48 protein-coding genes and 1 riboswitch (2 of these 49 cut by a window edge) are annotated in these 57,671 nt (G+C 48.5%); of the genes, 38 read left to right on the top strand and 10 right to left on the bottom strand.

What is annotated here, in order from left to right; translation table 11 throughout:
* The 13 genes from DXD92_RS11865 to DXD92_RS11810 form a co-directional block, all read left to right on the top strand.
* Window positions 1–209: the 3' portion of a 2-hydroxyacid dehydrogenase gene (locus DXD92_RS11865; protein ID WP_118640587.1), read on the top strand. The gene continues 826 nt to the left of window position 1, outside the view; 209 of the gene's 1,035 nt are visible here — the last part of the coding sequence; its start codon lies off the left edge, out of view; the stop codon is at window positions 207–209.
* Window positions 210–435: 226 nt separating this feature from the next.
* Window positions 436–774: a P-II family nitrogen regulator gene (locus DXD92_RS11860; RefSeq protein WP_055221847.1), complete on the top strand. Its 339-nt coding sequence runs from the start codon at window positions 436–438 to the stop codon at window positions 772–774.
* Between the two features lie 87 nt (window positions 775–861).
* Window positions 862–2,076, top strand: a complete 1,215-nt coding sequence (locus DXD92_RS11855; RefSeq protein WP_055227847.1) for an ammonium transporter — start codon at window positions 862–864, stop codon at window positions 2,074–2,076.
* 30 nt (window positions 2,077–2,106) lie between these two features.
* Window positions 2,107–2,445, top strand: coding sequence for a P-II family nitrogen regulator (locus DXD92_RS11850; protein ID WP_118640586.1), 339 nt, complete (start codon window positions 2,107–2,109; stop codon window positions 2,443–2,445).
* 96 nt (window positions 2,446–2,541) lie between these two features.
* On the top strand, window positions 2,542–3,456 hold the full coding sequence (locus DXD92_RS18745; protein WP_199695853.1) for an ABC transporter permease: 915 nt from the start codon (window positions 2,542–2,544) through the stop codon (window positions 3,454–3,456).
* Window positions 3,457–3,468: 12 nt separating this feature from the next.
* Window positions 3,469–4,374 carry an ABC transporter permease gene (locus DXD92_RS18740; protein ID WP_118601125.1) on the top strand — a complete coding sequence of 302 codons (906 nt, stop codon included), beginning with the start codon at window positions 3,469–3,471 and terminating at the stop codon, window positions 4,372–4,374.
* Between the two features lie 5 nt (window positions 4,375–4,379).
* On the top strand, window positions 4,380–5,423 hold the full coding sequence (locus DXD92_RS11840; protein ID WP_118640585.1) for an ABC transporter ATP-binding protein: 1,044 nt from the start codon (window positions 4,380–4,382) through the stop codon (window positions 5,421–5,423).
* Window positions 5,416–6,441 carry an ABC transporter ATP-binding protein gene (locus DXD92_RS11835; protein ID WP_118640584.1) on the top strand — a complete coding sequence of 342 codons (1,026 nt, stop codon included), beginning with the start codon at window positions 5,416–5,418 and terminating at the stop codon, window positions 6,439–6,441. Before DXD92_RS11840 ends, DXD92_RS11835 begins: the two co-directional genes overlap by 8 nt.
* A gap of 92 nt (window positions 6,442–6,533) precedes the next feature.
* Entirely contained in the window at window positions 6,534–8,198 is a 1,665-nt protein-coding gene (locus tag DXD92_RS11830) for a peptide ABC transporter substrate-binding protein (RefSeq protein ID WP_118640583.1), read from the top strand.
* 122 nt (window positions 8,199–8,320) lie between these two features.
* Window positions 8,321–9,400: a histidinol-phosphate transaminase gene (hisC, locus tag DXD92_RS11825; protein WP_158579800.1), complete on the top strand. Its 1,080-nt coding sequence runs from the start codon at window positions 8,321–8,323 to the stop codon at window positions 9,398–9,400.
* Between the two features lie 316 nt (window positions 9,401–9,716).
* The gene (locus DXD92_RS11820) at window positions 9,717–10,322 is read left to right on the top strand and encodes a type IV toxin-antitoxin system AbiEi family antitoxin domain-containing protein (protein WP_022462444.1); all 606 of its coding nucleotides are present in this window, start codon (window positions 9,717–9,719) and stop codon (window positions 10,320–10,322) included.
* Window positions 10,323–10,521: 199 nt separating this feature from the next.
* A complete protein-coding gene (locus DXD92_RS11815) occupies window positions 10,522–12,699 on the top strand; it encodes a glycoside hydrolase family 3 C-terminal domain-containing protein (protein WP_305764453.1) in 2,178 nt (725 codons plus the stop codon).
* A gap of 91 nt (window positions 12,700–12,790) precedes the next feature.
* Complete coding sequence (locus DXD92_RS11810) at window positions 12,791–13,348, top strand: glycoside hydrolase family 95-like protein (RefSeq protein WP_330425658.1); 558 nt, start codon at window positions 12,791–12,793, stop codon at window positions 13,346–13,348.
* A 63-nt stretch (window positions 13,349–13,411) separates the two neighbouring features.
* Here DXD92_RS11810 and DXD92_RS11805 read toward each other — a convergent pair whose 3' ends face one another.
* The 3 genes from DXD92_RS11805 to DXD92_RS11795 all read right to left on the bottom strand — a co-directional run bounded on the left by DXD92_RS11805 (window position 13,412) and on the right by DXD92_RS11795 (window position 15,396).
* Entirely contained in the window at window positions 13,412–14,533 is a 1,122-nt protein-coding gene (locus DXD92_RS11805; protein ID WP_118640581.1) for a radical SAM protein, read from the bottom strand.
* Window positions 14,534–14,653: 120 nt separating this feature from the next.
* Window positions 14,654–15,061 (bottom strand): hypothetical protein, encoded by a 408-nt coding sequence (locus DXD92_RS11800; protein ID WP_118640580.1) that lies wholly within the window; start codon window positions 15,059–15,061, stop codon window positions 14,654–14,656.
* Window positions 15,058–15,396, bottom strand: coding sequence for a PqqD family protein (locus DXD92_RS11795; RefSeq protein WP_022462364.1), 339 nt, complete (start codon window positions 15,394–15,396; stop codon window positions 15,058–15,060). Before DXD92_RS11795 ends, DXD92_RS11800 begins: the two co-directional genes overlap by 4 nt.
* Window positions 15,397–15,601: 205 nt before the next feature.
* Between DXD92_RS11795 and DXD92_RS11790 the strand changes: the two genes are divergently transcribed.
* The 15 genes from DXD92_RS11790 to DXD92_RS11715 all read left to right on the top strand — a co-directional run bounded on the left by DXD92_RS11790 (window position 15,602) and on the right by DXD92_RS11715 (window position 36,249).
* Window positions 15,602–16,096 carry an AAA family ATPase gene (locus DXD92_RS11790; protein WP_256372477.1) on the top strand — a complete coding sequence of 165 codons (495 nt, stop codon included), beginning with the start codon at window positions 15,602–15,604 and terminating at the stop codon, window positions 16,094–16,096.
* Window positions 16,097–16,373: 277 nt separating this feature from the next.
* A complete protein-coding gene (locus DXD92_RS11780) occupies window positions 16,374–17,297 on the top strand; it encodes a hypothetical protein (protein ID WP_118640578.1) in 924 nt (307 codons plus the stop codon).
* Window positions 17,294–17,785 carry a S24/S26 family peptidase gene (locus DXD92_RS11775; protein WP_118640577.1) on the top strand — a complete coding sequence of 164 codons (492 nt, stop codon included), beginning with the start codon at window positions 17,294–17,296 and terminating at the stop codon, window positions 17,783–17,785. The genes DXD92_RS11780 and DXD92_RS11775 overlap by 4 nt, the downstream gene beginning before the upstream one ends.
* On the top strand, window positions 17,782–19,098 hold the full coding sequence (locus DXD92_RS11770) for a nucleotidyltransferase domain-containing protein (protein WP_118640576.1): 1,317 nt from the start codon (window positions 17,782–17,784) through the stop codon (window positions 19,096–19,098). The genes DXD92_RS11775 and DXD92_RS11770 overlap by 4 nt, the downstream gene beginning before the upstream one ends.
* Window positions 19,070–20,860, top strand: coding sequence for an ABC transporter ATP-binding protein (locus tag DXD92_RS11765; protein WP_118640575.1), 1,791 nt, complete (start codon window positions 19,070–19,072; stop codon window positions 20,858–20,860). The genes DXD92_RS11770 and DXD92_RS11765 overlap by 29 nt, the downstream gene beginning before the upstream one ends.
* 142 nt (window positions 20,861–21,002) lie before the next feature.
* The gene (locus tag DXD92_RS11760) at window positions 21,003–22,526 is read left to right on the top strand and encodes an ABC transporter substrate-binding protein (RefSeq protein ID WP_117804656.1); all 1,524 of its coding nucleotides are present in this window, start codon (window positions 21,003–21,005) and stop codon (window positions 22,524–22,526) included.
* A 151-nt stretch (window positions 22,527–22,677) separates the two neighbouring features.
* Window positions 22,678–23,616, top strand: coding sequence for an ABC transporter permease (locus DXD92_RS11755; protein ID WP_117804655.1), 939 nt, complete (start codon window positions 22,678–22,680; stop codon window positions 23,614–23,616).
* Between the two features lie 12 nt (window positions 23,617–23,628).
* The gene (locus DXD92_RS11750) at window positions 23,629–24,531 is read left to right on the top strand and encodes a carbohydrate ABC transporter permease (protein WP_117804654.1); all 903 of its coding nucleotides are present in this window, start codon (window positions 23,629–23,631) and stop codon (window positions 24,529–24,531) included.
* 191 nt (window positions 24,532–24,722) lie between these two features.
* The gene (locus DXD92_RS11745; RefSeq protein ID WP_118601124.1) at window positions 24,723–26,465 is read left to right on the top strand and encodes a cache domain-containing sensor histidine kinase; all 1,743 of its coding nucleotides are present in this window, start codon (window positions 24,723–24,725) and stop codon (window positions 26,463–26,465) included.
* On the top strand, window positions 26,443–28,038 hold the full coding sequence (locus DXD92_RS11740; protein WP_118601111.1) for a response regulator transcription factor: 1,596 nt from the start codon (window positions 26,443–26,445) through the stop codon (window positions 28,036–28,038). Before DXD92_RS11745 ends, DXD92_RS11740 begins: the two co-directional genes overlap by 23 nt.
* A 247-nt stretch (window positions 28,039–28,285) precedes the next feature.
* Window positions 28,286–30,505, top strand: coding sequence for a beta-glucosidase BglX (bglX, locus tag DXD92_RS11735; RefSeq protein WP_118640574.1), 2,220 nt, complete (start codon window positions 28,286–28,288; stop codon window positions 30,503–30,505).
* A gap of 200 nt (window positions 30,506–30,705) precedes the next feature.
* Entirely contained in the window at window positions 30,706–32,076 is a 1,371-nt protein-coding gene (locus tag DXD92_RS11730) for an MATE family efflux transporter (RefSeq protein WP_117761458.1), read from the top strand.
* Between the two features lie 45 nt (window positions 32,077–32,121).
* Entirely contained in the window at window positions 32,122–33,429 is a 1,308-nt protein-coding gene (locus DXD92_RS11725) for an alpha-L-fucosidase (protein WP_117510370.1), read from the top strand.
* 380 nt (window positions 33,430–33,809) lie between these two features.
* Window positions 33,810–34,535, top strand: a complete 726-nt coding sequence (locus tag DXD92_RS11720; RefSeq protein ID WP_055221955.1) for an ABC transporter ATP-binding protein — start codon at window positions 33,810–33,812, stop codon at window positions 34,533–34,535.
* Window positions 34,528–36,249: a putative ABC transporter permease subunit gene (locus DXD92_RS11715; protein ID WP_117761457.1), complete on the top strand. Its 1,722-nt coding sequence runs from the start codon at window positions 34,528–34,530 to the stop codon at window positions 36,247–36,249. Before DXD92_RS11720 ends, DXD92_RS11715 begins: the two co-directional genes overlap by 8 nt.
* A 288-nt stretch (window positions 36,250–36,537) precedes the next feature.
* On the opposite strand, the gene DXD92_RS11705 is transcribed toward DXD92_RS11715, so the two are convergent.
* The 5 genes from DXD92_RS11705 to DXD92_RS11685 all read right to left on the bottom strand — a co-directional run bounded on the left by DXD92_RS11705 (window position 36,538) and on the right by DXD92_RS11685 (window position 44,398).
* Window positions 36,538–37,179 (bottom strand): ECF transporter S component, encoded by a 642-nt coding sequence (locus DXD92_RS11705; RefSeq protein ID WP_022461231.1) that lies wholly within the window; start codon window positions 37,177–37,179, stop codon window positions 36,538–36,540.
* A 212-nt stretch (window positions 37,180–37,391) separates the two neighbouring features.
* Window positions 37,392–37,520, bottom strand: a riboswitch (FMN riboswitch).
* Window positions 37,521–37,598: 78 nt separating this feature from the next.
* A complete protein-coding gene (locus DXD92_RS11700; RefSeq protein ID WP_118595915.1) occupies window positions 37,599–40,562 on the bottom strand; it encodes a beta-glucosidase in 2,964 nt (987 codons plus the stop codon).
* Window positions 40,563–40,765: 203 nt separating this feature from the next.
* Complete coding sequence (locus DXD92_RS11695; RefSeq protein ID WP_117804646.1) at window positions 40,766–42,484, bottom strand: extracellular solute-binding protein; 1,719 nt, start codon at window positions 42,482–42,484, stop codon at window positions 40,766–40,768.
* Window positions 42,485–42,586: 102 nt separating this feature from the next.
* On the bottom strand, window positions 42,587–43,450 hold the full coding sequence (locus tag DXD92_RS11690; RefSeq protein ID WP_117812981.1) for a carbohydrate ABC transporter permease: 864 nt from the start codon (window positions 43,448–43,450) through the stop codon (window positions 42,587–42,589).
* 12 nt (window positions 43,451–43,462) lie between these two features.
* Window positions 43,463–44,398 carry an ABC transporter permease gene (locus tag DXD92_RS11685; protein ID WP_226906422.1) on the bottom strand — a complete coding sequence of 312 codons (936 nt, stop codon included), beginning with the start codon at window positions 44,396–44,398 and terminating at the stop codon, window positions 43,463–43,465.
* A 363-nt stretch (window positions 44,399–44,761) separates the two neighbouring features.
* On the opposite strand from DXD92_RS11685, the gene DXD92_RS11680 reads away from it, so the two are divergent.
* From DXD92_RS11680 to DXD92_RS11665, 4 genes are all read left to right on the top strand, one after another.
* Entirely contained in the window at window positions 44,762–45,475 is a 714-nt protein-coding gene (locus DXD92_RS11680; RefSeq protein ID WP_118640573.1) for a response regulator transcription factor, read from the top strand.
* A complete protein-coding gene (locus DXD92_RS11675; RefSeq protein ID WP_118640572.1) occupies window positions 45,441–47,201 on the top strand; it encodes a sensor histidine kinase in 1,761 nt (586 codons plus the stop codon). Before DXD92_RS11680 ends, DXD92_RS11675 begins: the two co-directional genes overlap by 35 nt.
* Before the next feature lie 90 nt (window positions 47,202–47,291).
* Window positions 47,292–48,383 (top strand): glycosyltransferase family 2 protein, encoded by a 1,092-nt coding sequence (locus DXD92_RS11670; protein ID WP_118640571.1) that lies wholly within the window; start codon window positions 47,292–47,294, stop codon window positions 48,381–48,383.
* Window positions 48,380–51,400, top strand: a complete 3,021-nt coding sequence (locus DXD92_RS11665) for a YfhO family protein (RefSeq protein WP_118640570.1) — start codon at window positions 48,380–48,382, stop codon at window positions 51,398–51,400. Before DXD92_RS11670 ends, DXD92_RS11665 begins: the two co-directional genes overlap by 4 nt.
* 39 nt (window positions 51,401–51,439) lie before the next feature.
* Here the strand turns inward: DXD92_RS11665 and DXD92_RS19520 are convergent, their stop codons facing one another.
* A complete protein-coding gene (locus DXD92_RS19520; RefSeq protein ID WP_334294805.1) occupies window positions 51,440–51,652 on the bottom strand; it encodes a DUF6783 domain-containing protein in 213 nt (70 codons plus the stop codon).
* Here DXD92_RS19520 and DXD92_RS19515 point away from each other — a divergent pair.
* From DXD92_RS19515 to DXD92_RS11645, 4 genes are all read left to right on the top strand, one after another.
* Window positions 51,572–51,745, top strand: coding sequence for a DUF6783 domain-containing protein (locus tag DXD92_RS19515; protein ID WP_308054139.1), 174 nt, complete (start codon window positions 51,572–51,574; stop codon window positions 51,743–51,745). The two genes, DXD92_RS19520 and DXD92_RS19515, sit on opposite strands and share 81 nt — an antisense overlap.
* Window positions 51,736–52,128 carry a VOC family protein gene (locus DXD92_RS11655; protein ID WP_055227805.1) on the top strand — a complete coding sequence of 131 codons (393 nt, stop codon included), beginning with the start codon at window positions 51,736–51,738 and terminating at the stop codon, window positions 52,126–52,128. The genes DXD92_RS19515 and DXD92_RS11655 overlap by 10 nt, the downstream gene beginning before the upstream one ends.
* Before the next feature lie 358 nt (window positions 52,129–52,486).
* Entirely contained in the window at window positions 52,487–52,765 is a 279-nt protein-coding gene (locus DXD92_RS11650; protein WP_055227803.1) for a helix-turn-helix domain-containing protein, read from the top strand.
* Window positions 52,752–53,891 carry a type II toxin-antitoxin system HipA family toxin gene (locus DXD92_RS11645; protein WP_117812988.1) on the top strand — a complete coding sequence of 380 codons (1,140 nt, stop codon included), beginning with the start codon at window positions 52,752–52,754 and terminating at the stop codon, window positions 53,889–53,891. The genes DXD92_RS11650 and DXD92_RS11645 overlap by 14 nt, the downstream gene beginning before the upstream one ends.
* A gap of 209 nt (window positions 53,892–54,100) precedes the next feature.
* On the opposite strand, the gene DXD92_RS11640 is transcribed toward DXD92_RS11645, so the two are convergent.
* Window positions 54,101–55,924, bottom strand: coding sequence for a S8 family peptidase (locus tag DXD92_RS11640; protein ID WP_118640569.1), 1,824 nt, complete (start codon window positions 55,922–55,924; stop codon window positions 54,101–54,103).
* 114 nt (window positions 55,925–56,038) lie between these two features.
* On the opposite strand from DXD92_RS11640, the gene trkA reads away from it, so the two are divergent.
* Both trkA and DXD92_RS11630 read left to right on the top strand, forming a co-directional pair.
* Window positions 56,039–57,469, top strand: coding sequence for a Trk system potassium transporter TrkA (gene trkA / locus DXD92_RS11635; RefSeq protein WP_279220658.1), 1,431 nt, complete (start codon window positions 56,039–56,041; stop codon window positions 57,467–57,469).
* Between the two features lie 15 nt (window positions 57,470–57,484).
* A protein-coding gene (locus DXD92_RS11630; RefSeq protein ID WP_118640568.1) for a TrkH family potassium uptake protein crosses the window boundary here: on the top strand, window positions 57,485–57,671 show its start. Its footprint extends 1,256 nt past the window's final position; only the first 187 of its 1,443 coding nucleotides appear in the window; its start codon is at window positions 57,485–57,487; its stop codon lies beyond the right edge, outside the window.

The raw sequence follows: 57,671 nt of genomic DNA, 5'->3' as shown, positions 1-57,671 counted from the left end.
TGGAATCGAGAAAGGTTTATATGGCAGGACTCGATGTTGTCGCAAATGAGCCGCCGCAGTATCAGATTCCGCTGATGCAGTCGCCGTACACCTTTATTACTTCCCATATCGCCTGGCAGCCGAAGGCAGCAAGACTCCGCGCAGTCGATCTGGCGGTGAAAAACTTCCGGTCTTACCTGGAGGGAATGCCGACGAGTGTGATTAATTAAAAACAGTGGATTGTGAAAACAGCTGCAAAAAAACAGCTGCAAAAAAACGACTGTAAAAACAACTATAAAAACAATTGTAAAAACAGCAGAGCTGCGGAACAGTCCAGGCATGAAAGAAGAGGTTAGAAAATCTGTCAGAAAACAGATTTCTATATAGAAGCAGCAGAGCCGGTAAATGGAGGTAGGAAGCTTGTACAGGAGCCGGTTCGGAAAGGGAGGGAAAATCATGAAAAAGCTGGAAATTGTAATTCGTCCGGAGAGTCTCGAAAATCTGGAGCTACTCCTCGAGGAACAGAAGGCAAACGGTATGATGATCACGAATATCCTTGGATATGGAAACCAGAAGGGATATCGTCAGATGTACCGCGGAGCGGAAATCGTGGCCAAAATGCTTCCGAAGGTTAAAGTGGAAACCGTTGTGGAGGATGACAAGGTTCCGAAAATCGTTGATTTTGTTGTAAAAAACCTGTCAACCGGAAACTACGGCGATGGAAAAATTTTCGTTTACGATGTCGAAGATGCAGTGCGGATCCGGACAGGTGAGCACGGCGAACAGGCACTTTAAAAAATCTGAAAGCTACCGTTTCAAGATGACCGTTTCAGAAGATCTGCAGACGGGAACAGGTAAGATGGGAATGAGGAGGAACTTATTATGGAAAACACACAGGTATTACTCAATATCGTATGGACCATGGTCGGAGCCTTTCTGGTGTACTTTATGCAGGCCGGATTTGCCATGGTGGAGACAGGATTTACAAGAGCGAAAAACTCCGGAAACATTCTGATGAAGAATATGATGGATTTCGTGCTCGGCTCTATTTTCTTCTTTATCATCGGATTTGCGCTGATGTTCGGAGGAAGCAATGCCTTTATCGGAACAGCAGGTTTCTTTCATCCGAAATCGCTGGCAGATGCAGATGGTATGTTCAACGGCCTGCCGATCGGCGTATTTATGATTTTCCAGACCGTGTTCTGTGCAACATCGGCCACGATTGTATCAGGTGCTATGGCAGAGAGAACCAAATTCATCTCTTATTTGATTTACTCCGCAGCCATCAGCGTTTTCATTTATCCGATCACCGGACACTGGATCTGGGGCGGCGGCTGGTTAAGCCAGATCGGGTTCCATGATTTTGCAGGATCTACTGCAGTTCATATGGTCGGCGGTCTGTGTGCCCTTGCCGGTGCAAAAATGGTCGGACCTCGTATCGGAAAATATACAAAAGAGGGAAAACCGGTTGCTATTCCTGGTCATAACCTTCCGCTTGGAGCACTTGGTGTCTTTATCCTCTGGTTCTGCTGGTTCGGATTTAACTGTGGATCGACCACAGCAGCAACCTATAACCTTGGCGACATTGCCATGACCACAAACCTCGCAGCAGCAGCAGCAACGCTTGTTACCCTGATTGTTACCTGGGTACGTTATGGAAAACCGGATATCAGTATGACAATGAACGGCGCACTGGCCGGACTGGTAGCTATTACAGCAAGTTGTGATGTAGTCAATGATTACGAGGCACTGTTCATTGGAGCAGTTGCAGGTGTTGTCGTTGTATTTGCAGTTGAATTCTTTGATAAAGTCGTAAAAATCGATGACCCGGTTGGTGCAATCAGTGTACATGGTGTCTGTGGAGCACTCGGAACCTTATTCACCGGCATTTTTGGTGAGGGATGCAGCTTTATCACCCAGCTGATCGGTTTTGTAGCAGTTGCGGCATATACCCTGATCCTGGCGTTCATTCTGTTCTTTGTCCTGAAAAAGACCATCGGACTTCGCGTAACCGAGAAAGAAGAGATCGACGGACTGGATATGCACGAGCACGGATGCAGCGCTTATGCAAACTTCCACTTCCATAATGATAAATAAAAAAAGGATCAATAAAAAGGTGGTGCGGATATGAAAAAGCTGACAGTTATTGTCAAACCCGCGAACCGGGAGGATGTCATCGACATCATGGAATCGTGTGCCGTGTACGGCGTGATGGAAACGGATATCACCGGATATGGAAACCAGAAGGGTTACCGGGTGATGTACCGCGGAACCATGAGCGGACCGAATGTACTGATGAAATGCAAATTCGAGACCGTCGGTGACGATAAGACAATTGCAGTATTAAAAGGCTTCCTGGAAAAGAAGCTGTGTACCGGAAATATCGGAGACGGAAAGATTTTTGTCGAGAAAGTGGCAGATGTCATCCGGGTTCGTACCGGTCAGCGCGGCGAGGAAGCATTATAAAAACAAAAGACAGTAAAAAGGTGCAAAGAGGCAGCCAGAACAGATCGTTCGGCTGCCTCTTCTGAGCTAAAAAAGCCGGAACGGGAGGAATGCTGCATGGTAAGATATATCATAAAACGTTTATTCATTGGAGTGGTGACGATCTGGGCGCTGATCACCATTACCTTTTTCCTGATTCGGATTATGCCGGGCAGCCCGTTCGAGGCAGACAATCTTTCCAAGAGCGCCATTGAGCAGCTTGAATCGACCTACGGGCTGGATGAACCCATGTGGAAACAGTATATCCTTTACATGGAAAATCTGATGCACGGGGATCTCGGCATTTCCTATAAAAAGAACGTTTCTGTTAATACACTGATCGCAAGAGGATTTCCGTACACGCTAAGCATCGGACTTCTCTCTATCGCGGTATCTGCTTTCATCGGTATTCTGATGGGCATCTGGATGGCGACGAGCAAGCGGCTGGCAGTGAAAAACACCTTGCTTGGAATTGCGACGCTGGGGGTCAGTATCCCGGGATTCGTCACAGCGATCCTGCTGATGATGATTTTCGGTGTCTGGTGGCCGGTACTCCCGATCGTCGGTCTTGGTTCTCCGGCCAACTACATTCTTCCGGTGGCAGCACAGTCATTCGGACAGATCGCTTCGATTGCCAGACTGACCAAGAGTACGTATTCCGAGGCGATCCAGATGGATTACGTAACGATGGCAAGAGCGAAGGGACTTAGCAATCTGTACATCACCGCGCGTCACGTCCTTAAAAATGCACTGATCCCGGTTGTCACCTATTTCGGACCGGCCATCGCATTTCTGATCACAGGAAGCTTCGTCGTAGAATCTATTTTTTCCATTCCCGGAATCGGACGTGAATTTACGAATGCGATCACGAACCGTGATTACACCGTAGTCCTTAGCTTCAGTGTTTTCATCGGTGTGATTATCACCGTTGCAAACCTGGCGGTGGATATCATTTGTTCCCTCATTGACCCGAGAATCAAACTGACAAACTAGGAGGTGACTGTTATGGACTGGTTTTCACCGATTGATCCATCCAAAAAGAACAGCGAGTTTATTGCCGTGGAGAGCAAAAGCTTCTGGAAAGCGGCATGGGGAAGATTTAAGAAAAATCCAATGGCAGTTCTCGGACTGGTCGTCATCCTCCTTCTGGCGGTGATTTCCATTTTCGGGCCGATGATCAGCCCCTACGCATACGATGCACAGGACGCAGCCAATCAGTACGCAGGCTTTTCGGCACAGCATATTTTCGGAACCGACAAATTCGGCCGTGACGTATTTACAAGACTCTGCTACGGAGGCCGTATCAGCCTGGCGATCGGTTTTGGAGCAGCCGTCATCAACACCGTACTCGGTGTGGTGATCGGTGGACTGTGCGGCTACATTGGTGGAAAATTTGATAACTTTGTGATGCGTATTGTGGATATCATCTACGCAATGCCATCTATGATCTACGTTATTCTGATCATGATGGTTCTCGGATCGAATGTACGAAGCATTTTGATCGGTATCTGCATTCCGGGCTGGATCGGCATGGCGCGTCAGGTAAGAGGCCAGCTGATCGCCTTAAAGGAGCAGGAATTTTCCATGGCAGCACTCGTCATCGGAGCAAGCGATGCGAGAATTCTGTTCCGCCATCTGCTGATCAATGCCATCGGGCCGATCATCGTACAGATTACTTTCCTTGTTCCGAACGCCATTTTCACCGAAGCCTTCTTAAGCTTCATCGGAATCGGCATTTCCGCTCCGATGGCAAGCTGGGGTTCCATGGCACAGGATGCCCGTCAGGTGCTTACCATGCACCCGGGACAGCTGCTTTTGCCGACCATCTGCATCTGTATCACCATTTTCTCCCTGAACTTCCTCGGCGAGGGAATCGGCGATGCCTTTAATCCAAAGAAAACCAGGGGGTGAAGCGTATGAGTTTACTCGAAATCAGCCATCTCACAACAAAATTTGAAACGCAGCAGGGAACCGTCAGCGCAGTCCGCGATGTTTCCTACCATCTGGAAGAGGGCGAGGTACTTGGTATCGTCGGCGAGTCCGGTTCCGGAAAAAGTGTCGGCATGCTGACCCTGATGGGGCTTCTGGCATCGAACGGCAGAGTGGAAGAAGGAGAGATCCTTTTCGACGGAGAAAACATTTCTCCGCCGCACACGAAGGACCGGAAAGAAAAACGGGCTTATGAAAAGAAAATGCAGCAGATCCGCGGAAACCGCATCGGCATGATTTTCCAGGATCCGATGACATTTCTGAATCCGATCCTGAAAATCGGAATTCAGATGACAGAGGGAATTCGAAAGCATCAGAATTGCTCCCAAAAAGAGGCGGAAGCGAAAGCCATTGAGCTGATGCGGCAGGTCGGAATTCCAAGTCCGGAAAAACGGCTCGATCAGTATCCATTTGAATTTTCCGGCGGTATGCGGCAGAGAATCATCATTGCGACGGCTCTGGCGTGTGACCCGAAGCTGATTATCGCAGATGAGCCGACAACCGCACTGGATGTGACTGTACAGGCACAGATTCTGGAGCTTTTGAAAAAGCTGACAAAGGAAAAAGGAACCTCCGTTATTATGATTACCCACGACCTCGGCGTTGTCGCTTCTATGTGCGACCGGATCGCCATTATGTACGCAGGACAGATCGTAGAAGAGGGAACCGTCGATGAGATTTTCTACGAACCGCATCATCCGTACACGAAAGGTCTTCTGAACAGTATCAACAATTCGGCAAAGGATAACGACGAACCGCTCGTTCCGATTCCGGGAACACCGCCGGACCTCTTAAAGCTTCCGAAGGGCTGCGCATTTATGAGCCGCTGTCCTTACACTATGAAGATCTGTGAGGTACAGGCTTCTCCGGTGACAACCTACAGCGAGACGCACTGCTGCAGATGCTGGCTGGAATGTATGGATGAAACAAAGATTACAGTTTCCGGGGAGGAGGCGGCTGCCAATGAGTAAAAATGTACTGGAAGTAAAAAACCTGTGTAAATACTTTGATGTGAACAGAGGAATGAAGGGAGCACAGAAGGTCATCGCCGTAGATGGTATTTCCTTCGAGGTAAAAAAAGGGGAAACCTTCGGACTGGTCGGAGAATCCGGCTGTGGAAAAAGTACACTTGGCCGCACGATTTTACGGATCTATGAGCCGACAAAGGGCGAAATCGTTTTCGAGGGAGAAGATATCTCCAGGCTTTCCCGGAAAAAGATGCTTCCCTACCGGCAGAAGCTGCAAATGATCTTCCAGGATCCGTATGCATCCTTAAATCCCCGTTTTACCGTCGGTGAGATTATTGAGGAGCCGATGGTGATTCATCACATGTACGATGAAAAAAAGCGAAAAGAACGCGTGCAGGAGCTGCTGGAAACGGTTGGATTGAAACCGGACCACATCCGGAGATATCCGCATGAATTTTCCGGCGGCCAGAGACAGCGAATCGGAATTGCGAGAACGCTGGCACTCGAACCAGACTTTATCGTCTGCGACGAACCGATTTCGGCGCTCGACGTTTCCATCCAGGCACAGGTCATCAACCTTTTGGAGGATATTCAGAAAAAAGAGGGCATCAGCTATCTCTTTATCGCACACGATCTTGGCATGGTAAAGCATATCAGCCACCGGATCGGTGTCATGTATCTGGGACACATGGTAGAGATCGGAGAATCCAATGATGTTTACCGCCGTCCGCTTCACCCATATTCGAAGGCACTGCTTTCTGCAGAGCCGATCCCGGATCCGAAGACCGCAAGAAGCAGAAAACGAATCCTGCTGGAAGGCGAAATCCCAAGTCCGATCCATCCGCCGAAAGGATGCCCGTTCCACACGAGGTGCCCCTACGCTATGGAAGAATGCAGCCAGGCCCGCCCGGCAACGTATGATATTGAGGGCAGGAAAGTGGCTTGCTTCTTATATTCCCCGCGGTATTTGAGACAGAGGGAGGGTCTGGCAATCGAACCGCTGCTGGCCGGAGCAAAATAGAACCATTCCGGTGCGGCAGGTTTGGGAACAGAGGTTCCGGGGACCGGAGTTGTGTTTCAAAAAAGCATCAGCAGCAAAAGGAGGAGAACATTATGAGAAAATTATGGAAAGCAACAGCGACACTGGCAGCGGCTGTTCTTCTGGCAGGATCCCTTGCCGGATGCGGAAGCAGCGGAGGAAGCAGCAGCTCTTCCGGAGGAGGCAAAAGCGGCAGTACTTCCGATATGATTGTGACAACGATGTATACCGAGGCCGGAAGCCTGGACAGTGCAGGAGAGAGCGGTTTATGGTGGTGGTCCTACGATGATGTGTGTATGGCGCCGATCATGGAAATGAAAGAGGACGGTTCCTGGGATTACATTCTGGCAGAAAGCGTTGATGTCAATGAGGATATGACACAGTACACCGTTCACCTCCGCAGCGATGCAAAATGGAGCAACGGAGACGATGTGACAAGTGCCGATTTCAAAAATACCATTGTCCGCGCACTGGATCCGAACTGCAAGAGTGGTTATTCCTCAATGCTTTACCCGATTGTGGGAGCTGAGGAGATGTACAACGGAACCGGCGATGAGAGCGGTCTTGGCGTAGACACCAGCGATGATAAGACCATCGTATTCAACTTAAAGGAGCCGTGCGCTTACTTCGAACAGCTCTTTGTACTTCCGGTTTATATGCCGACGCATCGCGAGCTTCAGACAGAAACCAACGGCGACTGGGCAATGGGAAATGACATGGATGCGCTGGTAAGCTGCGGACCGTACTACCTCGCAGAGTATGTACCGAACCAGTACAGCGTTTATAAGAAAAATGAAAATTACGTTCAGGCAGACCGGATCAAAACCGATACGATCAAAAAGATGGTTATGGACGATACACAGTCCATCATCAATGCGTATAAATCCGGTGAGCTGAACTTTATCTCAGCAGATTATACCGTTATGGACGAGTATAAAGACAGCGATGAGCTGATTACTTCTCCGGCCATGACAAGCTACTACGTATTGTTTAATGTAAATGAAGCACCGTTTGACGATGTCCGTGTCCGCCAGGCGTTCTCTATGGCAGTCAACCGCGATGAGGTAGCTTCCGCGTGCGGTTCCTCTTATGAGGCAAGTGATTTCTTCGTAGCAAAACATCTGAAATCCTCCGCAAGCGGCAAGGACTGGGCAGAGGAAGTAGAGGAAGATCCGATCGGCTTTGATCCGGACAAGGCAAAAGAGCTTCTGGCAGAGGCCGGTTACCCGGATGGAGAAGGCTTCCCGGCCATCACCTACAAATACCCGAACCTCCAGCTCGACAGCGATATGGCACAGGCCCTGCAGGCACAGTGGAAAACAAACCTTGGCATCGAGGTGGAGCTTCAGGCAGAGGAGCAGCAGGTACAGGTAGCAGAGAGAAGATCCGGTGATTTCCAGCTTGCCCGCATGAGATGGACTGCAGACTTTACAGATCCGTTCACCTTCCTTTCCATGTACCGTTCCAACGACAGCTACAACGATAACAAGACCAACTGCCCGGAGTATGACGAACTGATGGCACAGTCGAATGAGGAAAGCGATCCGACCGCCAGATTTGAGCTGCTGCACCAGGCTGAGAGCGTACTGGTAAACGACTACTGCTTCGGCGTACCGGTACTGAATTCTTCCAATATTTATCTGGTAAGCACCGATATCACAAACTTTGAGATCGACCCGTCCAGAAACATGATCCGTACCAAATATCTGGTATTGGGAGACAGCTCTTCTGAGTCTTAAGCAAAAAATCGGAAAACGGGAAGGCTCTGCAGATGGCTTAGCAGCTGTTTCGAGGGGAGCCGTAAAACGGTAATTTTCCGGAAAAAAAACAATAGAAGCCGTGAAAACAGGAGGAAATGAATATGGAAGTAAATAAAATCATCAGCCACGCATTACAGAGCATGCCGCCGAGCAAACGTCAGAAGGCATTTGCGAAGGACACCTCAAAACTGATCCATATGGGATTAAACGAAAACAATTACGGAATGTCACCGAAGGCAGTGGCGGCACTGGAGGACTCTATGGCGGGAAGCCATTTTTATCCTGATTTTGCGGCAGTACTGCTGAAACAGAAGGTAGCGGAGCAGTACGGATTAAAAGCAGAAAATGTACTGACAGGCGCCGGATCGAGTGCGATGATCGATATGATCGGACTGACCTTTCTGGACGAGGGAGATGAGGTGCTGTTTTCCGCGCCGACCTACGGGGCATTTGCCGACATGGCGTATTTAAATGGCGGTGTGCCGGTCTCCGTACCGGTAACCGAGGAGCAGAAATTTAATCTCCCTGCCATGAAAGAAAAAATCGGTGAAAAAACAAAAATCGTGGTGATCTGCAATCCGAATAACCCGACCGGAACGTATGTGCCGATCGGGGAGCTGGAAGCATTCGCAGATACTCTTCCGGAGGACGTGCTGCTGGTGATGGATGAGGCATACATGGAGTTTGCCACCGAGCCGGACTGCTGCAGTATGGTTGATTATATGAAAGCGCATCCGGAAAAACCGATTCTGGTTCTCCGTACCTTTTCCAAATATTATGCGATGGCAGGCCTTCGTGTCGGCTATGCGCTGGGCTCCGAAGAGCTGATTGGAATCATGCGGAAATGTTCCGCTTCCTGGAACCTGAATGTCTGTGCCCAGAAAGCGGCAGTGGCAGGCCTGGCAGACCAGGAATATTATCAGGAGCAGAAAGCAAAAATCGTGGAGGGAAGAGAATATCTGGAAAAAGAGATGGCAGCGCTTGGCTGCAGGGTTTATCCGTCCCAGTCGAATTTCATCTACTTCGATACCGGAAAAGATCCTGCCTGGATTCAGGAACAGCTGATGGAAAAGGGCATCCGTATCGGCGCTTTTGAGATGAGCCGTGTGAGCGTGGGAACGATGGAGGAGTGTAAACTTTATATCAAAGCATTAAAAGAAATTCTGGAAGCGGCAGAGTGAAAAAAGGTTTTACGGTAAACGTTAAAAGATAGAATGAAAGAGAAAAAGACCGGATGAGAAGTAAAAAATCCGGTCTTTTTCTGCTGGTATGAGAACAGAAAAAGCGGATCAGCAGGTTGCATATTTCAGGTAAAAAAGGTATACTTATAAGTGATAAAAAGAGAAATATGTTAGCAGCAGCTAATAAGAAAAAAACAGAGAAAAAACATGGTTTTTGCAAATTAGTGCTTGCCATTCCATGAAAATTGGAATATTATATGTGCAAACGCCTATAGATGAAAAAACATGTATCACATCCTGAAAGGGGAAAGAAAATATGCTTTTTAAAACATACCAGAAGATCACGACGTTATTTAAAGAACATCATGGATATATGAGCTTCGCAGACCTCAGAGATCATCAGGTGACTGTACTGCAGCTGGCAGAAATGGAAGAGGAAGGAAGTCTGGAACGATTTGCACGCGGCTGGTACTGGTGCAAGGACTGTGGTTATGAAAAACCGGAAGACTATCAATATATTGAAATTGCGAAAGTAAACCCACGCGCAGTCATCTGCATGGACAGTGCTGCATGGCTTGCCGGAATGCTGAAAGAAGAGCCGGCTACGATTGCAGTTGCAACAGCACGGACAGACCGAAAAAAAATGGATCTGGAAAATTTTGAAATCAGACGTTTTTATTTCCAGAATGCCGATGTCCCGGGTGAAATCTGTGAGAAAAAGACAGAGTTTGGTTCCTACAAATATTATTCTCCGAAGAGAACCTTCTGTGACTGTCTGCGCATGAACAACAAGATGCCGGAGGAAGTAAAAGAAGAAATCCTCACCTGGTGCCGGAAACAGAAATATTCCAAAGAAGAGATTCTGGAATACGCGAACAAGCTCCGTGCGGTAAAAAATATCGAGGAAGAGTATCAGAAATAAAATTTCACAGGAATAGATAAGGGAAACTCCCGACGGAAGATCTTATACGAGAAATTCTGCCGGGAGTTTCTGCGTGTATATCAGATGGTTACGCATACACGATTTCCTCGTATGTTCCCCTGTGTTGTTCGCAAAAATCGCATAAAATGAGAAGCAAAGAGCAATACTTGACTAGCCGAACGGGAAACGCGGCGATATAATAGAGGCAACAAATTTCGGGAGGATTTTACCTATGAGTAAAGAGACGAGAGAGTATGCAAAACAGCTGGTTTCCCAGATGACGCTGGAAGAAAAAATGAGCCAGATGGTCTATCAGTCACCGGCGATCGAGCGTCTTGGCATTCCGGCATACAACTGGTGGAATGAAGCGCTGCACGGCGTGGCAAGAGCTGGTGTGGCAACGGTATTTCCGCAGGCTATTGGCCTTGCAGCAACGTTTGATAAAGAGCTGCTGCAGGAGATCGGTGATGTTGTTTCTACCGAGGGACGTGCAAAATTCAACGAGTTTTCGAGAAAAGGCGACCGCGGCATCTACAAAGGCCTGACCTTCTGGGCACCGAACGTCAACATTTTCCGTGATCCGAGATGGGGCCGTGGCCATGAGACATATGGTGAGGACCCGTATCTGACTGGTGAGCTCGGATGCGCCTACATCCGCGGATTACAGGGACCGGACCCGGATCACCCGAAGGCAGCGGCGTGTGCCAAACATTTCGCCGTCCACAGCGGCCCAGAGGCGATCCGCCATGAGTTTGACGCAAGAGTCAGCAAACATGATCTGTATGACACCTATCTGTATGCCTTCAAACGCTGTGTCAAGGATGCAAAAGTCGAGGCAGTCATGGGCGCGTATAACCGTGTCAACGGTGAACCGGCATGCGGAAGCAAGACATTGTTAAAGGACATCCTGCGCGATGAGTTCGGCTTTGAAGGCCATGTTGTCTCCGACTGCTGGGCAATCATAGATTTCCATGAGCACCACAGAGTGACCAAAAATGTAGAGGAGTCCGCAGCGCGTGCCGTCAACAACGGCTGTGACCTGAACTGCGGCGTTGCTTTCCTGCATCTGCCGAAAGCATACGAGGATGGCCTGGTATCCGAAGAGGCAATCACCGCGGCAGTTGAGCGCCTGATGGAAATCCGCATCCGCCTCGGTATGATGAAAGACTATCCGTCACCGTACGAAGATCTGTCCTACGATCTAGTCGAGTGCAAAGAGCATGTTGATCTGTCCGTCGAGGCAGCGAGAAGAAGTATGGTTCTGCTGAAAAATGAAAACAACATGCTGCCGCTCGATGTGAAGAAGATCCGCAGTATCGCCGTGATCGGACCGAACGCGAACTCGAGAGCAGCGCTGGTTGGAAACTATCAGGGAACATCGTCCAGATACATCACACCGCTGGAAGGAATTCAGCAGTATGTCGGTGATGATGTGAGAGTGACATACGCAGAGGGCTGCCATCTGTATAAAAATAAAGTCGAAGGACTCGGCGAGGACAAAGACCGTTTCAAAGAGGCTGTCATTGCCGCTGAGCACGCAGACGTTGTCGTTCTGTGCCTTGGACTTGATGCAACTGTTGAGGGCGAGGAAGGCGATGCCGGAAACGAATACGCGAGCGGCGATAAGCTGGGCCTCAATCTGCCGGGCTTACAGGAGGAACTGCTTGAGACAATCACAGCGGTTGGAAAACCGGTAGTCCTCGTTCTCTCGGCAGGAAGTGCCATCGACCTGTCCTGGGCCGAGGAGCATGTACCGGCTATCCTTGACAGCTGGTATCCGGGTGCGCGCGGCGGAAAAGCCGTGGCCGAGGCGCTGTTCGGCGATTATGCACCGAACGGAAAACTGCCGGTGACTTTCTATCAGGGAACAGAAAATCTGCCGGAGTTCACCGATTACAGCATGGCAGGACGAACCTACCGCTATACTGATAAAAATATTCTGTATCCATTTGGATATGGACTGACGTATGGAACAATTTCCTACAGCGGCGCAAAAACGGAGCAGGAGACGAGCGCGGTGCTCGACGATGTGACCGTGTGCACGAAGGTGAAGAATGAGAGTGCATATCCGCTGCATGAGAGCGTAGAGGTTTATGTGAAATACAAAAACGCACAGCCGGGTGAGCCAGGTTTCCAGTTAAAAGGCATCGCGTGCGTGGAACTGCAGGCAGGAGAAGAAAAAGAGGTTTCCGTGACACTGCATGCAAGAGATTTTGCTGTTATCACAGAGGACGGCGGATGTGTCGTACGGCCGGGCGAGTATGAAATCTCCATCGGCGGACAGCAGCCGGGCGAAAGAAGCCGCGCGCTGACAGGACGTGAGACAGAGATTCTGACGGTCAGAAAAGAAGGAAATGAAGAGAACGTCGAGTATTAAGTATTAGATAGAAATTGAAAAACGAAGAGGGAGGTGGAATCGTCTGCCTCCCTCTTTTGGTGACAGAATGGACGGCTTGGTGCGATGATCGCTGGAAATCTGCCGAACCTGCTTCATTTCCAGACCGGCGGACTGTATGGTGCTGCATCTTCGTGCACCGAAGGGAAAAGTGTCGGTTGAGGTGATGCTGAACCGTGCAAAATATTTTGACCGTACAGGAAAGGTCAACGATCACACGATTTATCTGAGCGGAAACCTAGGAAAAAATGCCCTGGAATTGGCCATGTGCCTGTCGGCAAAAGCAACGGGCGGCCGTGTGTATACCATGGGTCATACTCTGGTGATCGAAGAGGCAGAGAAGATTACCGAAAAGCTGGAGCGCGCGATGGCGCAGAGCAGAGAACACAAAATCATTCTCCTTCCGGCGCTGCCGAAGGCGTGGGATCATGGAGAAGTGAAAGGCCTGCGGCTGGTTGGAAATGCATCGATTGCACTTGCGTGGGAGAATGGAAAACTGACACGGTGTGCGGTTACGGCGGATCAGGCGTATGAAGGGGAAGTTGTGTATGGAGAGATGCGTCAAGCGGTAAAACTGGAAAAAGGTGAGACAGTTATGCTGGATGCGGTATTGCAGCTGCTTGAATCATAAACATGAAGATAGAAAATGCCGGGCAGAGAAAAATCTGTCCGGCGTTTTCAGCATATGTAAAGACTATAAGGCGATGGAGGAAAAAGAAGCTTCTTCTGCCAGCAGCAGGTGATAGTAATGCTCGGAATAGCGGCAGAGATAACCAGGCATTCCCCGATAAGAACTGGTTTCTAAAAACGCGGCTGCGACGCAGGTGCGGCATATCGGTTGCAAACGGCATTGACAGCATTGGGAACTTAGGGAAATCTTCTGTGCAGCGGCGGAAACTTTTTCCCAGGCGGAAATAAATCCAAGATCAAAAACAGGGGCGGAGATTTCGGATAACATCACACAGGGGAAAAGAAAGCCCTGCCAGTTGATGAAGAAGGAGCAGTTTCCGGCAAGACAGGAGATATGACCATTGTCCCGTGGAAAAGACGGATTGTTGACGCGGTGGATGGATTCATGAACGTACTGCCGGAAAATATCGCTGGTCAGCTGCAGTTTCAGTGTCTGCAGGGCAAGCGCAGCGGCGTCTTCCGGGTTCAGGCGGACCTGAGCATCAAAAGGAAGGGAGCGTTCCCGGACGGCGGGCATCATATAGTGATCGGCATGAACGGGGACTTCAAGCTTTTCTCCGAGAACAAAGATTTTTGGAAAATCATGCGCGTTCTTTTTAGTGACGCTACAGCTGATTTTGACATCAACGTTTCGTTCGCGGAGCAGACGGATGGCGCGGACGGTCTGATCAAAGCCCTGGGGGTAATGGCAGAGACGGTTATAGGAAGCGGCATCGGCACCGTAGAGCGTGATGTTAATGCGGCGCGGCCTGTACTCAGCAAAAAAATCAGCCCAGGATTCGCCCAGCAGGGTTCCATTGGTGTTGATGGTAAGAATCATACCCATGTTTCGAAGCTCAAGATATAGTGTTTTGAAATCAGGAAAGAGAAGTGGTTCACCGCCGGTCAGAAGAAGAAAAAGTGTACCGGCTTTTTGCATCTGCTGTGCAAGCAGAATCCATTCATCAACTGTGCGGAGTTGTCCCTGACATTCCATTTCTGAACGGGACAGACGGACATAACACATGTCGCAGTTCATATTGCAGAGTGGCAGAAGTTCAAGCGCGCCGGTAATAGGAATGTGCTGCTGGCGCGCTTTCTGGAGAAAAGAACGCTCGAAGGTGGAAGCGTCGTCCATGTAGTTCATAAAGGTTCCTCCGAAAAAAGTGGTTTGATGAACCAATTATTAATAGGTATAGTAAAGGATCGAAACGAGTGGGTTCGATCCTTTTGCTGTGGTTTGAAAAATTATTATTTAGTGGAAAAATCAGGATTTGGCGGTTTCCCAAGTATTGATGTCTAGTCTGGTAGTACAATGAACGTTTGTACCATTTTCGGTCCAGATGACAACGGGGGTTGCTTCATCATTGCGGGTAGACTGGTCATCTATAAAACCACTGATAAATCCACTGTCAGATTCCGCTTCATGAGTCTTGTTACAAGGATGATATCCAGAAAATTGAGCTTGAGAGCCCCAGCCTCCCCATGAGTCTTCTTTTGCGATATATTTTTTTTGCCCAGATCCATCATAATAATAAACATTATAATTATGACCGTATTGTCCAGCATCGCAGACAAATTTATAAACTTTCCCGCTATCCCCGCAGGCCGCCACATATTCATTTGCAGCAAATTCCTGAACCTCAACAACAGGTTCCATCCACTCTTTCTTCATAACGATATAACCTCCTCTAATAATGCATACCTTAAAGTATCATGCACAAAATTTAAAGCAGAATTTTGAATCGTATCTTCCGCAGCCTCATATTCCTCTAACGCCTGTGCAACGACTTCCGAAATGGTACGTGGCTGCTGAAAAGCATTCCAGAGAAATGCAGCGGTATCGTTTGGAACCATCACTGCATTCGAAATCTGACAGGCAGTCCCAACGGGAATAATCGCATATTCCCCTGCAATTTCACGCAGCAGATAATCGGAATTGACACGATATTTTTTTTCATTTATCTTTTGTAACAAATCCGACCGGGTCGGAGAAGCAATCGGTTCCATCACAAACTCCCCTCTTGCAAAATGCTGTGCCTTTTCAGGCAGAAAGTATTTCTGCAGTCAGCAAGAAAAATATGTAGAATGTTCGCAGAAATAAATTACATTTATCATTACAAAAAGATTATAGAAGAAGAACTAGGAAAAGTCAAGTAAAAACTGGAAAAAGATGGGAATGTAATCTGCTCAAAAACGAAAAACAAATCGCTGTGTGCGGACACTCCAGCGGTATCTGTGCGTGAGCCGTCCGAGACGATTTGGAAAATCTATGGCAGCGGATATGCTGGCGGCTTATTATGACAGAAGCACAGACACCGATGCACTATTTCAGAATTTAAAAATCGGCAGAAGTGAAACATATAAAAAACATCGGAATCAGTATGATGTAATAAAAACCAATATGCAGGAATTTTTAAGCGCAACAAGCGGCATTGACGAAATGCTGCGCATGCTGAACGACTATCTGATTTTTGATCTCAGAGAGCAGTACAGTCAGGTGCGCTTCCGTGATGAAAAGAATCTGGTACAGGTAATGAAAGATCTGACATACGATAACGAAAAAGAAAACGTATCCATTCCAAACCGCGAAGTATCCCAGGAGTATATCAACGCAATCAGCAGATTTCCATTCTGCAATACAACGATGAAAACTCGCTGTGGAAGAATATTTTTATCATTATTCTCGGTTCCTGTGTGTTCCGTGTGATCTGGGTGTACACGATTTTCGCGTATTTCCATACCATTACGTCACTGTATCTGCTGTATATCTTTTCGTGGAGAATTACCAGTGCGGCGGAGATCCTGTATTTCCGGCATGACTATAAAACGCTGCAGATCAGTCAAAAATAAAATTACGTATTTAATTACAAAAAAGCCACAAAGATTGACGGAGACTCTTTTTTTTGTTATCATAAATGCGGAAAAAGGGATCGTGATACGTGGCGGAGAGAAGGGAAGATCATGGGGAGAAAGAGGAGTTTTTGATGGAAAAAACATTTCAGACAGGGAGTTTTTCCTTCCGGCTGAAGTTTCCGGAAGAGCTGGTACTTCCGGTGGATATGGAAAAATTTTTGGTGGAAACGGATTCTGCAGATTATACATATATCATTACGGCCGTCGACATATTGCCGGAAGCGGAGGGAGAGCTGATTGTGGATCGGGTCGATCTGCAGGTGTTTCATACAAAAGAAGGATTGGAGAGCCGCCGGATCGGTGTGAAAGGAGAAGCGCGTCCTTATGCATTCTACCGTGAGACTGCGCAAAATCGTGCGGAGGTTTTCGTCGGCAGGTGGTATCTGGCAGAAGTTGAAAAGTATGAAGTTGTTTTTCTTTCCCTCCTTGCCTTGGAGCGCCGTCTGGCAGAGCAGCCGTGCCTGATTCTGCACTGTGCATACACGGAGTATCAGGGGAAAGCAATGCTCTTTTCTGCACCATCGGGAACGGGCAAAACCACGCAGGCGGAACTCTGGGAACAGTACCGGGGAAGCCGTACCGTAAATGGGGATAAGGCATTGCTGGAATATGATGGCACAGCGTGGACAGCAAACGGCTGGCCGGTCTGCGGAACATCAGGAGTCTGCGAAAACAAAAAGCTCCCGGTCGGATGCATTGTAATGCTGAGCCAGGCAAAGACGAATCAGGCGTGGCGGCTGCGTCCGGCAGAGGCATTTACGAGTCTGTACGGACAGATCACCATGAACCGCTGGGACAGGGAGGGAATGGTGCACAGTCTCGACCTTCTCGAACAGCTTGCTGGAAAAGTTCCGGTGTATCATCTGGCGTGCGACATTTCAGAAGATGCGGTGAAAACGCTGGAGCAGGAGATCGGGGCCGGTTCGTTCGAAAGTGAAACATATGCAGCTGCACTGCACAAAAACATGATTCAGAAAAGGGAGAAACATGCATGAAAATGATGGATACACGTGCCTATGTCGGAATGCTGAAAGAACTTGTAGAGCAGGGCAGAGAAATGCGTATGGTGATTTCCGGGAGCAGCATGGCGCCGTTTCTGATTCATGGACGCGACAGTATTTTCTTCCGAGCGCCGGAGCGGGAACTTCGGAGAGGTGATATCGTATTTTATGAGCGGCCGGGCGGACAGTTTGTCGTGCATCGGATCTGCCGCGTTCATGCAGACGGTTATGACATAATCGGGGATGCACAGACGGAAATCGAGCATCATGTGCAACGGAAGCAGATCTTTGCACGGGTGACAAAAGTGGAACGAAAAGGAAAAATACTTGTACCGGGAACGTTCTGGTGGGAGTTTTTTGCACAGGTCTGGATTCGCATCATCCCGCTTCGCCCGATTCTGATGCATGGATATGCCCGGTTATTCGGTGTGGATAAAAAGAAAAATGATGCGTGCACAGAAAATGAAAGGAAAAGAAGATGATTACAGAAACAGAAACCGCATTCCTTGCGGTGATTTGTGCGTTTTTGACAGAAGAAAAAGCATCGCCGGCGGAAATTCAGGCGCTGACAGAAAAACAATGGAATCATCTGTTTGTCCTAGCGGCACAGCATTCGCTGCTGTCAGCGGTCTACGATGTTGTGGGCAAAACACCGGAATTTGCAGAACTTCCGGACGAGCTTCGCAGACAGGTAAAAACGCAGGCAATGCAGAGTGTTTTGCAGCAGGTTTCGCGTACAGCGCTGTTTCTTTCCGATGAAAAGGAGCTGGAGCATCTGGGCGTGCAGCCGCTGGTGATGAAAGGAATTGTGTGCAGAAGTCTCTATCCGAAGCCGGATCTGCGCCCGTCCGGGGATGAGGATCTTCTGATTTCGGCAAAGGATTTTGCAACAGTAGATGCCTGTTTTATGAGGAAGGGCTTTGTGCGGGACAAAGAAACCGCAATGCCAAATGGTGCCAAAGACGGTGATGCCCCGGAAGAGATGGGCTACATTCATCCGAAAACAGGGGTCTTCTATGAAATACATACCAGGCTGTTCAGCACAGAATCCTCTGCCTATGGTTATCTGAACCGTGCATTTTCCGATGTTTTTGCGCATCCATCCAGGGTGGAAGTGCAGGGTCAGAGTATCTTTACCTTAGAAGAAACGCATCATCTTTTCTATCTTCTCTGTCACAGCTTCAAGCACTTTCTTCACGGCGGCGTCGGGATCCGTCAGATCTGTGATATGGTACAGATGATTCGTATATATGGAAGAAAAATAGACTGGGAAATGTTCTGGCAGCTGTGCGAAGAGTATCATATGACGTGCTTCTGTATCAATCTGCTGGATATCGGCGAGCGGTATCTGGGCTTTTCCTATGAAGCAAGTGGGGCAGTCCGTGCCGCAAAGAAGCTTCACTCGGATTCCGAAGCGCTTCTGATCGATATTCTCGATGCCGGTTCGTTCGGAAAATCGAGCGCGGGACGGATCCACAGTGCAAACATTACCCTGTATGCGGCAGAAACCGGAATGGAAAAGCACACAGCCGGGGGAATCTGGAAATCGCTGGTTCCGGAAGCTTCCTATATGAAAAACAAGTATCCCTATGCGGCGAGGTATCCGTTTTTGCTCCCGGCTGCATACGTGGAGCGAATCCTGAAATGGCTGGGGCAGGGAGAAAAAGGACAGAAATTGAGCATTGAAGTGGGTGCGGGACGTGTCGAATTGTTGAAGAAATACGATATGATCCGCACCGCAGACGGGAAAAAGAGAGGAGGCGCGCATGCAGGAAGAATCCAAAGAGAAAAGTAAAGACGCTCCCTTTGAGTCTATCCGCATCCTGTCGGAGCGATGGAAAAATGGAACGTTCTCTGAAATCATCGATGACTGGAAATGGATTTTTGGCTACAGTGCGCGCTATAAAGGTGCGATCGTTTTTTACACGATTCTCGGCATCTTAAGCACTTCTCTTGGCCTTGTCAGCAGCGTGGCAGGAAAATACCTGATCGATATCATCACCGGATACCAGATACAGAAGCTCCCGCTGCTGCTTTGCATCATGATCGGAAGCACCGTGTTCAGCCTTGGGTTTGAGAGTGTCATCAACCGCATTTCAACGAAGCTTGGTATCGCCATCAACAACGACATCCAGGCGGATATTTTTGACAAAATCGTTGATGCGGACTGGCTGGAAATCAGCAAATACGCAAACGGTGACGTACTCAACCGTTTCAACGGCGACATTGGAACGGTCAGCGGCAACGCAATCAGCTGGCTCCCGACGATTATCATTGCCGTGTATCGGTTTATTGCCACCTTTTTCGTAATCCTGCATTATGACTGGGTCATGGCACTGATTGCTTTTTTAAGCGCACCGTTCCTGCTTCTGATGTCCCGGTTTATGATCCGCCGTCAGCGGGAATACAGCAAAAAAGTGCGCGAGATGAGCAGCAACCTGATGAGCTTTGAGGTAGAAGCATTCTACAATTTTGATACCATCAAATCGTTTGGCATTGCGCCGTATTACAGCAAAAAGATGCGCTGGTGGCAGGGACTTTTCAAAGACATCAGCCTGAAATATAATCTGTTTACGATTAAAACCAATATTGTAATGTCCATTCTCGGGAGTGCGGTGGAGTTTACGGCATTCGGATACTGTCTGTTCCGTCTGTGGACGCACGACATTACCTATGGAACCATGACGTTGTTCCTGCAGCAGCGGAGCAACCTTTCCGGCGCGTTTGGAAACGTGATTTCGATTATTCCGTCCTTCCTCAACAGCTCCGTCTCGGCGCACCGGATCCGTGAGCTCGTGGAGCTGCCAAAAGAAATCCATATCCCGGAGAGTGCCGCGCTTGATCCGCTGGCAAAGGATGGCTTCCGGGTACAGATGCACGGGGTAGAATTTTCTTATATAGAAGGAAATAAAGTAATCACCAAATCGGAGTTTCAGGCCGCTCCCGGCGAGATCGTAGCGCTGGTCGGCCCGTCCGGCGAGGGAAAAACAACGATGATCCGCCTGATTCTCGGTCTCATCCGCCCGCAGGAGGGGGAAACCGTGATCATTGTCTCAAACGGAAAGACGGTTCCCATGAACGCTGAAACGCGTCATCTCTTCGCGTATGTTCCGCAGGGAAATACGATCCTTTCCGGCACAATCGCCGAAAATATGCGTATGGTAAAAGAGGATGCGACCGACGAGGAGATCATTGAGGCACTCAAAATCTCCTGCGCCTGGGATTTCGTCCAGCATCTGCCGGATACCATCAACAGCCGCGTCGGGGAACGTGGCCGCGGTTTCTCCGAAGGCCAGTCCCAGCGGCTTGCCATCGCCCGTGCCGTCCTCCGCGATGCCCCGGTGCTGCTTCTCGATGAAGCCACCTCGGCACTGGATGTCACGACGGAACGAAACGTCCTCCGAAACATCATCCGTCAGCGTCCCAACAAAACCTGTATCGTTACGACGCACCGTCCGAGTGTCCTCAGCCTCTGCCAGAGAGTTTACCGTGTCATGAATGGAACCGTGACCGAACTCGATGGGGCAGAAGGGGCAAAGATGGTGGAAGATTTTTGACAGAAAAAAGACACAAAAAAGACACAAAGGTCGGAAGAGTGATACTTCAAAGTCAAATCAGTTATAGAGTTGCAAGTCAAAATCCTGCTATAATACAACCATCAAAGGTCACACAACACGATACGTGAAAAGGAGAAAAAGTATGAAGAAAAAAGTGTTAGCAGGCATTCTTGCGGCAACCATGGCATTTTCCATGGCAGCATGCGGAAGCACAGGATCCAGTTCTGATTCCGGTTCCTCCGCAGCTTCCGGAAGCACAGCAAAGACAGAGGAAAAAGGCGAGCCGTACACTGTAACTATGGTACTGCAGGGCAGCCAGCAGCAGGATGAAGAGAGAATCGAAGAAAAAATCAACGAGATTCTGGAGCCGGAGCTGAATGCAAAGCTCGATATCGTTGTTCTTCCGTGGGCAAGCGCATCTCAGCAGTTACAGCTGATGCTTTCCGGCGATGAGAAAATCGATCTTCTGTACACAAATGCAACAACAGCTGTACAGTATATGCATTCCGGCCAGATCATGGATATGTCTGAACTGATTGACAAATACGGCACAAACCTGAAAGATATCTATGGCGAGGATATTGCAAAAACAAATCAGATTGATGGGTTTGTCTATGGCGTTCCGAACCAGATCGAACGAGGCAGCATTCCAGCCATCTTCATGAGAAAAGACCTGGTAGAAAAGTATAATATCAATACCGATGAAATCAAAGAGCCGAAGGATATGGAGAAAGTATTTGAGACCGTACAGGCAGGCGAGCCTGATATGACAATGCTGTTCTCCAGCAACAACAGTGATACGCCTCTGAGCCGTCTGTCCCGCGCTGATGGACTTGGCGATGCCAACACGGGCGCTCTGATGGATCAGACCAACAGCACAACCGTAGAAAACTACTTTGCAAGCGACTGGTACAAGGAGACTGCAACTATGCTGCATGACTGGTATCAGAAAGGCTACATCAGCAAGGATGCCGGAACAAACACAGAAAACTGGAGAACCGTATGCAAAGCAGGAAATCTCTTCTCCTTGTTCTTTGCTTATCATCCAGGTACCCCGGTTGAGTTCCAGAGCTCCACAGGATATGAGTTTGAAATCGTACCGTTCTATGATCAGCCGATCATCAACTCATCCTCTTACGGCGGAATTATCTTCTCTGTAGCACAGAACTCCGAAAATCCGGAAAAAGCAATGCAGGTTCTCGATTATATCTATGGCAGCCCGGAGGTCATGAACCTTCTGAACTGGGGCGAAGAGGGAACCGACTATGTAGTAGAAGATGAAGAAAACGGAATCATCAACTACCCGGACGGTGTAACAGCAGACAATGCAGGCTACAGCTTTAACTGTGGATGGGAGCTTCCGAACCAGTTCATCGCATACAAATGGGATGGATCTGACCCGCAGCTCTGGGACAAAATGCAGGAGTTCAACGCTTCCGGTATCGAGTCGAAAGCACTGGGATTTGTCTTTGATAACAGCGAATATGCGGATCAGGTATCAGCCCTGAACAACGTAATCAGCCAGTACAACGGCGCACTTAGCAGCGGCTCCGGAGATCCGGAAGAACTGCTTCCACAGTTCCTTGAGGCGCTGGACGATGCGGGAATCGACGATGTCATTGCTGCAAAGCAGGAGCAGCTGGATGCATTTCTTGCAGAGAAATAGGCACCATAATTTGTAAAAAGAGCACGACCGGGGCGGAAAAAAATCCGGTGTGATACAGTAACCGAAGGCTCCACTCTTACCAGAAAAGATGTGGAGCTTTCTCTGTGAAAGAACCTGAAAAAAACAGCCCTCATAAAAGGAGAGACGCTTTATGAAAAAAGCAGAGGTTAAAAAAGGAAAAAAGAAAAACGCGCTGAAGGAATACTGGCCGCTTTATCTGATGATGCTTCCGGCACTTCTGTATCTGCTGATTAACAACTATATCCCAATGGCAGGTATGGTGATTGCGTTTAAAAAACTGAACTTTGCAAAAGGTATCTGGGCAAGCCCGTGGGCAGGACTTAAAAATTTCAAATTCCTGTTTGCTTCCAAGGATGCATGGATTATTACAAGAAATACGCTGTTGTATAACATTGCATTTATTCTTGTAAACATGGTAGTCGGAATTGCCATTGCGATTCTGATTACGGAGATAAGAAACACAAAGCTCAAAAAGATATATCAGAGTGCGATTCTTCTTCCGTTCCTGATGTCCATGGTTATCTTAAGCTACATCGTATATGCGCTTCTGAGTGCAGAAAATGGTCTTGTCAACAACTCCATCCTTCCGTTGTTCCACATTGACCCGATTCAGTGGTACCAGAAACCGAAATACTGGCCGGCGATCCTGATTATCGCGAACTGCTGGAAGGGCGTAGGATACGGATGCCTGATTTACATCGCATCCCTGATCGGTATCGATCCTTCCTTCTATGAGGCTGCAAGACTGGACGGTGCAAGCAAATGGCAGGAGATTACGAAAATCACACTGCCGAGCCTCGTTCCGACCATCATCACCCTGCTGCTCCTCAGCATCGGAAGAATTTTCTATTCCGATTTCGGTCTGTTCTATCAGGTGCCGATGAACTCCGGTGTTCTGTTCCCGACCACAAACGTTATCGATACCTACGTATACCGTGCCCTGATTGAACAAGGAAATATCAGTATGTCATCTGCAGCCGGTGTATACCAGTCTCTGGTAGGCTTCTGTGTCGTAATGTTGAGCAACTGGATTGTCCGCAAAGTAGACAAAGACCAGGCATTATTCTAGGAGGATGGAAGTATGACAAATTCAAAAAAAGCAAAACGTTTCCAGTTCTGGATTAATGTAGTACTCATTCTGATTACGTTATCCATTATACTGCCGTTTGTACTCGTATTTATTTCCTCACTGACCGATGAAAACACACTGATCCGCAACGGATATTCGTTCTTCCCGGAGAAATTCAGCTTCTATGCTTACTCCTATATCATCCGCCAGGGCGAGAAAATCCTGAGAGCATACGGAATTACCATTTTTGTAACCATCGTCGGTACCGCTGCAAACCTTGCGATGTCCGCTCTGTTGGCATATCCGCTTTCGATTAAAAAGCTGCCGTACCGCAGAGCAATTACCTTTTTCGTATTCTTCACGATGCTGTTCAACGGCGGACTGGTGCCGACCTACTTGATGTATGTAAAGTATTTTCACATCAAAAACACGATCTGGGCATTGATTGTTCCAGGCTTCCTGTTAAGCGCAAACAACGTGCTGATGATCCGAAGCTACTTTAACACCAGTATCCCGGACGCGCTGTTCGAGGCAGCCAAAATCGATGGCGCCGGACACATGAAGATTTTCACCAGCATCACACTGCCGCTTGGAAAACCGATTCTGGTAACAATGGGACTGTTTTCCGCACTTGGCTATTGGAATGACTGGACAAATGGTTTATACTATTTATCAGGAAATGAAGGCCAGAAGCTTTACAGCATCCAGAACCTGCTGAATCAGATGATCACCGATATTCAGTACCTGGCAAGTGGAAAAGTAACCGGAAATATCGGCGCGGAGGTGGCAAAGCTGCCGACAACCTCGATCCGTATGGCAATCGCATTTATCGCCATGCTGCCGCTGTTTATCATCTATCCGTTCCTTCAGAAATACTTCGCAGAAGGTATCACACTTGGTGCGGTAAAGGGATGATTTTCCATGCAGGAATAAAAAAGAGAAACATTTCGGTGTTTCCGACATAAATCAGAAAAACAGTACAGACTCATGGAAACATGAGGTGTACTGTTTTTCTGCTGTATTATATTCAGAAAAAAAGATCAGTTCGTAAAATCAAACACGGAAAAATTTCGAGCGTACCGGAACAGAAAAAAGGAGGAAACTTCATGCATATTTCAAAACAGACGAAAAAAACAACACTGGCGCAGCAGGGGCGTTATCTTTTGATCTGCCTGCTGAGTATGCTGCTGCTTTTTCTGGCTGGGAGCGTGCTTATTCTGAACCGGACGCAGCGGCAGGTATATGAGCAGCTGGAAGAGATTTCAAAGCTGTATACGGATGAGCTGGATAACCGTTTTTTTCGAATCAGCCGAAACCTGTTCTCGACTGTAATGGACAGCTCCAACCCGGATTCTGCGTTCTGGAAATATATGGATCTGATGGAGAAGGATCAGTATGAGGAATATGTCATTACGCAGCTGCGAAGGAATTATGTATCTGCAGCGTGGGATTTTGGAACGGATTACAATGTTTTTCTCTATACGCAGAAGGATGACAGCTTATATCAGCTGAGCATTTCATCCGACGGGCTTTACGCCGTTGATCCCTATTTGCAGGAAGCGCTGAAGCGCAGGATCAAAAGCCTGTCGCAGCAGACGTATGCAGTTAAGAAAAAATGGACCGTGATGTGCCAGGGAGACGATGTTTATATGCTCAAGGTAGCGCAGAGTCAGGGCGTTGGACTCGGCTGCTACGTCAATCTGAAGACAATTCTGGAACCGTTCTCTGAACTGTCTCTTGGAAAGAGCGGCTATGTCAGTCTCGTTGACCAGAACGGGAAAAGCATCGGAACACTGACGGAAAAAGGAATTGTAACGGACAATTCGAAAATTAATACCGACAATTACACCTTCCGGCAGGAACTTTCGCAGGCGCCGTTTGAAATCCGGATTAAAATCTCCTGGACGGGAGTCTTAAATCTGATGACGGGAAGTGTGTTTGCCCTTCTTGGCGTTGCTTTTCTGATGGTGATTGCCGGTTCCGTGCTGCTGTTCCATCTGAAAACAAAAATCTTAAAGCCGGTCGCTATGTTTACGGAAAATCTTCAAAAATATGACAATGGGGATCTCACCTATCAGATGTCGGAAGGAAATCTGGTAGAGCTGGAGCAGATTGACGATAAATTCCGAAACATGATTCATCAGATCCGACGTCTGAAGATCACGCTGTATGAGCAGGAGCTGGAAAAACAGAAAATCGAGATGGATTACCTGAAAATCCAGATTCGTCCGCATTTTTACATGAACTGTCTGAACTTTATTTACAGCATGATTGACTTCGGACAGTACGACCATGCAAAGTCGATGAGCCGTATTACGTCCGATTATCTCGCCTATATTTTCCGCAATACAAGCGAGATGGTGCCGGTGACGGCGGAGACGAATCACTGCGAAAATTACCTCAAAATTCTGCTGCTGCGCTATCCGGAAAAATTCACCTATTATTTTGAAGTCCATGAAGAAGTGAAAGACGCGGTAATCTTCCCGTTTCTGATTCAGGTGTTTGTAGAGAATGCGGCAAAACATGCCCTGACGCTGGAGACGGTTCCGCTGATTTCCGTGACGGTTTACCCGGAGGACCGCGGCGAAGAAAAGTATGTCAACATTTATATTTCGGACACCGGAAACGGCTTCCCGGAGGAGACGCTGCAAAGGCTGAAAGCAGGGGAAGATATTTCCGAGCATGGAAAGCATATCGGGATTGAAAACTGCCTGAAACGATTCCGTTATTATTATGGTGATACAGGAGAGATTCATTTCGATAACAGCCCGCTCGGCGGAGCGATTGTAGATATCCATATTCCATACAAGACAGGGGGAGAAGAACATGAAACTATTGCTCGTGGATGATGAAGAGTACGTGATTGAAAGTATCAAAAGAAATCTCGATCTTACAGAGACCGGGGTGAGCGAGGTGTACACTGCGTTTTCCGTACAGCAGGCGAAGAACATCATGGGAATGGTGGATATTGATATTGTAATCAGCGATATCGTGATGCCGGGCGGAACGGGATTCGATTTTGTGGAGTGGGTCAGGAAAGAGGAGCTGAAGGTCCAGGTCATCTTCCTGACAAGCTATGCGGAGTTTGACTATGCCAGAAGAGCGATACAGCTGAACAGTGTCGATTATCTGCTGAAGCCCATTGATTTTGAAAAGCTGAAGGCGGCCGTGCAGCGTGCGGCGGAATCTGTTGCGAAAGAAAAGAAAATACAGGATCTCAGGCAGGAAAGCATCAAGTGGAATCAGAACAGAAAAATTCTGCAGCAGGATATCTGGAAAAATGTGCTGAAAAGCGGCTTCTCCGAGGAAAAATTCTGCGAAACGGCAGCACAGCGCCAGCTTTCATACGGACCGGGACACTATTTCCGGCTGATTTGTCTGATGCCGGAAATAAAGAGCAATAAGCGGGAAATGTGGGATACGGCGACCATGGAATTTGTGATCGAAAATGTGCTGTCGGAACTGTATGAGGAAACGGACATTGCGGTAGATACTGTTTTTTACCAGGAACCGGGCAGCTACTGGATTGTTACACAGTCAAAGGAAAAAGCATTCCCGCATGACGGTGAGCGGGACTGTGAAATTCTGCGGCAGTTTGTTGCGTGGATGAATGAAAAAATCTATCCGGAGCTGTGGTGCGGTGCCGGACAGTGGGAATCTGTGCGGGGGATGCAAAAGCAGAGCCGGAATCTTCAGAAAATGCGGGAGGGAAGCCTTTCCGTGCGGAACGAGGTGCTGTTTCTGAACGAATTTCAGGCTCCGCAGACCAGCTACGAAAATAAGGAGCTGGATGTGTGGAAAGCTCTGCTTTCGGAGGAAAAACCGGAGGAGCTGCTGGAGCGGCTGCAGAAATACCTTGACCGGACGGAGCGGGAAGGAATGATTACCAGGGAGCTTCTGGTAGCACTCCGTACCGATCTGACGCAGGTGGTGTATGCATGGCTTTCGGAACGGGAGATCAAGGCGTACGCACTGTTTGCAGATGCGGATATGGAAAATCTGCATCGAAATTCTCTTTACGGAAGAGAAGAGATGATGGAATATGCGGGGGTACTGGTTCGGAAAGCAGTGCAGTACAGACAGTACATCAACAAATCAGATTCGGTTACGAGTCAGGTATGCGCTTATATCGATGCACATTACCGGGAGGAGATTCACCGGGAGGAGCTTGGGGAGCTTGTCTTTTTGAATACGGATTATCTGTCCCGGATTTTTAAAAAAGAAAAGGGTATTTCGATCAGTAATTATATCATCCAAAAGCGGGTGGAGGAGGCAAAAAAGCTTCTGACACAGAGCACGCTGCCGATTAATACGGTGTCGCTGTATGTGGGGTACAGCAATTTCTCATACTTTACGAAGATGTTTAAGGATAATACGGGATACGCACCGCTGGAATACCGAAGAAGCTTTAGTGAAAAATAGCGGAAAGCCACCCTTCACATGTCCGGGAAATAACAGAGGATTTTATCACTTTCTTACGCACCGGAACAACAGCAAACAGGTCAGAATAGTGAAAGAAAAAGGTCGGATCAGGGGATATTTTTTTCAGATCAGATGTGGTAAAATTTCAGTATAAGATTCAGAAAAAACGGAAAAACGATATTTTTCTGACATTTTAGGGGTTTCTGAAGAAGCAGATACAGCAAAAACGAGGTATGGAGGAGAAAAAATGACCGAGCAGAAATTAAAAGAGCTTCTGGCCGACATGACGCTGGAAGAAAAAGTGAACCAGATGAGCCAGGTGGTGGGTGCCTTCTTCAATAAAGATATGGACATCACAGCCATGGGACCGATGGCGGATAAAGGCTTTACGCCGGAAAATGTAGCGCTTTCCGGTTCCATCCTGGGCAGCATGGGTGCAGAAACGTTAAAGAAAATCCAGAAGGATTTTGTGGAGCAGCACCCGCATCACATCCCGATGCTGTTCATGCTGGATGTCATCAACGGCTTCAAGACCATTTTCCCGATTCCACTGGGACAGGGCGCAACGTTTGAACCGGAGCTGTCCGAAAAGTGTGCGGCAGTTGCTGCAAAAGAGGCAGCTGTTTCCGGCCTTCACGTAACCTTCGCACCGATGACCGACCTGGTCCGCGATGCAAGATGGGGCCGTGTCATGGAGTCTACCGGTGAGGATCCGTATCTGAACGGTCTGTTCTGTGCCGGAATGGTGCGCGGATTCCAGGGAGACGATCTGAAGGAGCCGTACAAGATTGCTTCCTGTGTGAAGCATTTCGCAGGCTATGGTGCTCCGACAGCAGGAAGAGACTACAATACGGTAGAGCTTTCCGAGCATACCTTCCGTGACTTCTATCTGCCATCCTACAAAGCCGGTATCGATGCAGGCGCAGCGATGGTAATGACTTCCTTCAACACGGTAAACGGTGTTCCGGCAACCGGAAACAAGAAACTGATGCGCGGCATCCTGCGTGACGAGATGGGATTTGACGGAGTTCTGATTTCCGACTGGGCGGCAATCGAGGAGATTATTTACCACGGCTACTGCGCAGACCGTGAGGAGGCAGCTGTCCGCTCCGCCGAGGCAGGCGTCGATATCGATATGATGACCGGCATTTACTGCGAAAACCTGTGCCGTCTTGTAAGAGAGGGTAAGCTTTCCGAGGATCTGATCGACGAGTCCTGCATGCGTATTCTGGAACTGAAAAACAAACTGGGACTGTTTGAAAATCCGTATAAAGACGCAGACGAGACGAAAGAAAAAGAAGTCATTCTCTGCAAAGAGCACCGCGCCCTGGCAAGAGAAGCCGCAAGAAAATCGTTTGTCCTGCTGAAAAACGAAGAGAAAATCCTGCCGCTTGGCAAGGAGAAAAAAATTGCCTGGGTCGGACCGTATGTCCACAGCAGAAACCTGATGGGCTCCTGGTCCTTCATCGGAGATGCAAAGGATGTGACAAATCTGGAAGAGGCCGTAAAAGCGCAGGCAGATACGACAAACATGAGCTTCCATGCAGGCTCTCCGATGCTTGGCTCCGACATCCGCCTGGAGGGCTTCGGCGAGGCGATGGAGCAGTCCCATACACCGGAGGAAGAGGAGGCAATGCTTCTTGAGGCTGTAAACGCAGCAAAGGAGGCCGAGGTTGTCGTTCTTGCGATCGGTGAGGACCGTCTGCAGTCCGGCGAGGCAACCAGTAACGCGAACATCCGCATTCCGGAAATCCAGCAGAGACTGCTTGAGCGCGTTTCAGAAGTCAATGAAAACGTTGTCGTTGTTCTCTTCAACGGTCGTCCGCTCGACCTGCGCGATGTCGTATCGAAAGCAAAAGCCGTTCTTGAAGTATGGATGCCGGGTACCGAGGGTGCCAATGCAATCGCAGACGTTGTTTTCGGTGCATACGCTCCAAGCGGCAAGCTGACCATGAGCTTCCCGTACTCTGTAGGCCAGGTGCCGGTTCACTACAACGAGTATTCCACCGGAAGACCGCATGTGCCGGGCAAGGACAAAGACCGTTTCCGTTCCAAATACCTCGACATCCCGAACGCACCACTGTTCCCGTTCGGATATGGCCTTGGCTACACCAGCTTTGCAATTTCAGATGTGAAACTGGACAAGGCAGAGCTTGGCATGGAAGATGAGATTAAAGCCTCCGTAACCGTGAAAAACACCGGCGATACAAAGGGAACCGAGACCGTACAGCTTTACATCCACGACGTAGCCGCATCCGTGGTACGCCCGGTGAAAGAGCTGAAAGATTTCTGCAAGGTAACCCTTCAGCCGGGAGAAGAAACCGAAGTCATCTTCAAAATCACAGAAGAAGAGCTTCGCTTCCTGACAGAAAATGAGCGTGTAGAAAGTGAAAACGGTGCTTTCGAAGTCTTCATCGGAAGCGACAGCACGACAGAGAATAAGGCAGAATTTGTGCTGAAAAAATAAGAAGCAATACTGGGATGTAGCGTAAGCGGAATCAAGATGGGGGTCTGAATCGCTACGGAAAGATAAAAGAAAAGCCAGCCACAAAAAGCGAAAAGAATTTTGCTTTTGCGGCTGGCTTTTTTCTGCCGGTACCGTATTGACCCTTCTGTTAAAACAAAGTAAAATAGAAATTGGTATTGGGACGAAAGAGAGGAAAAGAAATGGGGTACTTAGGAAACAAGTTACAGGGGAAATACCACAAAGACACATTCCAGACCGCCGTCAACATGGCGTGGCCGGCGATCGTGGAGTCGTTTTTTATTGCATTTGCGGGTCTTGTGGATTCGCTGATGGTAAGCTCGCTTGGCTCTTACGCAGTTGCCGCGGTCGGCCTGACGACACAGCCGAAGCTGCTTGGCCTGGCGTTTTTCTTTGCACTGAATGTGTCGATTTCCGCCCTTGTTGCGCGGCGGCGAGGGGAACAAAGACAGAGTGCGGCGAATGAGACCCTGGTAACTGCGCTTGTATTTATTATCCTTGCGGCAGCTGCATTCAGTGTTGGATTTGTGGCGTTTGCAAGTCCGATCATCCATCTGTGCGGCTCAACGGCGGAGACGCATAACGGCGCAGTAACATATTTCCGTATCATCATGGGCGGTATGATTTTTAACTGTATCCAGATGGGGATCAACTCGGCACAGCGCGGTGCGGGCAATACAAAAATCACGATGCGCACAAATGTAACATCAAATACGATTAATATTATTCTGAATTATCTTCTGATCAACGGCCATTTCGGGTTCCCGGCACTCGGCATTCAGGGTGCGGCACTGGCAACCGTCACAGGAACGGTTGTCGGATGTGTGATGAGCATCCTTTCCATCACAAAGCAAGACGGATTCCTGAACCTTGGCTATATTCTGAAGAACAAAATTAAACCGACGCTTGCAGCGTTCATCAGCCTGGTCAGGGTCGGGTACAGTGTGTTTTTCGAGCAGGTTTTCATGCGGATCGGCTTTATGATGACGGCGATCATGGCGGCCAAGCAGGGAACCGATGCGATGGCGGCACACCAGGTCGGCATGAATATTATGTCGCTTTCGTTTGCGTTCGGCGATGGCCTCCAGTCCGCAGCGGTTGCACTGATCGGCCGGAGCCTCGGCGCAAAAAAGCCGGATCTTGCGAAAGAGTACGGCAGAACGTGCCGTCTGATCGGCGCGGGCATCGCAGTATGCCTCGTTGCGATTTATCTCTTCGGCGGAAGATGGCTGTACAGTCTGTTTTTCGAAGAACAGCATATCATTGAAATCGGTGTCAGCATCATCCATGTCATTATTTTCGTCGTCATTTTCCAGATCTGTCAGGTTATTTACATGGGATGCCTGCGCGGTGCGGGAGATACGCTTTATACGGCAGTTGCATCCATGATCAGCGTTACATTTATTCGTACGATCGTTTCGTATCTCGGCGGTTACACGCTGGGGCTTGGCATCGTCGGAATCTGGTTCGGCGTGCTGGCGGATCAGATGTCACGGTTTATCTTTGCGACGATCCGATTCAAACAGGGAAAATGGGTGAAAATCAAGATTTAACCGAATCATTACCAATATAAAACTAAAACAGGAGGAAGCAAAACGATGTACAAATTTGACAGAGAAGCCTATGACAGGCGGATGGAGTGGTACCGCGACGCCCGTTTCGGCATGTTTATCCACTGGGGGCTTTACGCCATCCCGGCGCGCGGAGAATGGGTGCGGAGTACCGAGCAGATTCCAAAAGAAGATTACATGAAATATTTTGAGGAGTTCAATCCTGTTGATTTCGAGCCGCGGAAATGGGCCAAGGCGGCGAAAGAGGCCGGTATGAAATACGTGGTTCTGACTGCCAAGCATCACGATGGATTCTGCCTGTTTGACAGCCAGTATACCGATTTCAAATCCACCAACACGAAATGCGGCCGCGACCTCGTTGCAGAGTACGTTGATGCCGTCCGCGCAGAAGGACTGAAGGTCGGTTTGTATTTCTCCCTGCTCGACTGGTTCCACGACGATTTCCCACATTACGGCGACCGGAACCACCCGATGCGGAACAACCCGGCATACAAAAACGATGACCGCGATTTCGACCGCTACCTGACCTACATGCACAATCAGGTACGCGAGATCTGCACAAACTACGGAAAGCTCGATGTGCTGTGGTTTGACTTTTCCTACGATACGCTGCGCGGCGAAGCATGGAAAGCGACGGAGCTGATCAATATGGTGCGGAAGCTCCAGCCGGATGTCATCATCGACAACCGTCTCGAGGTGAGCGGAGAGGGCTACGGTTCTCTGGCGGCCGGAAATCCGACCCCGTACCACGGCGACTTTGTGAGCCCGGAGCAGATGATTCCGCCGAATGGCATCCAGGATGTAAATGGAAACGATATCGCCTGGGAATCCTGCGTTACGATGAACAATCACTGGGGCTATTGTGCCAACGACCACTTCTTCAAACCGGCACCGATGCTGATCAAAAAGCTGGTCGAGTGCGTATCGAAGGGTGGAAACCTGCTTTTGAATGTCGGCCCGGACGCCAGGGGAAATATCCCGGAGGAGTCGATCGAACGGCTGGCTGAGATTGGAAAGTGGATGAAGAAAAACGGAGAGAGCATTTACGGCTGCGGAAAAGCCGGTATTGAGAAACCGGACTTTGGCCGTGTGACGCGCCACGGAAACCATCTGTATTTTCATGTCTATGAAAATACCGTTGGGCCGCTGCCGCTGCCCGGCGTGAAAAAAGAAGAAATTCAGGCGATCCGCTACGTCGCAACCGGCGCGGAAATCCCGGTTTCCACAAGCTGGGTACACAGCGATTATCCGACCATGGCATTCGCCGATCTCGGCGAAGACCCGGTATTGCCGGATGGAGTCGATACAGTCATTGATGTGATTCTGAAAAAGTAGAGGGTAAAATCGGATTTGATCCTGGAGCGTGTCTGAAAAAGCATTTCCGCAATCTGCAGGCTTCACTTTGCGGTATCTTTTTTTTCAGACACGCTCTAAAAGTCTTACAAGTTCTTACAAAATTCTGTATTTTTCGTTCCGCTGATTGACAGTTCTGGCAGAAGAATGCATACTGAAAAAAACACAAGATCACAGCCCGTGCTTCGAAATTTAACCGAATCAAGCAAGTAGCGAAGCGGATTGCGAATATCCGCCTGACTCCTTTTCCTGCGCAGGGAAGGATAAGAGCTTTCGGAGTGAGAAAAGGGCAGTCTGTTTTTAGAAACGAAGCAAGAGAGTCACAGTTTCGTTTTACAAGAAAAAAAGAGGGGGAATAAAACATGATTCGTCTGAACCACGTCAGCAAAATTTACGGCGATGGAAGCAAAAAAGCCGTCGATGATCTTTCCTGGGATATCGAAGATGGAAAGATCACCGGATTTATCGGCCCAAACGGAGCCGGGAAAACGACAACATTAAAAATGATCACCGGCATCCTGGCACCGTCCGAGGGAACGATTGAAATCAATGGAAAAGATATCCAGAAGGATCCGCTCGAAGCCAAGCGCCAGTTCGGTTTTGTGCCCGACGACCCGGATGCGTTTCTTCGCGTCAGGGGAATTGAATATCTGAATTTTATGGCAGATATCTACGGTGTCGGAACGGAAGAACGTCAGCGTTTTATCGAAGAAACCGCAAAACGCTTTGAGATGGAAGAGAACCTTTCGAGCCGTATCATGAGCTACTCGCATGGCATGCGTCAGAAAATCATGGTGATGGGCGCACTGATCCACAAGCCGCCGGTCTGGATTCTCGATGAGCCGCTGACCGGCCTTGACCCGCGCTCCGCGCACGAGCTCAAACAGATGATGCGTGAACACGCCGATGCCGGAAACGCCGTGTTGTTTTCCACCCATGTGCTGGAAGTAGCGGAAAAACTCTGCGACCGCATCGCCATCATCCATCACGGCCGCCAGGTATACCTGGGTACCCTGGAAGAATTAAAAGCGGCCTATCCGGATCAGACACTTGAAAATATCTTTCTGGAGATCACCGAACATGCGTAACTTATGGATTCTCACCCGTTTCCTTCTGAAAAGCGGACCAGGAAAAAGCAATCAGAAGAGCGGAAAAAAGAAAGCATTTTCGGACGGAGGACGTATCGTTGTATACCTTCTGCTTGGTGTCTGCCTCCTTCCCGTGTCGGTCTTACTGTTTCTTCTGGGATATTCCGGCTATACCTTCCTGCAGCCGCTCGGGCTGGAAACCCTGCTGATCGAGTTCGTCTGTGCCATCGGCATGATGGTCATTTTCTTCTATGGCCTGCCGCTGTTTCTGAGCGAGTATTACATGGACTCTGACCTCGTAAAGCTTTTGCCGCTGCCGTTTACCCCGGCGCAGATTGTCGGTGCGAAAGGCTTCTGCTGTCTGCTGAACGAATACTATCTTATTGTACTGCTGTTCTTTCCGTTTCTGTTAGGGTACGGGATCAGCGCCAAAATGGGCATTTTTTACTGGATCAATATGATCCTCGCCTGCCTTATTTTCCCGGTTGTGCCGCTCGTCTACGCCGCAGTTTTGACGATGCTCGTGATGCGTCTTTTCAAAAATATCCGAAACAAGGATTTCTTAAGCTACCTCGGGTTCGCCGCATCCCTGATTTTTGCGATCGGCATCAACGTATTTTCGCGCAGTATCGGAAATTTTGAAATGCAGGATATCATGAACCTGATGGAAAGCCAGAAGGGCACTCTGCGCGCCTTCCGGACCATTTTTCCGAACCTGCCCCTGATGACCGGAAGCCTTGCAGATGCATCCTTTCTCAAAATGATACTCTACATCGCTACAACAGCCGTCATCCTTGCTGTCTTTTTCGCTCTCGCCTGGAAAATCTACCTCCCGGCTGTCCTCGGCATGAGCGAGACCACCAGCGAAAAACGCATTTTATCCAAAGAAGAAGTGACCCGAACCGTCAAAAGCAAAAATCCGGTCCGCACCTATGCGATGATTGAATGGAAAAAACTGTACCGCACACCGGCCTGGTTCATGAATTGTGTTCTGATGCCTCTCATCTGGCCGGTCTTCATGCTTGGTATTGCCCTCATTTCAATCATTTCCAGCCTTGGCATGGCTAAAACCACCGGCCTTTGGACCCGGCTTGTCGCCGATGGCACCATATTCCGCCTCCTGAAAGGGGAACTGCCCGTCGCAGTTGCCGTCCTTACCGCCGCCGGAATCGCCGTCATGATGTCCATGTTCTGCGTAATCTCCGCCACAGCGATGTCCCGAAAGGGCAGCGAATACATCTATATGAAATGCATTCCGATGAGCTATCACGACCAGATCCGTGCCATGCTGGTAAGCGGCATCCTGATCAGTCTCCTTGGCACCTTGCCGTACGCTCTGGTCTTCAACATGATTGCTGTCGTCTTCGGTCTGCACCCGGCGACCCTTCTTTACACCACGGTGATCACGGTTTTATTTACCCTGTTCGTCAACTATGAACAGCTCCTTTTTGACCTTGCATTTCCGAAATTAAACTGGGAAAACGAAACCGCCGCCATAAAATCCAACAACCGCTCCCTGATCTCCGTCCTCATCGACCTCACCGTCGGCGCAATCCTGATCGGAGCCGGCTACCTGCTGTACGGAAAACTTCACCTCAACATCCACATCACCACGAGCGTGATGATTCTGCTTACCGCAGTCCTGACCTTCGCCATGCGAACCGCCCTTTTTAAATGGGGCGTTCAAGTGATGGAACATCTGGAAAGCGCTTAACAGTTTCGAGACATAATAACAATATTAAAATGTGATAGAAAAGAGATTTCAGCCAATGTGCGGATCTCTTTTTTTTGCGCTCCTTTCCAATTTCGCTGCGTATTTTCTTTTATCGATTATGCTTCATTGTACTACTAAAAGACCTGTGTGGGCAATCCATTGCCGCCATTCCCCGAAAATTTTAAAAGACGGACAAAAAACAGAGGATTTCTCTCTGCATTTTGTCCGTCTCTCTACAACGTATTTATTGGATTCTCCGTTTACGGAAATGATTTCGGAAATGATGAACTAATTCATCGCCTCACCCTTCAGCAGTCTGCTGATGTGCTTGTACAGAAGCATGGTTACCAGTGATACCACAACACCTTTGATGATATTAAACGGTACAACGGCAAACAGAACAAAGGTCGGAAGGCTTGTAATTGCTTTGTTGACTGCAGATCCCATTCCCACAAGGGCATCCATCGGCATTCCAAAGGCTGCTGCATAAGCCGGAAGCAGTACAAAAGCGTTCAGAAGACCGCCGGCTGCTGCCAGAAATACGGTTCCGACTGCCATACCGATCATGGCATTTTTCTTGGTTTTTTGTGTTTTGTAGATCCATGCGGCCGGCATAACATACGCACAGCCAATCAGGAAGTTTGCTACTTCGCCAACACCTGCGGTGGTACTTCCTTTCATGACAAGGTTCAGCAGAATCTTAATCAGCTCAATCGCAGCTCCGGCAAGAGGTCCCATCGCAAAGGCTCCGATCAGCACCGGAACTTCGCTTAAATCAATCTTGTAGAAACTCGGGGCAAACGGAAGCGGGATGTCAAAAAACATCAATACGACTGCGGCGGCGCCGAGCATTGCCACCTGTACCATGTAACGGGTTTTTCCGATTTGCGACATCTTTGATGTCTGTTTTGCTGTTGTCTGTGCATTCATAACTGCATTTCTCCTTTTTTCTGGAGATCTTGACCGGTTCTGCCGGAAGTAACGAGTCCAAATACGCTCCACGAATTTGAACTCGTTTTCGCGGCAGTCGCCAAGGTCTCGTGCAAGCACGGACTTTGGCTCGTTGCCCGCGAAAAAAAGTGCCCTGAATTCCTTTTCTTGAATTCAGGGCACCAAAAATATTTCCATGCAAATAAATTTTATTTCATCTTCTTTCATCCAGACTTTAACTGTTGGTCCCGGAGTTGCACTGAGTCAGCCGCTGTTTGATATCGCAGCGGGTCGCGGACTATACCGCCAGTAGGGAATCACACCCTGCCCTGAAGATCTCCGTATTTTGTTTTTACAAGAACATTTTATTCATATTCACACAATTTGTCAATACTTTTTTCAGACAATACGTTATCTGGTTAGTTTGCTACGCCCATCTGAATTTTTCCTGTGCTCTTATTTTTCAGCACACGCAGATAGCAGATCCGCATATCTCCCTTCAGGACGAGACGGATCTCAGATGCGCCGTCCGTCTGCGGTCTGTCTGCGAGGGAAATTTCAACATCCTCATAAACCGGCTCGCGGTACCGGTTGCGCTCTTTTACTTCTTCCTCCGCATAGCGGTCCAGTTTCGGGGCGCTGCGGAACTCACAGGTTCTTGTGTCACCGGTAAAGCTTCCCATCGAAACACCGTCCACAAAGGCTTCCACACTGCCGCCGCGTTCACTCTTCACATGAAGCGCCAGAACAGCAGCATCGGAAAGATCACAGTCACGGTAAACGAGAACGCCGTCTTTCGTCTCATCCTGTACGCGGACTGCCTTGAAATTGAAGTGGCCCTCCGTCAGATACATGTTCTCGTAATCATCGTAGTGGTCTGCCGCGGTAAATGCACTCAGATCGCGTACTCCCCTTTTTCCGCCCGGAATAAAGATTTCTGCGGAAACGGCTTTATCCTTGCAGGATGCGCCCGCATAGATTTCATACGTTCCTTCTTCTACCATCAGTCTGCGGCTGATGACATCGTAGAAGCGAAGCTCCTCCACCGGGATTTCCAGTGCGATGTGTCTCGTCTCGCCCGGGGCAATGTTTTTCACACGGACAAAATCAAGCAGCTGGCAGATTGGTTTCTTTACGCAGGATTCCAAAGCGGAACCGTAGATCTGGACGACCTCGTCGCTTGCGGTATCGCCCGTATTTCTCACATCGAGAGAGATCTGCAGCAGACGGTCATCTTTTAAGGAAATCTTATAGTTCTCATACGCAAATGTGGTATACGTCAGGCCATAGCCGAATGGATACAATTCCTTCCCGTCGAAATAGCGGTACGTTCTTTTTCCTTTGATGATGTCGTAATCGTCAATGTCCGGCAGCTGATCGATACTCTCATACCAGGTCATATTCAGACGGCCGGCCGGTGCATAGATTCCAAGCACAGCCTCTGCCATTGCGCTTCCCATATCCTGGCTTCCCGTTGCAGACATGATGATCGCCGGCAGTTTTTCCATCGCTTTCTGAAGTGTGTACGGATAATTCGTAAACAGCACCAGAACGGTATTCGGATTGACCTCTGCGATCCGGTCAAGCAGCATCTCCTGCTCCTCTGGCAGCTCCAGTGTGTTGCGGTCGATCTCCTCTTTCGCATTGATCACGGAGTTACAGCCGAGCGCAAGTAAAACCTGCTTTTTGCCCCGGACTGCAGCAACTGCTTTTTCAATTCCGTTTTCGACAACCTCCATCGTAATCGGAATTCCCTCTGTCTGCTCGAAGGAGAAAAATCCCTCTGCATCCTTATAAACCGGGTAATGGAAACGGTTGGTCAGCACAACGCTGCCATCCTCCTGTGGCTCCACGTGGAAAATCTCCATCACGAACCAGTCGAAGGCTTCCTCCCGGTCTGCCGCAATCTGTCCCATTTTCGGCTTTTCTCCCTGCGACTCTGAGAGTCTTGCGCCGAGGTATTTTCCGGTACGGACACTCTTGAACGTATAGCTTCCCTCACCCCAGTATTCCTTGATAAACACATCTGGCTCATCTGCCATCTGAAGTGTTCCGTCTTCTGCTACGGCAAGACTTTTTCCATCACAGCGGAAAACAACGCGATCCAGACCATCCGCGAATGTAATGTTCTCCTGCTTCAGTACTTCCATCCCCTGCAGGAAGGTTGTGCGGTATGGTGCCGTTCCGCCGTACCAGTCCTGATACCATGCATCACCAAGCGGTCCGACAATGGCAATATCTTCTGCTTTCAGGGCTTTGTCAAGTGGCAGCGCTCCGTTCTCATTTTTCAGAAGTACGATCGATTCGCGGCTCAGCTCTTTACAGATTTCACGTGCCTTCGGGGAATCGATATCGTCCTCGGTCACACGGTCATACGGATTCAGATTTTCCCGATCATAAACGCCGAGACGAAGCTTCGTCTCCATCATACAGCGAATAGAGCGGTCCATATCCTCTTCTTTCAGAATGCCAAGCTCATATGCCTCGCGTGCCGCCTGCTCTACCATACGCGGATCGTCAGACATGGCATCCACACCGGCTTTCAGCGCCGTTGCGATCGTCTCCGCATGCTGTCCGAAATAGTGATGCAGATTCACGACAAGTCCCATCGCACCGCCGTCGCTGACAACGTGACGGAGACCGTACTGTTTTTTCAGAATATCGGTCACTTCCGGATTCAGGATACCGATCGTTCCGTTGATCTTGTTATATGCCGTCATAATGCCCTCTGCGCCGCCGTCCTCAATACATCTGCGGAATGGCTCCAGATACAGCTCATATTTGTTCCGCGGGTCAATGGAAGAATTTTTCCATCCGCGGCCGACCTCCGTGTTGTTTCCATAGAAATGCTTTAAGGTCGCTGCACAGCGCAGATACTTCAGATCATCGCCCTGCATTCCCCGGATATAAGCACCGGCCATCTTTCCGGTCAGCACAGGATCCTCTCCGTAACCTTCTTCGTTTCTTCCCCATCTCGGATCGCGCTCAAGATCAACGGTCGGAGCCCATCTGCTGAGTCCATGGCCCTCATGGCGGTGCCATACGACGCGCGCCTCGGTTCCTGTTATTTCACCGGCCTGTCTGATCAGCTCCGGATCCCAGGATGCACTCATACCGATCGGCTGTGGGAAGGATGTTGTCACATCCGGTTTTCCAAGACCGTTCTGATCGTTTCTGCCCTCAACGCCGTGTGCCGCCTCACCGCCCACAGAGACACCCGGAATGCCAAGGCGCGGCAGATCCGGGGAAGAGCTGGCGAGGTATCCCAGTTTTTCTTCGACCGTCATTTCTTTTAACAGCCAGTCGATTCTTTCCTGATCCGTCAGTGATGCATCCCAGAACGGTGTGTTTTTGTTTACCTGAAACTCCTTCTTTTCTGTCATTTTCCAAAAACCTCCCGATGATTTTGTCTCATGAAATTGTTTGCAGATTTTCCATATACTGTTATCTTTTTACAATGTTTCACATTTCCCATTACTGTCGCTGTATTTTAAAACATGGCCTGACATTTAATAATATCAGACCATGTTTTTGTGCCGCCTTCCGTTCAACGGCAAAACCTTATGTTTTTATGTTTTTGCTTTACTTACTCTACATCAACAAGTTTGGTAGCAAGGAACTCTGTCATAGCTTCTTCTGCATCTGCCAGACCATTGTCTGTCAGCTCCTGTACCATGCTCTCCCAGTTTGCATCAAACTCATCTTCTGTACCAGTTACGCACTTAACCAGTCCTGGCCATGCAATTTCATCCAGAATAGTCTGTTTCTCAGCCAGTTCCTGTGGCTGCTGATATGCCCACAGTGCAGAGTATGGAAGAAGGTCAAACTCCTCCGGCTGTGCAAACATGTCGGTCAGCATTTCAAATCCCATCGCTTCGCATCCTTCTTTTTCTGCTGTATTGTAGTTTGCAATAACAGACTCTTTGGTAGTTGGAGTGTATGGGAATCCGTCTTCAGAGTAGGAACCTGTTCCGTAGATCGGGAATCCAGTGTAGTTGTCAATACCGGTGTTCTTTGCATAATCCGGATCAGACTGAGCTTTTGCTACTTCTTCGTCAGTACGATATGGCTGTCCATCATCATCAAGGAAGTAGTTCTCGCCTTCGATACCCCAGTGATACAGGATCTGTCCTTCATCGGAGCACAGATAGTCAAGGAATTTGATGGCACGAACCGGATCTTCACAGCTCTTGGTAATTCCAATACCCCAGCCAACGGTAGTTCCCTGATACAGAAGGGCTTTTTCTACCTGATCTTCTCTTAAGGTTACAGGAAGTCCAACATAAGTCTGATCTACTTTTCCATCTGCTACCAGAGTAGCTTCGCACTGGCTGTAATGCCACTCAGCATCGGTGATGGCAACAACACGGCCGCTGGCAACTTTTGCAATATAGTCATCATCTGTCTGCGTTGCAAAGTTCGGATCCAGGATACCTTCGTTGTACATACGGCACAGCCATTTGAAGTATTCTTTCTCTTCATCTGTTACATGTTTGTAATGTACGTTGTACTCGTCGTCAATGATCCACTGTCCATTATCCGGGGATGCATCAGCGATCAGTCCTGCCGGGTTTCCAAGGGTAATCATCCAGTGCCAGTCAGAAGCACTCATGGTGATACCGATCATATCCAGACCATCTTCTGTTTTTGGATGTGCTGCAAGATAGCTCTTGATCATTTTTTCATACTCATCCAGTGTCTTCGGATATTTATAATCGTTCTCTTTTAATGCAGCCCACTGAATCTGGCAGCTTCCGCCTGTTGTCAGGGTTTTCTGGTTTACACCTGCGTAGGAAAGCTGATAGATTCCAGGATCATCCTGGCTCCATTTCAGTTTTTCCATCTCTGCTCCGTACATTTTTTTGATGTTTGGACCATATTTTTCAATCAGGTCTGTCATATCAATCAGCGCGCCTGCCTGATACAAATCCGTTGCTGAGCCTTTTGCATAAATCATGTCCGGATACTCATCATTTGCGATCATCAGCGCAATATCTTCTTTTGCATCACCCTGGGATGCTACCGGATAGGAAACATCAAGTGTAACGCCTGTTGCCTCTGTGATTGCTTTTGCTACCGGGTTATCCCAGTTGCCGTTTTTACCATCAGCGTTAAAATACTCAAAGGTAATCGGAGATTTGTCATCTGCATCATCTGCTGTCTCGCCTGAAGAACTTGCCTCTGCCGCTGATCCAGTCTCTGTGCTGGATCCTCCCTTGCTGCTGCCACTGTCGGAACCGCATCCTGCGAGCATTCCGGCCACCATAGCAGATACTAACATGAGTGATACTACTTTTCTTTTCATAAAAGCCCTCCTTAAAATGGTTTATGTCATCCTGCACTCTTGCTTTCGCCTGGCAGGAATAAACATCATCTTTTTCTAAAAATTTTTTAATACTGTTTTTTATCAGTCTTTAACAGAACCAAGTGTCATACCGCCGATAAAGTATTTCTGAAGGAACGGATATACAATAACGATCGGCACAGTTGCTACAATCGTTACGGCCATACGTACGGACATTGGTGTTACGGCCGTCTGTACATTGGTTCCTGCATGAACGTCCATTTTCATGGTCGCCTGGTTCATAATCTCATACAGTTTGTACTGCAGAGTCGGGAGTTTTTTCGCATACAGGTAAGTATCCATGAAGGAGTTCCACTGTCCTACTGCATAGTACAGACCTACGGTTGCGATAACCGGTTTACAAAGCGGCATAACGACTTTATACCAGATCTGAAAATCGTTTGCTCCGTCGAGCTTTGCTGCCTCCTGCAGAGCCATCGGCAGTCCGTCGATATAAGAGCGGACCAGAATCATATTATAAACCCACATCAGACCAGGCAGAATGTATACCATGAAGTTATTGCCCAGCTTTAAGGTACGGATAATCAGAAGGTATTCCGGAATCATTCCGCCACCGACATACATGGTAACAACGAACAGAAGCTGAAATGGTTTGCGGAGTACGAAGTCTCTGCGGCTTAATGTGTAAGCAACCATCGAGGTACATACAATACCTACGATTGTTCCGATGATGGTTCTTGCTACAGAAATCACAGCCGGCATTGCAATGCCGCCGTCTTTAAATACATATTTATAGTTGCTTAATGTAAACTTTCTCGGAATGATGAAGTTTACATTCTTAATGGTATCCGTAGAATCGTTGAACGAAATCGCCAGTACGTTCAGGAACGGATAAATGGTGATGATGACGAGGAATACGAAGATTACCGCCAGTACGTAGTCAAATTTTTTTGCTTTCTTGTTCATATTCGCGTCCTCCTACATAAGTTTATCTTCGCCTACCAGACCGGCAATCTTATTGGCGATCAGCAGCAGGGTAACGCTGACTGCAGACTGGAATACACCGATTGCGGTACCAAGACCGTAGTTGCTGTTTCCGATACCTCTCTTATAAGAGAACCAGGAAAGTACCATCGTGTGATCCTCAACCAGCGGGTTACTAAGAAGCATCTGACGCTCCATACCTACGTTCAGGGCGCCACCGATGCTCATAATCAGCAGTACAATGATGGTCGGTCGGATACCCGGCAGAGTGATGTGCCAGATCTTCTGCAGACGGCTTGCACCGTCCATATCAGCGGCCTCGTAAAGACCAGGATCAATACCTGCCATGGCGGACAGATAAATAATTGCGTTCCAGCCAACCTCTTTCCAGCAGTTAATCAGGATAATGGTTACCCAGATAAGCGGTGAGTTGGAACTCATCAGGTGCAGGTTCTTGCCGAAGATACTGTCAACAACACCGCCGTCGTTGAAAATATTCTTTGCAATACTTGCAATGATAACCCAGGATACAAAGTGCGGCAGATAAGAAATGGTCTGCGTTACTTTTTTGAACTTCATAAAGAACATCTCGTTCAGAAGAACCGCAAATGCGATTGCTGCGATCGTTCCAACCGCGATGTCAAGGAAGCTTACTCCCAATGTGTTGATTAATGTCTGTGTGAACAGACGGTCTTTGAATGCATCTGTAAAATTTTGAAATCCAACCCAGGTTCTCTCCCAGATCGGAAGTGCAAATGTCGCAGGTTTTACCTCCTGAAATGCCATGGTCCATCCCCACAGCGGAATGTACTTGAAGATAATCAGCCAGATTACAAATGGTACTGACATCACAAGCAGCCAACGCTGTTTCCACAAGATTGCAGGGGTAATTTTCTCTCCTTTTTTCTTTTTCATTTTTTCCTTCGCCATACTCCCCATCCTTTCCGTTGTTTTGTGCGTTTTTATTACGCATTTTCTTTGATTATTTGTGATATTTACATCATATCAAATAAAATCCCCGTTTGATATTGTGTATTTTGTCCACTTATATTGACTTTTTTTATCTTTTTCCACATTTTCAGGTGCTATGGCAGGCATTTTTACTAATTTATATGCGTTTGTTTTTATTTTTTACACCAGCTTACAACTCTACCAATCAGTGTTTTTTTTGTAAAAAAAGCAGGAAAACGTAATGGGGGATTACATTTTAAGAAAAATGTCAGTTTTTTATCCAAATAATCTCCGTTTTCTCTGCTATGATAAACACCATAGAACCAAGAGGGGAAAAACGAGATGAGCCAATACAACATATTAGTCGTAGACGACGACCGGGAAATCGTAAGATCTCTCGGCAAACTATTAGAACTGGAAGGCTACAGGGTAAAAAAAGCCTACAACGGCATGGAGGCACTCGACATCCTCATGACCGAACAGATCCATCTGATCCTGCTCGATGTCATGATGCCCAAAATGAACGGCCTTTCCGCCCTGATGAAAATAAGAGAAAAAAACAACATCCCGATTATCATGCTTTCCGCGAAAACCGAAGAGAGCGATAAAGTCATCGGACTTTCGATGGGCGCCGATGATTACGTGACAAAGCCGTATAATACCGCCGAACTCATGGCACGTGTCAAATCCCAGCTCCGCCGTTACTTTTCCTTAGGCGCCGCAAACGGAACCATGCCAGACCAGGATATCCTGAAAAACGGCGGTCTGCTGCTGAACCGAAACACCAAAGAACTCCTGGTGGACGGCGAACCTGTCCGCCTGACCGCAACCGAGTACAAAATTATGGAGCTTTTGATGGAGCATCCCGGCTACGTATTCTCGGCCGAAGAAATCTACAGTCAGGTCTGGCAGGAGGATGCTTACAGTGTAGAAAATACCGTCATGGTTCATATCCGGCGCATTCGTGAGAAAATTGAGATTACGCCGAAAAATCCGAAATATTTAAAGGTGGTGTGGGGAATTGGATACAAAATTGAAAAAATTAACGGAGACTGAAAAACGTATCCTGCTGTGGATGCTTCTCGACCTTTCTATGGTACTGATTTTGTGCGGAAAGCTTCTGCGGAAATGGGTCAGTGAATTCGAATGGGGAATGTGGCGCAGCATCGAATGGGGTATCGGCATTGGAGTGACGGTAGTCGGCGTTTTGGGCATAGCCGCAGCCTTGTATCTGGTATGGAAATTCAAAAAAAATACCGGGAACTCGAAAATGACTGCTTTTGCCGGCAGCGAACCGGAAAAAGCGGGAAAAACAGCAAAAAGCAGCGAAGGGGCAGCCGCAGATAAGTCCGAGACAGATGAAATAGAAAAATCCCGGCAGATGCAGTTTGAGGCAAGAGCCGCTGCGGAAGCAGAGAAAGAGCAGCTGTTTCTGAAAAAATCCGAAAAGGTGCCAAATGAGCTTCTGGTTCTTGTCGGAGGATTTGCTTTTTTCAGATGGCTTCAGCCGCTCCGGCACAGCTATGCCAGATACCGCATTGTTGCCGAATGGGGTACTGTAATAGAGTGTGTGCAGACAGGTCTTCTGTTTTTTGGAATCTGTGGCGTTTTCCTTCTCAGTGCCGGCATTCTTGTCTGTCGCTATGAAAAGAAACAACTGAGAGAAATGTCCTTTTTTTGCAGAGAAAGGAAGCGTTACAGAGATCGGACCAGCCTGGAACGGCAGCTTGCCGGTCAGAGTAAATGGCCGTTCCGTGTGGCACTGATTGCGGAACTTCTAATCGTGATTACCATGATCACCGGACTGATAAACGGAATGGATGGCGAGGTACTGTTTGTCATTCTTCTTGGGCTGACCACGCTGATTTTAATTCTGTTTGCCTGGAAAACATACCGCAGTCGCCTGAACCGGGAGATGGGCCTTTTGATGGAACAGATCCATACGATGGCAGAAGGCAGCATGGAAAGCCGGATCCATGAAATATCCGAAAAATCTCTGCTGTATCCGGCATTTGCAGAGCTGGAAAATATTGAGAGCGCCATGCAGAAGAGCGTAGAAAAACAGATGCAGGCGGAGCGTCTCAAAATTGACCTGATTACCAATGTATCGCACGATCTGAAAACCCCGCTCACCTCGATGGTCGGCTATACGGATCTTCTGAAAAAAGAGGATCTGACACCGGCGGCACAGGATTACGTCGAAGTGATTTCTGTGAAACAGGAACAGCTAAAGGAGATGATCCAAAGCCTCTTCGAGCTCTCCAAATCGACAAGCGGAACTGAAAAATTCCAGATGGAAAAAATGGATATGAAACGGTTGATCGAGCAGACCCTCGCCGATATGGACGATGCGATTGCGCAGAGCAATCTGTCGTTTCGCACGGCGCTCGGAGATGAGCCACTGCCGTTCCTTGGGGATAATGGGAAAATGTACCGCGTGATACAGAATCTTGTGGAAAATATCCTGAAATACAGCCTGGGCGGAACGAGAGTTTACATTGACGCAGGGAAGGAAAACGGGGAGATTTTCGTGACGATGAAAAACATTTCCGCCTATGAGATGAATTTTGAAGCGGAGGAAATGATGGAACGCTTTGTGCGCGGCGACGAATCACGGACGAGCGAGGGTCACGGCCTTGGCCTTGCGATTGCATCAAGCTACACGGCCAACATGGGCGGCCGCATGGAGCTTGCGGCAGACGGCGATCTGTTTAAAGTCATCCTGCGTTTCCCGGAGGCAGGCGAGGATTCTGCAGCGGGAGAAACAGCCACAAAAACCTGACTTGCATAAGAATGAGACAGAAGCGGGATTGCAGCAGGAAGGATCTGCAGAAGGATTCTGAGAGAGTATGTAATCCCCGGGAGGAAAAAAATGGAGACAATCAGTATTATCATACCATGCTACAACGAAGAGGAAGCAATTCCGGTTTACTACGAGACGATGGTACGTCAGATGGATGAGATGGAAGAACAGCAGAAGGTTCAGTTCGAGCTGATCTTTGTTGACGACGGCTCGAAGGATCACAGCCTGTTTGAGATGCGCCGGCTTGCGCAGAAGGATATGCGCTGCCGTTACCTCTCATTTTCGAGAAATTTCGGAAAAGAGGCAGCCATGTACGCCGGACTGCAGGCGGCCAAAGGCGATTACGTAACAGTGATGGATGTCGACCTTCAGGATCCGCCGTTCCTTCTTCCGAAAATGTACGCGATGCTGCAGAGCGGTACCTGTGACTGTGTGGCGGCACGCCGGAGCTCGCGGGAGGGCGAGGGAAAAATCAAATCCTTCTTATCAAATGCTTTCTACAGTGTGATAAACCGCCTTTCCAAAACAGAGATCGTAAGCGGTGCAAGGGACTACCGCCTGATGAGCCGCAAAATGGTGGATGCCGTGCTGGAAATGAGTGAGTACAACCGCTTTTCCAAAGGAATTTTCGGATGGGTCGGCTTTCACACAGAATGGCTGGAATTTGAGCATGAGGATCGCTGCGCCGGAACATCAAAGTGGCCGCTTCGAAAGCTCCTTGCGTACTCGGTTGACGGCATCACAGGTTTTTCCGTAGCTCCGCTGTCATTTGCATCTGTCATGGGCGTGCTTTTTTTCCTGATTTCTATAATTCTGATCGTGTTCATCATCGGAAGAACGCTGCTGTTTGGCGATCCCGTTGCGGGCTGGCCGTCGATGGCATGCATCCTTTTTCTGGTGAGCGGTGTACAGCTTTTCTGCACGGGCATTGTAGGCATTTATCTTTCCAAGACATATCTTGAAACAAAGCACCGTCCGATCTATCTTTTAAAGGAGACGAGTGAAGAGACGGTCAAGATGCACAGTGTGCAGCCGGTGAAAAAGCAGGAGAGTGCTGCAAAGAGAAGAAAAGATGCCAATACGACAGAAAAGAAAAACGTGTATTTTCCAGAGTATGCCGACAAACGCCATGCTTCTGAAAGAGGAGAAATCCGGGCATGAAAAAGGAAATCTTAAAGGAAATAAGAGAGCCGGGGAAATCACGGAAAAAGGAAGGTCAGCCGAAAGGACGGCGGAACGGCTTTTTGGAAGGTCTTACCGGAAAGGATTTTACGGCGGCTGGTCTGTTTTTCTTTTCTTTGCTTTTGTGCCGGCTGTTCGTCCTGCAATACGGCGTATTCGGCTCCTCGATTGACTGGATCAGCCAGCACAGCACCCTTGCCGATTACTTCCGAAAGCGGTTTTACGCGACCGGAAACCTCTTCCCGGATTTCGCATGGAATCTGGGAGGAGGTCAGAATATTTACCATTTTGCCTACTACGGACTGCTGAGTCCGACCATGCTGTTATCCTACCTTTTCCCGTTCATCCCGATGGACCTGTGGGTGATGGGTTCCTCCGCGCTGCTGTATGCGGCGGATGCAGTGCTTTTTTATCGATGGATCAGCAAAAAGGGTCTGCATTACGGCAACTGTCTTTTTACATCACTTTTCTTTACGTGTTCTACCGCACTTCTATATCATTCCTATAATCAGCTTATGTTTGTCAATTATATGCCGTTTCTGCTGCTGGCTCTGCTGGGCGTGGATCGCCATTTTCAGAAGAGAAAGAGCGGTCTTCTGATTCTTTCCGTTCTTGGGATGATTCTGACCAGCTTTTATTTTTCGGTCGGCGGGCTGCTTGCGCTCACGGCGTATGCGGTGACGGAGTATTTGAAATGCGGTACAGAAAATGCTGCGTATGAAGCGGAACAGGAGAATCGAAAAGTGTCGCGGAATCAAAAGGCCGGGGCAGAGAAAAAGCAGATGGCAGGTGAAAAATCTTCAGGAACAGTTGAAGCTTTGGCGGGTTTGCGGAGCTTTTTTGGCGCAGCAATCCGCTTTGCTCTTCCGGTCCTCGCAGGAATCCTTCTTTCCGGTATTCTGCTGATCCCATCGGCTGCCGCCTTGTTCGGCGGCAGCGGCGAGGGCGGACGCGGCACCGCAGCGGGCGGCATCGCAGGACTTTTTACCGATCCGGCGATGTGGAAACCGCAGTTTCTGATCCTACGTCTCTGCTACACGCCGTACGGCATTGGCCTCTCCGCATTTGCGGGGGTGGCGCTTTTGGGCAGAGTGATCGGAAAGAGCCGGTTGCGTGAGAAACTGTTGTCCTTCCTTTTGCTGGTATTCTTTTGTATTCCCCTGTTCGGCTATCTGCTGAACGGCGGCCTGTACAGCAAAGATAAAGTATTCATCCCGTTTCTTCCGGTCCTCTGTGCAGAAGTCGGGCTTTATGTGGAAAACCAGCTTGTCCGGAAGCGGGAGTGTGGAAAAAATCGAAGCACCGGGAATTTTAAGCGCAAAGTCATGACAGAGCTGCGAGAATTGCTTCCGTACCTCATAGTTCTGATTCTGATGTGGAATGCAAAGCAAGAGACATACTTTGAACCATACTGGCATCTCGGCATACTGGATGTGATTTGTGTGACTGCGTGCTATCTGGCATGGCGGTGGTTTCCGGCAAAAAAACGGCTGCGGGGCAGAGAGCTTCCGTTTCTGCCGCTCGTCTTTAGTGCTGTGATTCTTGCATTTGCCGGAAAAGCAATCAATCAGGAAAAGCATGTGATGATCCCGCGTAAAACGTATGAAGCTCTGACGGACAGCAAGATTGCAGCGGCAATCCGCGAGATCCGTGCGGAGGATCCCGGCTGGTACCGTATGGAGCAGTATGGAGACGGCGGACAGAACCTTGCGAACGTCAACCGGATATGGGATATTGGACAGAATGTTTCGACGATTTATTCCTCGGCATACAATGCAGAATATAAGAAATTCCGGGACGAGACGTATGGGATTAATGAAGCCTTCCGCAACCGCATGATGCAGACGGTTTCCGATGATCCGCTGTTCTGGCAGCTCATGGGCGTGAAGTACATTCTGGCAGAAACACGGCCGGAAGGGTATGAACTGTACCGGGATTACGGGGACTTTCAGGTTTATCGTGCCATATCCGCAGCGCCGGTTGCCTACGTGACAGACCAGGTGGTTTCCGAGACGGAATACAAATCGTTACCTTATCCGCAGAACCAGGAAATACTGGAGACGGCAGCCGTGATCCCGGATCAGGAAATGCGGAAGACAACAGCGGCAATCACGGATCAGGAAAAATCGGCGAAATCTGTGGATAATTTCAGAGCCGCTGCAGATTCAGATACAAAGAATGGTTCTGTAGGACCCCTGTTTCACAGTTGTTTTCAGAAAGTAAACCTTGAAATTCCAGAGACCGATCAGGAAGATCTGCGCATTCAGAAGACAGCGGACGGATATGAGATTGAGACGAAAAAATCCGTGACCGTCTCAGCAACGCTGCCGGGTGCCGCAGAGGGAGCAACGCTGCTCGCCGTTTCTTTCGAGGTGGAGAATCAGAAAGCGAGTCATGATATGTTTATCCGCATCAACGGCCAGACCAACCGCCTGACCGGCATCAACCATACGTATGCCAATGGGAATACACAGTTTAACTATCTTGTAACGATGAAAGAAGATGGAACCGTATTCATTCGGATGGGAAAAGGCCATTATATCCTGAAAAATTTTGAGACATGGACTGGTATGGCACAGCCGTTGGAAAAAACGGAGCAGCTGTACAGTCAGGCGGTTACCCTGATTGGCGGAACAACAGCAACATACGGCGGCGACGGCATCACAGGCGTGGTTTCCGCGGAAAGAGACGGATACCTCATCACCAGCATTCCATACGATGAAAATTTTGTGCTGAAAGTGGATGGGAAAGAAACACTGCTGTTCCGCGCAAACACGGCATTTCTCGGCGCAAAAATCCCATCAGGCGAGCACAAAATTGTTCTTGTGTACCATGCGCCCGGACGGACGGCTGGCAGTTGGTGCAGCCTGATGGGAGGAATGCTGGCACTCATCCTTGTGATCTGTGAAAAAAAGAAACAGCAAAACGGCAGCGAACGGGCAGGAGAGAGCAAAATGTTGCAAAAACAGCGGAAATATTATATCATCAGAGTGTAAAAATAGTTGTAGTGACACTTGGTGGAATGGAGCATATCTTTACAGCCGCAGGAAGAACTGGCAGCGTTTGCCCGGTTTGGAAACGCCGTTGCAAGCCTTTGTGTGGAGAAAAAAGGTGCTAGAGCGTGTCTGAAAAATCATTTCCGCAATCTGCAAGCTCCACTTTGCGGTATATTTTACCCTCATTCGGTTGCCGTAGCCCGCTACGCCGCCCTTATTCGGATAAAATCTCCCACGAACTGGGACTCGCAGCTCACGAAAAGCCTTTTTCAGACACGCTCTATTCCGGCCATGCCGGATCTGGCACAGGTAGAAAAAAGACTGGGGGATAAGAAATGGAATTAAGAGAGCAGTTAAATGGAATCCAGCATGTCGGTATTCCGACCAACGATATTGAGATGACGATTGCGTTTTATGAAAAGCTTGGATTTGAAATTGCATTCCGCACCGTAAATGAGGCGGCGGATGAGAAAGTGGCATTCTTAAAGCTTGGAACACTTGTGATCGAAACGTACGAAAACAAAGCTGCAGCACTGAAACCCGGAGCAATCGACCATGTGGCGATTGACGTAAAGAATATTGAAAAGGTTCACGAAATGATTACCGGGGCCGGTCTGAATACGACGCAGGATGAAGTACATTTCCTTCCGTTCTGGGAAAATGGCGTCCGTTTCTTCACGATCGAAGGACCAAATAAAGAAAAAGTGGAATTCAGCCAGTATTTGTAACGATTCCAAGCCATGCGAAATGGAAGAAAAATCGCGAATCATGCTTGCATGAATATCCGTTTGACCAGCAAAGCCTCTGCCGGAAAGCAAAATTTTTGCCCGGCAGAGGCTTTTTTACTTACTCTGAAGCAAATACTACCGGATAGTCAAAAAAGCGCAAATTATCCCTATAGAGTAAAGGAGATGCAAAATTTATCTGCAGTTACAAAAACGGGGTGGAGTTTTTATGGAAACAGGGCAGGAAATCATTGTGCTTTCTGCACGTGAGTGGTAAAATAGAATAGATAATATATAATCTGTTTTGAATAAAAACAGGATATTTTAGATAACATATAATCTGTAACAAGAAGGGGAAAAAATGGAACAATTTATATGGGAAACTCCGGAAGAACTGGATCAAAAACTTGCGCAGCGAGTGAGAAAAATCAGAAAGAGACGTTCAATTACGCAGGAAAAATTAGCATCTATAAGCGGAGTGAGTTACGGCTCAATCAAAAGATTCGAAACGACAGGACAAATTTCCCTGTTATCTTTAACGAAAATTGCAATCGCACTGGATCTTGCAGATGAGCTCAGAAATATTTTCACGCAGGTACCGTATAAAGATATTCAGGAGGTTATCAATGAAACAAGATAAAGTACTGCAGGTGTGTTATGAGGATCAAACGGTGGGAACATTAGCTATGACGGCAGACCACAAAGTGGCATTTCAGTACAGTGATGAATGGCTGGAAACCGGATTTTCGATCAACCCATTTTCATTGCCTTTGCAAAAACAGGTATTTGTTCCAGTTAAGGATCATTTTGAAGGATTATTTGGGGTTTTTGCGGACAGTCTTCCAGATCATTGGGGCAGATTACTGTTGGATCGCCTGTTACGGGCACATAAACAAAATCCGGATGAACTGACCGTACTGGATCGTCTGGCGATTGTGGGCACATCGGGGATGGGAGCGTTGACATATCACCCGGAAAAGAATTTTCCAGAGGAGCAGAGCAGTGCAGATCTGGACAAACTAGCGGAAGAGTGTCAAAAGATACTGAATACAGAGTATTCGGATAAACTGGACGAATTGTATCTGCTGGGAGGTACCATCGGCGGAGCAAGACCTAAAATCATGACACCCATTGATAATGAAGAATGGATTATCAAATTTCCAGCGCATGTGGACGGAAAAGATGCAGGAAAAATGGAATATGACTATTCCTGCTGTGCCAAGGCCTGCGGAATTATGATGAGTGAAACGAGATTGTTTCCATCAGAAAAATGTAAAGGATATTTTGGAACTAAAAGGTTTGACAGGAGAAACTGTTTGAAAGGGAAAAAGAAAGTGCACATGTTGACGACAGCTGCAATTCTGGAATTGGATTTTGAGCAGCCAAGTCTGGACTATCATGGATTAATGAAACTGACAAAAATCATGACACGCAATTGCGATGAAGATGTTGAAAATATGTTCCGCCGAATGTGTTTCAATGTTTTTGCACATAACAGAGATGATCATTCGAAGAACTTCACGTATTTGTACGAAGCAGACGAAGATAAATGGCATTTAAGTCCGGCATATGATCTTACTTACAGTAATACGTATTATGGCGAACATACTACGTCAGTAGATGGAAATGGAAGAAATCCAGGCAGAAAAGAGTTACTGGCGGTAGGAACTGGTGCAGGGATGAAAAAGACAAGGTGTGAAGAGATCATAGACGAAATTGAGAAAAAAGTAAAGGAAATGTTGGAAGAATATCTTTTGGGTAAGTGATTCTCTTTGCATTCAAAAAATTTTAAACAGCAAGTTATTAACAGTTAAATAAAAAAGAGTTGCCAGACAAATGAACACTATAAGTACCTTGCTACGAGTTTTATTTTCGTAGCAAAGTACAAGATAGTACAGAGATAAAAATATGTCTCATTTGTCGTTTAACTCTTTACATTGCGCTTTTATTTCTTCTATCGAATCCTTCAATAACTTTAATCTGGCAGGCTACTTTCTAAACAAAGTCGTCCCCATCCCACCCGCCTGTTCGGGTATTCGCTCTCGGATGCGATGGGTTTTGTGCCTGCGATGAGATAAGCTTTCAGCTTTTCACCATATAAAAACGGGTCATTTCCGCGCAGAATGCCCCATTCCATCATAAGCGCGGCGCTTCCCGATACAAAAGGCGTGGCAAACGAGGTGCCGGTGAAGGAAGCATAGCCGCCGCCGGAACGGGGAGCTGGGATATTGACACCCGGGGCGGCGAGATCAGGTTTAATTTCGTGGAGAATACGGGTATAGCCGCGGCCGGAGAAGCTGGCATAGGAGGAAAGGCGGGGATCGTAGGCACCGACCGTGATGGCGGAGCGGGCGGTGGAAGGGATGGTGAGTGTGGTGTCGGCAGTGGGGGAGAAGAAGCGGGTCTGTGAACCGACGGCGTTTCCGCCGGGAAGCCAGAGGTCAAAGGAACCGGAGATCAGGCGGCCGGGGGTGAGACGCAAGGTCCAGATGCCGTTTTCGACGGACAGATGGTTTCCTGCGCCCTGAAAGGTCAGGTAAATTTCCTGCGCCTGGCTGTAGGGGGATGGCATGCCATAAAACAGGAGAAGTTCTGTCGGACCAAGCGTCAGACGCGCCGTGCCGAGGACAGGAGAGAGCGTGCCGGAGCGGATGCCGCCGGGGGAAATCAGTTCGATCGAGATTTCATCCCCATAAACCTTCCAGATCTGGAGACTGAACGAGGATTCATAAGCACCGACCTGAAATTCAACGGAGACAGCGCGGTCAGCCGTTGCCGAGACCGCAGACGTCGCAGCCGGATCAGATGTCGCACGGACTGTTTGCGTCTGACCGGACGACTTGCGATCCGACTTTAGGTTCCCGGCATAATGGCGTCCGGTATCCCCTTCATTTCCTGCCCCGATACAGATCACGTTCTGCCCTAAATTTGACACTGCATTCAAATACGTTTCAAGTAAGGAATCCCCGCTGTGCGAACCGTAATTATTCCCGAAGCTCAAATTAGTCACAAGCGGCCGCTCCACCAGAAGTGCATATCTTACGCAGAAATCCACCGCCTGCAGCAATTGCGATGTCCGCGGCAGATCCGCCGGATCAGGATTCCCAAGCTTTACGACCACGAGTGTTGCTTCCGGTGCCACGCCCCGCATGGCCGCATCTGCCGAGGATCTCCCATTTCCCGCTGCGATTCCGAGCACCGCTGTCCCATGCCCTGTCACATCGCGGGACGGCACGAGGGCAAACCGTTCTTCCGGCGTAGAAGATGCAAGTGCCTCATTGATCTGCTGCCGTGTATATACCGACCCAAGAGCATACCCCATCGGAGGATTCCCCGGAATCGTCTGATCCCATAAAATTGCAATTCGGCTTGTCCCGTCCGGTGCGCAGAAATCCGGATGCGCATAGTCCACGCCGGAATCAATGCATGCAAGTAGCACCCCATTCCCATACAGACCTGAAATCCCCTCCTGCACAGGTGTAATACAGGATATGCTCCGCATAAACGCATCCGCGAAAAACAAAGGTTTTGGCTTTTCCAGATACGTAATCTGCGGCAGTCCCGTCACGTAATCCATCAGAGACTCCGGTACCAGAAGAATGGCATACGAAAACAGCAGAAGCGTTACACGTACCCCCTGCTCCTCCAGAAAGGCCAGATCTCCCTGATACTGTACAATTACTTCCCATGTTTTGCTGTAAGAGTTATAACCTGCCGAAAGCTCCGGCACACGCCGCCGTTCGACTTCCGTTGCGGCCAGCGCAAGGTTCAACAGGTTTTCCCTTTTTTGATCAATCATTACAAAAACTCCGTCCAAAATGTTGTTAAAATCTATTCCGCTTTTCCGGGAAATATGATATAATCGCCATCGTACAATAGGGGTACAGATCTGCTTTTTGGAGTGCATCGAAAAATGGTTTTACGATGCCGCCTGGCGGGTCTTTACTATTTTACGCGAAATGCTTTTGCATTGAAGGGAGAGAACATGAAAATTATCATTGTGGGCTGCGGAAAAGTCGGAACCGCACTGACCGCCCAGCTGAGCCGCGAGGACAACCTTGTGACGGTCATTGACACAGACAGTATTGTCGTCCGCAACGTCTCCAACACCTACGACGTTATGGGAATTGTAGGAAACGGAGCAAGCTATCAGGTGCTTCAGGAGGCGGATATTGAGCATGCGGATCTGATGATTGCCGTAACCAAAAGTGATGAAATGAACCTGCTTTGCTGTGTCATCGCCAAACAGGCGGCAGACTGTCACACCATCGCCAGAGTCCGAAACCCGATGTATCGGGAGGAGAGAGAATTTATCCGTAAAAAGCTGGGTCTGTCCATGATCATCAACCCGGAGCACGCGGCCGCCATGGAAATGGCAAGACTGCTGCGGTTCCCATCTGCGATTGAGATCGACAGCTTTTCCCGCGGAAGAATCGAAATGCTGCGCTTTAAAGTGCCGGAAACATCGAAAATTGTCCATATGTCGCTGCGTGAGCTGGCCGGAGCGCTTCAGTACAGTCTGCTGGTCTGTGCTGTTGAGCGAAACGGCGAGGTTTACATACCGGATGGAAATTTTGTGATCCAGGCAAAAGACAGCCTTTCCATCATTACCACACCGCAGAACGCAGAGAGCCTGTTTAAGAAAATTGGTGTTCATACAAACAAGGTACACAATACGATGATCGTTGGAGGCGGTGAAATTACGTATTATCTCGCAAAATCACTGGCAAATATGAACGTCGATGTCAAGATTATCGAGAAAAATAAGGATCGCTGTGAGGTTTTAAGCGAAGCACTGCCGGATGCAACCGTTATTTACGGTGACGGAAGTGACCAGGAGCTCTTAAAAGAAGAGCGCATCCAGAATATGGATTCCTTTGTGGCCTGCACCGATATGGATGAGGAAAACATCATTCTGTCGCTGTATGCGAAAGAGAAGGTATCCTCAAAGGTTGTAACGAAAATCAACCATCTGGAATTTAATGATGTTATCCACAGCCTGAACCTGGACAGCCTGATCTACCCGAAACACATCACAGCAGAGTACATTCTGCAGTATGTCCGGGCAATGAAAAACTCCATCGGAAGCAACGTTGAGACGCTGTATAAGCTGATGGAAGACCGTGTGGAGGCTCTTGAGTTTATCGTGAACCAGAATTGCCGTATGATCGGCATCCGTCTGCAGGATATGAAAACACGGCCAAACCTTCTGGTAGCAGCGATTAACAGACAGGGAAAGGTCATCATTCCGGGTGGACAGGATTCCTTTGAGGCAGGAGATTCCGTCATTATCGTAACAACGGAAACCGGTCTTCAGGATATCCATGAGATTCTGGCAGAGTAACGGGGGAAGCGGATTATGAACTATAAAATGATTCGTTTTGTCATCAGCTGGGTGCTGAAAGTGGAAGGTATGCTGATGCTGCTTCCGGCGCTGGTCGGAGCCATGTATCAGGAAAAGGCAGGTTTTGCGTATCTTATCTGGGGACTGCTCTGCGTTGCGGCCGGTCTGATCCTCTGCTTCAGAAAACCGTCCAATATGGAAA

This window comes from Blautia sp. TM10-2, from assembly GCF_003480845.1.
GTDB lineage: Bacteria > Bacillota > Clostridia > Lachnospirales > Lachnospiraceae > Fusicatenibacter > Fusicatenibacter saccharivorans.
Note: the sequence above shows the minus strand (reverse complement) of the source record. Positions and strands in the feature narration are given on the sequence as shown.

Excerpts from the sequence above, each read along its gene's own strand:
- DXD92_RS11645 (WP_117812988.1), top strand. The coding sequence starts at position 52,752 with ATGAAACAAGATAAAGTACTGCAGGTGTGTTATGAGGATCAAACGGTG.
- DXD92_RS11730 (WP_117761458.1), top strand. The coding sequence starts at position 30,706 with ATGGGGTACTTAGGAAACAAGTTACAGGGGAAATACCACAAAGACACA.
- DXD92_RS11820 (WP_022462444.1), top strand. The coding sequence starts at position 9,717 with ATGCTTTTTAAAACATACCAGAAGATCACGACGTTATTTAAAGAACAT.
- DXD92_RS18740 (WP_118601125.1), top strand. The coding sequence starts at position 3,469 with ATGGACTGGTTTTCACCGATTGATCCATCCAAAAAGAACAGCGAGTTT.
- DXD92_RS11740 (WP_118601111.1), top strand. The coding sequence starts at position 26,443 with ATGAAACTATTGCTCGTGGATGATGAAGAGTACGTGATTGAAAGTATC.
- DXD92_RS11770 (WP_118640576.1), top strand. The coding sequence starts at position 17,782 with ATGATTACAGAAACAGAAACCGCATTCCTTGCGGTGATTTGTGCGTTT.
- DXD92_RS11800 (WP_118640580.1), bottom strand. The coding sequence starts at position 15,061 with ATGAAGAAAGAGTGGATGGAACCTGTTGTTGAGGTTCAGGAATTTGCT.
- DXD92_RS11745 (WP_118601124.1), top strand. The coding sequence starts at position 24,723 with ATGCATATTTCAAAACAGACGAAAAAAACAACACTGGCGCAGCAGGGG.
- DXD92_RS11650 (WP_055227803.1), top strand. The coding sequence starts at position 52,487 with ATGGAACAATTTATATGGGAAACTCCGGAAGAACTGGATCAAAAACTT.
- DXD92_RS11775 (WP_118640577.1), top strand. The coding sequence starts at position 17,294 with ATGAAAATGATGGATACACGTGCCTATGTCGGAATGCTGAAAGAACTT.
- DXD92_RS11805 (WP_118640581.1), bottom strand. The coding sequence starts at position 14,533 with ATGAACTACATGGACGACGCTTCCACCTTCGAGCGTTCTTTTCTCCAG.
- DXD92_RS11715 (WP_117761457.1), top strand. The coding sequence starts at position 34,528 with ATGCGTAACTTATGGATTCTCACCCGTTTCCTTCTGAAAAGCGGACCA.
- DXD92_RS11690 (WP_117812981.1), bottom strand. The coding sequence starts at position 43,450 with ATGAACAAGAAAGCAAAAAAATTTGACTACGTACTGGCGGTAATCTTC.
- hisC (WP_158579800.1), top strand. The coding sequence starts at position 8,321 with ATGGAAGTAAATAAAATCATCAGCCACGCATTACAGAGCATGCCGCCG.
- DXD92_RS11705 (WP_022461231.1), bottom strand. The coding sequence starts at position 37,179 with ATGAATGCACAGACAACAGCAAAACAGACATCAAAGATGTCGCAAATC.
- DXD92_RS11835 (WP_118640584.1), top strand. The coding sequence starts at position 5,416 with ATGAGTAAAAATGTACTGGAAGTAAAAAACCTGTGTAAATACTTTGAT.
- DXD92_RS11685 (WP_226906422.1), bottom strand. The coding sequence starts at position 44,398 with ATGGCGAAGGAAAAAATGAAAAAGAAAAAAGGAGAGAAAATTACCCCT.
- DXD92_RS11700 (WP_118595915.1), bottom strand. The coding sequence starts at position 40,562 with ATGACAGAAAAGAAGGAGTTTCAGGTAAACAAAAACACACCGTTCTGG.
- DXD92_RS11665 (WP_118640570.1), top strand. The coding sequence starts at position 48,380 with ATGAAAAAGGAAATCTTAAAGGAAATAAGAGAGCCGGGGAAATCACGG.
- DXD92_RS11655 (WP_055227805.1), top strand. The coding sequence starts at position 51,736 with ATGGAATTAAGAGAGCAGTTAAATGGAATCCAGCATGTCGGTATTCCG.
- DXD92_RS11760 (WP_117804656.1), top strand. The coding sequence starts at position 21,003 with ATGAAGAAAAAAGTGTTAGCAGGCATTCTTGCGGCAACCATGGCATTT.
- DXD92_RS11755 (WP_117804655.1), top strand. The coding sequence starts at position 22,678 with ATGAAAAAAGCAGAGGTTAAAAAAGGAAAAAAGAAAAACGCGCTGAAG.
- DXD92_RS11830 (WP_118640583.1), top strand. The coding sequence starts at position 6,534 with ATGAGAAAATTATGGAAAGCAACAGCGACACTGGCAGCGGCTGTTCTT.
- DXD92_RS11640 (WP_118640569.1), bottom strand. The coding sequence starts at position 55,924 with ATGATTGATCAAAAAAGGGAAAACCTGTTGAACCTTGCGCTGGCCGCA.
- DXD92_RS18745 (WP_199695853.1), top strand. The coding sequence starts at position 2,542 with ATGGTAAGATATATCATAAAACGTTTATTCATTGGAGTGGTGACGATC.
- DXD92_RS11850 (WP_118640586.1), top strand. The coding sequence starts at position 2,107 with ATGAAAAAGCTGACAGTTATTGTCAAACCCGCGAACCGGGAGGATGTC.
- DXD92_RS11720 (WP_055221955.1), top strand. The coding sequence starts at position 33,810 with ATGATTCGTCTGAACCACGTCAGCAAAATTTACGGCGATGGAAGCAAA.
- DXD92_RS11695 (WP_117804646.1), bottom strand. The coding sequence starts at position 42,484 with ATGAAAAGAAAAGTAGTATCACTCATGTTAGTATCTGCTATGGTGGCC.
- DXD92_RS11750 (WP_117804654.1), top strand. The coding sequence starts at position 23,629 with ATGACAAATTCAAAAAAAGCAAAACGTTTCCAGTTCTGGATTAATGTA.
- DXD92_RS11855 (WP_055227847.1), top strand. The coding sequence starts at position 862 with ATGGAAAACACACAGGTATTACTCAATATCGTATGGACCATGGTCGGA.
- trkA (WP_279220658.1), top strand. The coding sequence starts at position 56,039 with ATGGTTTTACGATGCCGCCTGGCGGGTCTTTACTATTTTACGCGAAAT.
- DXD92_RS11680 (WP_118640573.1), top strand. The coding sequence starts at position 44,762 with ATGAGCCAATACAACATATTAGTCGTAGACGACGACCGGGAAATCGTA.
- DXD92_RS11725 (WP_117510370.1), top strand. The coding sequence starts at position 32,122 with ATGTACAAATTTGACAGAGAAGCCTATGACAGGCGGATGGAGTGGTAC.
- DXD92_RS11795 (WP_022462364.1), bottom strand. The coding sequence starts at position 15,396 with ATGGAACCGATTGCTTCTCCGACCCGGTCGGATTTGTTACAAAAGATA.
- DXD92_RS11840 (WP_118640585.1), top strand. The coding sequence starts at position 4,380 with ATGAGTTTACTCGAAATCAGCCATCTCACAACAAAATTTGAAACGCAG.
- bglX (WP_118640574.1), top strand. The coding sequence starts at position 28,286 with ATGACCGAGCAGAAATTAAAAGAGCTTCTGGCCGACATGACGCTGGAA.
- DXD92_RS11765 (WP_118640575.1), top strand. The coding sequence starts at position 19,070 with ATGCAGGAAGAATCCAAAGAGAAAAGTAAAGACGCTCCCTTTGAGTCT.
- DXD92_RS11670 (WP_118640571.1), top strand. The coding sequence starts at position 47,292 with ATGGAGACAATCAGTATTATCATACCATGCTACAACGAAGAGGAAGCA.
- DXD92_RS11780 (WP_118640578.1), top strand. The coding sequence starts at position 16,374 with ATGGAAAAAACATTTCAGACAGGGAGTTTTTCCTTCCGGCTGAAGTTT.
- DXD92_RS11860 (WP_055221847.1), top strand. The coding sequence starts at position 436 with ATGAAAAAGCTGGAAATTGTAATTCGTCCGGAGAGTCTCGAAAATCTG.